49 protein-coding genes, 14 tRNA genes, 1 rRNA gene and 1 pseudogene (2 of these 65 cut by a window edge) are annotated in these 57671 nt (G+C 47.7%); 13 read left to right on the top strand and 52 right to left on the bottom strand.

Annotated features, from left to right (window positions below):
• Both VV089_RS22900 and VV089_RS22895 read left to right on the top strand, forming a co-directional pair.
• Positions 1–364, top strand: the end of a protein-coding gene (locus VV089_RS22900; protein WP_334337523.1) for a TIGR01212 family radical SAM protein. It extends 593 nt beyond the left edge of the window; only the last 364 of its 957 coding nucleotides appear in the window; its start codon lies beyond the left edge, outside the window; the stop codon is at positions 362–364.
• Positions 334–846 (top strand): DUF4364 family protein, encoded by a 513-nt coding sequence (locus tag VV089_RS22895; RefSeq protein ID WP_172541848.1) that lies wholly within the window; start codon positions 334–336, stop codon positions 844–846. Before VV089_RS22900 ends, VV089_RS22895 begins: the two co-directional genes overlap by 31 nt.
• A gap of 44 nt (positions 847–890) precedes the next feature.
• Here the strand turns inward: VV089_RS22895 and VV089_RS22890 are convergent, their stop codons facing one another.
• The 9 genes from VV089_RS22890 to VV089_RS22850 all read right to left on the bottom strand — a co-directional run bounded on the left by VV089_RS22890 (position 891) and on the right by VV089_RS22850 (position 11663).
• Positions 891–2255 (bottom strand): MATE family efflux transporter, encoded by a 1365-nt coding sequence (locus VV089_RS22890; protein ID WP_334337522.1) that lies wholly within the window; start codon positions 2253–2255, stop codon positions 891–893.
• Between the two features lie 128 nt (positions 2256–2383).
• Positions 2384–3502 (bottom strand): sporulation integral membrane protein YtvI, encoded by a 1119-nt coding sequence (gene ytvI / locus VV089_RS22885; RefSeq protein ID WP_334337521.1) that lies wholly within the window; start codon positions 3500–3502, stop codon positions 2384–2386.
• Positions 3503–4111 (bottom strand): ribosome biogenesis GTP-binding protein YihA/YsxC, encoded by a 609-nt coding sequence (yihA, locus tag VV089_RS22880; RefSeq protein WP_334337520.1) that lies wholly within the window; start codon positions 4109–4111, stop codon positions 3503–3505. It abuts the gene before it with no gap.
• Positions 4101–6419, bottom strand: coding sequence for an endopeptidase La (gene lon / locus VV089_RS22875; RefSeq protein ID WP_334337519.1), 2319 nt, complete (start codon positions 6417–6419; stop codon positions 4101–4103). The genes yihA and lon overlap by 11 nt, the downstream gene beginning before the upstream one ends.
• Before the next feature lie 469 nt (positions 6420–6888).
• Positions 6889–8148: an ATP-dependent Clp protease ATP-binding subunit ClpX gene (clpX, locus tag VV089_RS22870; protein WP_172542551.1), complete on the bottom strand. Its 1260-nt coding sequence runs from the start codon at positions 8146–8148 to the stop codon at positions 6889–6891.
• A 16-nt stretch (positions 8149–8164) separates the two neighbouring features.
• Positions 8165–8749: an ATP-dependent Clp endopeptidase proteolytic subunit ClpP gene (gene clpP, locus VV089_RS22865; RefSeq protein ID WP_172542552.1), complete on the bottom strand. Its 585-nt coding sequence runs from the start codon at positions 8747–8749 to the stop codon at positions 8165–8167.
• A gap of 107 nt (positions 8750–8856) precedes the next feature.
• Positions 8857–10143 carry a trigger factor gene (tig, locus tag VV089_RS22860; RefSeq protein WP_334337518.1) on the bottom strand — a complete coding sequence of 429 codons (1287 nt, stop codon included), beginning with the start codon at positions 10141–10143 and terminating at the stop codon, positions 8857–8859.
• Positions 10144–10628: 485 nt separating this feature from the next.
• Positions 10629–10838 (bottom strand): alpha/beta-type small acid-soluble spore protein, encoded by a 210-nt coding sequence (locus VV089_RS22855; RefSeq protein ID WP_334337517.1) that lies wholly within the window; start codon positions 10836–10838, stop codon positions 10629–10631.
• Between the two features lie 273 nt (positions 10839–11111).
• Positions 11112–11663 carry a DJ-1 family glyoxalase III gene (locus tag VV089_RS22850; protein ID WP_334337516.1) on the bottom strand — a complete coding sequence of 184 codons (552 nt, stop codon included), beginning with the start codon at positions 11661–11663 and terminating at the stop codon, positions 11112–11114.
• Positions 11664–11931: 268 nt separating this feature from the next.
• Here VV089_RS22850 and VV089_RS22845 point away from each other — a divergent pair, with 268 nt between their 5' ends.
• Together VV089_RS22845 and VV089_RS22840 are read left to right on the top strand one after the other, a co-directional pair.
• Positions 11932–12402, top strand: coding sequence for a CYTH domain-containing protein (locus tag VV089_RS22845; protein WP_334337515.1), 471 nt, complete (start codon positions 11932–11934; stop codon positions 12400–12402).
• A 155-nt stretch (positions 12403–12557) separates the two neighbouring features.
• Positions 12558–12971 carry a helix-turn-helix transcriptional regulator gene (locus VV089_RS22840; RefSeq protein ID WP_172541378.1) on the top strand — a complete coding sequence of 138 codons (414 nt, stop codon included), beginning with the start codon at positions 12558–12560 and terminating at the stop codon, positions 12969–12971.
• A 47-nt stretch (positions 12972–13018) separates the two neighbouring features.
• Here VV089_RS22840 and VV089_RS22835 read toward each other — a convergent pair whose 3' ends face one another.
• From VV089_RS22835 to VV089_RS22820, 4 genes are all read right to left on the bottom strand, one after another.
• Positions 13019–14284, bottom strand: coding sequence for a dihydroorotase (locus VV089_RS22835; RefSeq protein ID WP_334337514.1), 1266 nt, complete (start codon positions 14282–14284; stop codon positions 13019–13021).
• Position 14285: 1 nt separating this feature from the next.
• Positions 14286–15695, bottom strand: coding sequence for an ABC transporter substrate-binding protein (locus VV089_RS22830; RefSeq protein WP_172541380.1), 1410 nt, complete (start codon positions 15693–15695; stop codon positions 14286–14288).
• A gap of 217 nt (positions 15696–15912) precedes the next feature.
• Positions 15913–16848: a glycosyltransferase gene (locus VV089_RS22825; RefSeq protein WP_334337513.1), complete on the bottom strand. Its 936-nt coding sequence runs from the start codon at positions 16846–16848 to the stop codon at positions 15913–15915.
• The gene (locus tag VV089_RS22820) at positions 16835–17977 is read right to left on the bottom strand and encodes an FAD-dependent oxidoreductase (protein WP_334337512.1); all 1143 of its coding nucleotides are present in this window, start codon (positions 17975–17977) and stop codon (positions 16835–16837) included. Before VV089_RS22820 ends, VV089_RS22825 begins: the two co-directional genes overlap by 14 nt.
• A gap of 222 nt (positions 17978–18199) precedes the next feature.
• On the opposite strand from VV089_RS22820, the gene VV089_RS22815 reads away from it, so the two are divergent.
• Positions 18200–19033 (top strand): sugar phosphate isomerase/epimerase family protein, encoded by an 834-nt coding sequence (locus tag VV089_RS22815; protein WP_334337511.1) that lies wholly within the window; start codon positions 18200–18202, stop codon positions 19031–19033.
• Between the two features lies 1 nt (position 19034).
• Positions 19035–19826, top strand: a complete 792-nt coding sequence (locus tag VV089_RS22810; RefSeq protein ID WP_172542554.1) for a glycosyltransferase family 2 protein — start codon at positions 19035–19037, stop codon at positions 19824–19826.
• A gap of 43 nt (positions 19827–19869) precedes the next feature.
• Here the strand turns inward: VV089_RS22810 and VV089_RS22805 are convergent, their stop codons facing one another.
• From VV089_RS22805 to VV089_RS22680, 26 genes are all read right to left on the bottom strand, one after another.
• Complete coding sequence (locus VV089_RS22805) at positions 19870–20802, bottom strand: NAD(P)-dependent oxidoreductase (RefSeq protein ID WP_334337510.1); 933 nt, start codon at positions 20800–20802, stop codon at positions 19870–19872.
• A 199-nt stretch (positions 20803–21001) separates the two neighbouring features.
• Complete coding sequence (locus tag VV089_RS22800; RefSeq protein ID WP_172544139.1) at positions 21002–22963, bottom strand: DUF6311 domain-containing protein; 1962 nt, start codon at positions 22961–22963, stop codon at positions 21002–21004.
• Complete coding sequence (locus VV089_RS22795; protein WP_334337509.1) at positions 22944–24239, bottom strand: hypothetical protein; 1296 nt, start codon at positions 24237–24239, stop codon at positions 22944–22946. Before VV089_RS22795 ends, VV089_RS22800 begins: the two co-directional genes overlap by 20 nt.
• A 91-nt stretch (positions 24240–24330) precedes the next feature.
• Positions 24331–24410 (bottom strand) — tRNA-Leu (locus tag VV089_RS22790).
• A 57-nt stretch (positions 24411–24467) separates the two neighbouring features.
• A tRNA-Lys gene (locus VV089_RS22785) sits at positions 24468–24540 on the bottom strand.
• A 40-nt stretch (positions 24541–24580) separates the two neighbouring features.
• Positions 24581–24652, bottom strand: a tRNA-Gln gene (locus tag VV089_RS22780).
• A 16-nt stretch (positions 24653–24668) separates the two neighbouring features.
• Positions 24669–24742: transfer RNA gene (locus VV089_RS22775), tRNA-His, on the bottom strand.
• 22 nt (positions 24743–24764) lie between these two features.
• A tRNA-Arg gene (locus VV089_RS22770) sits at positions 24765–24838 on the bottom strand.
• 55 nt (positions 24839–24893) lie between these two features.
• Positions 24894–24964: transfer RNA gene (locus VV089_RS22765), tRNA-Gly, on the bottom strand.
• Positions 24965–24969: 5 nt separating this feature from the next.
• A tRNA-Pro gene (locus tag VV089_RS22760) sits at positions 24970–25044 on the bottom strand.
• Positions 25045–25113: 69 nt separating this feature from the next.
• Positions 25114–25599, bottom strand: coding sequence for a metallophosphoesterase family protein (locus VV089_RS22755; protein WP_172542090.1), 486 nt, complete (start codon positions 25597–25599; stop codon positions 25114–25116).
• Between the two features lie 16 nt (positions 25600–25615).
• Positions 25616–26218 carry an XTP/dITP diphosphatase gene (locus VV089_RS22750; protein ID WP_334337508.1) on the bottom strand — a complete coding sequence of 201 codons (603 nt, stop codon included), beginning with the start codon at positions 26216–26218 and terminating at the stop codon, positions 25616–25618.
• Positions 26219–26329: 111 nt separating this feature from the next.
• Complete coding sequence (locus VV089_RS22745; RefSeq protein ID WP_334337507.1) at positions 26330–27703, bottom strand: lectin like domain-containing protein; 1374 nt, start codon at positions 27701–27703, stop codon at positions 26330–26332.
• Positions 27700–28854: a THUMP domain-containing class I SAM-dependent RNA methyltransferase gene (locus VV089_RS22740; RefSeq protein ID WP_172542088.1), complete on the bottom strand. Its 1155-nt coding sequence runs from the start codon at positions 28852–28854 to the stop codon at positions 27700–27702. The genes VV089_RS22745 and VV089_RS22740 overlap by 4 nt, the downstream gene beginning before the upstream one ends.
• 375 nt (positions 28855–29229) lie before the next feature.
• A complete protein-coding gene (locus tag VV089_RS22735) occupies positions 29230–29550 on the bottom strand; it encodes a rhodanese-like domain-containing protein (RefSeq protein WP_172542087.1) in 321 nt (106 codons plus the stop codon).
• Between the two features lie 146 nt (positions 29551–29696).
• Complete coding sequence (locus VV089_RS22730) at positions 29697–29843, bottom strand: hypothetical protein (protein WP_172542086.1); 147 nt, start codon at positions 29841–29843, stop codon at positions 29697–29699.
• Between the two features lie 147 nt (positions 29844–29990).
• Positions 29991–30467 (bottom strand): DUF1700 domain-containing protein, encoded by a 477-nt coding sequence (locus VV089_RS22725; RefSeq protein ID WP_172542085.1) that lies wholly within the window; start codon positions 30465–30467, stop codon positions 29991–29993.
• Positions 30468–30599: 132 nt separating this feature from the next.
• Positions 30600–30673: transfer RNA gene (locus VV089_RS22720), tRNA-Arg, on the bottom strand.
• A gap of 182 nt (positions 30674–30855) precedes the next feature.
• Positions 30856–30941, bottom strand: a tRNA-Leu gene (locus VV089_RS22715).
• A gap of 23 nt (positions 30942–30964) precedes the next feature.
• Positions 30965–31037 (bottom strand) — tRNA-Val (locus tag VV089_RS22710).
• 27 nt (positions 31038–31064) lie between these two features.
• Positions 31065–31138, bottom strand: a tRNA-Asp gene (locus VV089_RS22705).
• Positions 31139–31210: 72 nt separating this feature from the next.
• Positions 31211–31284 (bottom strand) — tRNA-Ile (locus tag VV089_RS22700).
• 14 nt (positions 31285–31298) lie between these two features.
• Positions 31299–31370: transfer RNA gene (locus tag VV089_RS22695), tRNA-Glu, on the bottom strand.
• Positions 31371–31644: 274 nt separating this feature from the next.
• Positions 31645–31995: a PilZ domain-containing protein gene (locus tag VV089_RS22690; RefSeq protein WP_172542862.1), complete on the bottom strand. Its 351-nt coding sequence runs from the start codon at positions 31993–31995 to the stop codon at positions 31645–31647.
• A gap of 277 nt (positions 31996–32272) precedes the next feature.
• The gene (locus VV089_RS22685; RefSeq protein ID WP_334337506.1) at positions 32273–32494 is read right to left on the bottom strand and encodes a hypothetical protein; all 222 of its coding nucleotides are present in this window, start codon (positions 32492–32494) and stop codon (positions 32273–32275) included.
• A 1147-nt stretch (positions 32495–33641) separates the two neighbouring features.
• A complete protein-coding gene (locus VV089_RS22680) occupies positions 33642–36590 on the bottom strand; it encodes a hypothetical protein (RefSeq protein ID WP_334337505.1) in 2949 nt (982 codons plus the stop codon).
• A gap of 222 nt (positions 36591–36812) precedes the next feature.
• On the opposite strand from VV089_RS22680, the gene VV089_RS22675 reads away from it, so the two are divergent.
• Entirely contained in the window at positions 36813–37547 is a 735-nt protein-coding gene (locus VV089_RS22675) for a LytR/AlgR family response regulator transcription factor (protein WP_334337504.1), read from the top strand.
• Between the two features lie 161 nt (positions 37548–37708).
• Positions 37709–38872, top strand: a complete 1164-nt coding sequence (locus tag VV089_RS22670) for a sensor histidine kinase (protein WP_334337503.1) — start codon at positions 37709–37711, stop codon at positions 38870–38872.
• 891 nt (positions 38873–39763) lie between these two features.
• Here VV089_RS22670 and VV089_RS22665 read toward each other — a convergent pair.
• The 10 genes and pseudogenes from VV089_RS22665 to VV089_RS22620 all read right to left on the bottom strand — a co-directional run.
• Positions 39764–40444: pseudogene (locus tag VV089_RS22665) on the bottom strand (carboxymuconolactone decarboxylase family protein); the annotation flags it as partial.
• 115 nt (positions 40445–40559) lie between these two features.
• Positions 40560–41036: a flavodoxin gene (locus VV089_RS22660; protein ID WP_172542858.1), complete on the bottom strand. Its 477-nt coding sequence runs from the start codon at positions 41034–41036 to the stop codon at positions 40560–40562.
• Positions 41037–41156: 120 nt separating this feature from the next.
• Positions 41157–42026, bottom strand: a complete 870-nt coding sequence (locus VV089_RS22655; protein WP_334337502.1) for a LysR family transcriptional regulator — start codon at positions 42024–42026, stop codon at positions 41157–41159.
• A gap of 494 nt (positions 42027–42520) precedes the next feature.
• Entirely contained in the window at positions 42521–42877 is a 357-nt protein-coding gene (locus VV089_RS22650) for a hypothetical protein (RefSeq protein ID WP_334337501.1), read from the bottom strand.
• A 365-nt stretch (positions 42878–43242) separates the two neighbouring features.
• On the bottom strand, positions 43243–44277 hold the full coding sequence (locus VV089_RS22645; RefSeq protein ID WP_334337500.1) for a hypothetical protein: 1035 nt from the start codon (positions 44275–44277) through the stop codon (positions 43243–43245).
• On the bottom strand, positions 44277–45233 hold the full coding sequence (locus VV089_RS22640) for a DGQHR domain-containing protein (RefSeq protein ID WP_334337499.1): 957 nt from the start codon (positions 45231–45233) through the stop codon (positions 44277–44279). The genes VV089_RS22645 and VV089_RS22640 overlap by 1 nt, the downstream gene beginning before the upstream one ends.
• A gap of 430 nt (positions 45234–45663) precedes the next feature.
• Positions 45664–45867: a helix-turn-helix domain-containing protein gene (locus tag VV089_RS22635; RefSeq protein ID WP_172489831.1), complete on the bottom strand. Its 204-nt coding sequence runs from the start codon at positions 45865–45867 to the stop codon at positions 45664–45666.
• Positions 45857–46297, bottom strand: coding sequence for an RNA polymerase sigma factor (locus VV089_RS22630; protein ID WP_160237647.1), 441 nt, complete (start codon positions 46295–46297; stop codon positions 45857–45859). The genes VV089_RS22635 and VV089_RS22630 overlap by 11 nt, the downstream gene beginning before the upstream one ends.
• Positions 46298–46687: 390 nt before the next feature.
• Complete coding sequence (locus VV089_RS22625; RefSeq protein ID WP_334337498.1) at positions 46688–48022, bottom strand: MATE family efflux transporter; 1335 nt, start codon at positions 48020–48022, stop codon at positions 46688–46690.
• Positions 48015–48872 (bottom strand): GNAT family N-acetyltransferase, encoded by an 858-nt coding sequence (locus tag VV089_RS22620; protein WP_334337497.1) that lies wholly within the window; start codon positions 48870–48872, stop codon positions 48015–48017. The genes VV089_RS22625 and VV089_RS22620 overlap by 8 nt, the downstream gene beginning before the upstream one ends.
• A gap of 618 nt (positions 48873–49490) precedes the next feature.
• Between VV089_RS22620 and VV089_RS22615 the strand changes: the two genes are divergently transcribed.
• From VV089_RS22615 to VV089_RS22595, 5 genes are all read left to right on the top strand, one after another.
• Entirely contained in the window at positions 49491–50735 is a 1245-nt protein-coding gene (locus tag VV089_RS22615; protein ID WP_300918205.1) for a site-specific integrase, read from the top strand.
• Entirely contained in the window at positions 50732–51706 is a 975-nt protein-coding gene (locus VV089_RS22610) for a tyrosine-type recombinase/integrase (RefSeq protein ID WP_300918207.1), read from the top strand. The genes VV089_RS22615 and VV089_RS22610 overlap by 4 nt, the downstream gene beginning before the upstream one ends.
• The gene (locus VV089_RS22605; protein WP_300918210.1) at positions 51694–52737 is read left to right on the top strand and encodes a tyrosine-type recombinase/integrase; all 1044 of its coding nucleotides are present in this window, start codon (positions 51694–51696) and stop codon (positions 52735–52737) included. Before VV089_RS22610 ends, VV089_RS22605 begins: the two co-directional genes overlap by 13 nt.
• Before the next feature lie 202 nt (positions 52738–52939).
• Positions 52940–53140 carry a hypothetical protein gene (locus VV089_RS22600; protein ID WP_016224527.1) on the top strand — a complete coding sequence of 67 codons (201 nt, stop codon included), beginning with the start codon at positions 52940–52942 and terminating at the stop codon, positions 53138–53140.
• Positions 53141–53202: 62 nt separating this feature from the next.
• Positions 53203–54834, top strand: coding sequence for a recombinase family protein (locus VV089_RS22595; RefSeq protein WP_334337496.1), 1632 nt, complete (start codon positions 53203–53205; stop codon positions 54832–54834).
• A gap of 238 nt (positions 54835–55072) precedes the next feature.
• On the opposite strand, the gene VV089_RS22590 is transcribed toward VV089_RS22595, so the two are convergent.
• From VV089_RS22590 to VV089_RS22580, 3 genes are all read right to left on the bottom strand, one after another.
• Positions 55073–56764: an AIPR family protein gene (locus tag VV089_RS22590; RefSeq protein WP_334337495.1), complete on the bottom strand. Its 1692-nt coding sequence runs from the start codon at positions 56762–56764 to the stop codon at positions 55073–55075.
• A 451-nt stretch (positions 56765–57215) separates the two neighbouring features.
• Positions 57216–57287, bottom strand: a tRNA-Asn gene (locus VV089_RS22585).
• 121 nt (positions 57288–57408) lie between these two features.
• Positions 57409–57671 (bottom strand): 23S ribosomal RNA (locus tag VV089_RS22580) (it continues 2631 nt past the right edge of the window).

Here is a 57671-nt window from a genome sequence, read left to right as displayed (position 1 = left end):
TACCATCCGCTATCTCAACACCTTACCGGTAAATGGCATAAAACTCCAGCTCCTGCATATATTAAACCATACTGACTTGGCTGACTGCTACCGGCGGACAGGCTTCCACATCCTCACCTTAGAGGAATACACGGATCTTGTCATCTCCTGCCTGGAAGTCTGCCGCCCCGACCTCGTCATCCACCGCCTCACCGGCGACGGCCCCAAAGATCTTTTAATTGCTCCTGACTGGAGCACAAGGAAACGCCAGGTTCTGAACACCATTCACAAAGAGCTAAGCCGGCGGAACACCTGGCAGGGAAAATTCTGCCCCATTCAGAAAGGAGCTCAAACATGTCCGAAACCCAGACCCTGTACAAACTGATTATCCTCTACATCCTGAACCACGTAGCTTTCCCCTTAAGCAACGCCCAGCTCTCCGAATTTATCCTGGACAAGGAGTACACCGACTACTTTACCCTTCAGCAGTCCCTCTTTGAACTCACCGACTCTGCCCTCATTCACCCGGAGAAGCAGCATAACACCACCCTCTACCACATCACCGAGGAAGGCCGCACTACGCTCACCTATTTCGAAAAAAAAATATCCTCCGCCATACGGGAGGATATCGACACCTTTCTCTCAGAGCACAAATACCAGCTGCGCAACGAGCGCTCCACGCCTGCCCATTACTACCAGACATCCGCCGGAGAGTACGCAGCCCACTGCCGGGTACTGGAGAGGGATTCCACACTTGTGGATCTGACCCTCACCGTTCCCATGGAGGAGCAGGCCAAAGCCATCTGCGATCACTGGCGGGACAAGAGCAAAGAACTCTACGCTGCGCTGATACAGTCTCTTTTGTAATTGTATTTCTTTTATCTCATCTCATAAGCAATGCCAGCCACTGATTAGGAAACGGACAGTGGCTGTATTTTTTTGCAATAGATTCTGCGGAACAGCACCGTACTCATAATTACCGCCACAATCTCCGCAATGGGAAATGCCCACCAGACCGCAGCCAGTCCGCCGACCCTTGCAAGCACAAAGGCCACCGGAAGAATCACCAGAAGCTGACGGGCCACAGACACCATAAGGCTGTAAACGCCGTTTCCCAGGGCCTGGAACACCGAGCCCACCACAATCCCGTAGCCGGCAAAGGAAAAGCTTAAGGAAATAATCTTCAGGGCCGGAACCCCAATGGCAAGCATATCCAAAGACGCCTCAAAAATTCCCAGCAGCTCATCTGTAAAAATATGGAAAATAGCGAGTCCCGCAAGCATAATAGTCACCGCGGCCCCGATACTGAGCCAGGCTGTCTGCATAATCCGCTTTTTCTCCCGTGCCCCGTAATTGTAGGCAATAATCGGCACCATTCCATTGTTCAGCCCAAACACCGGCATAAAGATAAAGCTCTGAAGCTTAAAGTAAACGCCAAACACGGAAACCGCCGTGGAGGTGAACATCATCAGAATCTTATTTATGCCGAATACCATCACTGAGCCGATCGACTGCATAATAATAGAAGGAATCCCCACCTGATAAATCCGCCTGATGGTAGGCAGATGGGGACGGAAGCCCTTCATATTGATGTTAATCTCCTTATTCTTCTTCATATTAAAGAACACGCCCAGCAGCATTCCGCAGATCTGGCCCACAACCGTAGCTACCGCAGCCCCCAGAACCTCCAGCCGGGGAAAACCAAACAGGCCGAAGATCAGAATGGGATCCAGAATAATATTGATAATGGCCCCCAGCCCCTGAGTATACATATTGTAGATGGTCAGTCCCGTAGACTGCAGAAGCCGCTCGCTGAGCACCGCCAGAAACAATCCAAAGGAAAACACCGTCACAACAAACACGTACTGCGTTCCATAAAGCACCAGCTCCGGATCATCTGTCTGTGCCAGGTAAAACTGCCGCGATCCAATCAAGCCCAGAACCGCAAACACCAGATAGCTTGCAATCCCCAGAAACAACCCGTTCCGGGCCGCCAGATTGGCCTGTTCAAACTGCTTTTCCCCTAAGGATCTGGAAAGCAGCGCATTGATCCCCACACCTGTGCCCACGGACACGGCAATCATCAGATTCTGCACCGGGAAGGCCATGGACACGGCCGTCAGCGCATTTTCACTGAGCTTGGCAACAAAAGCGCTGTCCACCACATTGTACAGAGCCTGCACCAGCATGGAAATAATCATAGGGATCGACATGGTAAATAATAATTTAGGAATGGGCATATAGCCCATTTTGTTCTCGCTTTGTACTTCAGTCATTCATCTGTCCTCCATTTTAGTCCCGTAATACCCCTTTCAATACACCTCAATCTAAATCAATTTCCAGTCACTTAAAACCGTGCCTGTAAATCGATTTGTGTATTGCAAGGGGTATTACTGTTTTTATCCTAATTTCTTCTTCGAAACTCATTCAGTCCTTCGGCCAGCTCTTTCACATCCCGGATCACATCTGCAAAAGCTCCGGCCTGGTAGAGGCTCACCAGGATCATGCCGATAGGCACCGCGATGATCATTCCGAAAATGCTGCTGACCTTATAGCCGATAAACATAAAAAATAACGTCGACAAAGGATCCAGCCCGATGCTGTCTCCTACAATCTTCGGTTGTATCAATTGCCGCACCAGCTGGCTTACCAGATAAATAATAATCAGCCCCACGGCAAACTGGTAATCTCCGCTGAGAACCTTTAAAACAGCCCAGGGAATCAAAGCCGTCCCGGTTCCGAAAAAAGGCAGGAAATCAAGAAAAGCAATCAGCAGCGCCAGTAAAACCGCATAGTGAATCCCAAGAACAAGAAAGCCTGCCAGCAAAATCAGCGCCACCACACCCATAATCTTAAACTGGGCCTTGAAGTAACCCCCGATGGCTTTCTTAAATTTCTCCGCAATAAAATGCCATTTCACCCGGACCCACTGGGGAATATAAGCTTGAACCCCCTGGACTATCCGATCTCGCTCCGCAATAAAAAAATAAGCGGACAAAACAGCAAAAATCACATGAATCAGCGCATTGGGGATATTTTTAGCCACCGTGCCGGCAGCCTCAACCGTAGGCCTGCCCACAGCACCAATCAAATCCCCCAGAGAGCTGGTAAGGGAATCCGTAAGGCTTGCCGCTCCCTCACGAAGCTGGGGCGGAACCCCCCTGGAAAAGCCCTGGAGGTTCTCCCTTATCTCCTCCAGATCCTGGAGAAAGGAACCGTAAATATCGGGAAGTATGGCTGCAAACCCATAAAGCTCCCGTACAATGGCCGCCACCGCAAAATATACGCCTGCCACCACCAGGGCAATGGCTGTAATAATGATCAGCATGGAGCTGTGCCGGCGCACCATCCGAAGCCGCCGCTCCATAAAGCGCACCAGAGGATTGGCCAGAAGCGCAATGATCCACCCTACCACTAGAGGCATAAAAAACACCAGAAGCCTGGGTGTCAATACAAACAGCACCACTACCCCGGCTGCATATAACAGGATATTTACCAGGCAGCGCAGATAGTTTCCGGACATTTATTCCACCTCCGGTTCCTTGTCATCCTCTAAAATCGCATCCATCTGTTCCCAAATCTCCTCCCTCCCCTGCTTTGTGAGGGCAGAAAAAGGAAGCACCGCCGTCCCAGGCTTTACATTCAGCCCAGTGCGCACCATTTTCAAATGCTTCTGCACCTGGCTCCGGTTGATCTTGTCCAGCTTTGTAGCAATGATGATCGGATTGTACCCATTGTGCACGATCCACTCATACATGCGCTTGTCATTGGCCGAAGGCTCGTGGCGGATGTCAATAAGCAGGAAAACCGCCTTGAGCCTCTTAGAGCCGTGGAGATACCGCTCAACGAGCTTCCCCCACTGCTCCTTCACCTCCTGCGTCACCTTCGCATAGCCGTAGCCCGGCAGATCCACCAGGTACATGGCGTTGTTGATATTGTAAAAATTAATGGTCTGGGTCTTTCCCGGCTGGGCCGAAGTCCTGGCCAGGGATTTCCGGTTCATCAGCCCATTGATAAGGGAGGATTTCCCCACATTGGACTTCCCTGCAAAGGCTATCTCCGGAAGAGTATTCTCCGGAAGCTTGCTGGTAATGCCGCACACGGTTTCCAGACTTACGTTTTTAATGATCATGAAAGGCTGCCTCCAATACTTCTTTCATCTGCTCCACATAGAGAATCCGGATGCCCTTTCGGATCTCGGCGGAGATTTCCTCCACATCCCTTTTATTCTTAGCCGGCACCAGTACGGTCTTGATCCCGGCGCTCTTGGCTGCCAGAATCTTTTCCTTTAATCCACCGATGGGCAGTACCCTGCCCCGGAGGGTGATTTCCCCTGTCATAGCCACGCTGGCATACACGGGAATCTCCGTAATGGCCGAAAGCATGGCCGTAGCCATGGTAATTCCTGCGGAAGGGCCATCCTTGGGCACGGCTCCCTCTGGTATGTGGATATGTATATCGTGTTCCTGGAAAAACTCCTTGTCAATCCCATAGCTGCCGCTGACGGAGCGAATGTAGCTTAAGCCTGTCCGGGCCGACTCCTTCATCACGTCGCCCATCATTCCGGTGAGAGAAATCTCTCCCTTTCCAGGCATGATGTTTACTTCTATCTGGAGGGTATCGCCTCCCACGCTGGTCCAGGCAAGTCCCCGGACAATTCCGATCTCATCGGTCTCATTTGCCATATCAAATACATATTTCGGCTTTCCAAGATAACGGCCCAGGCCGCTTTCTGTTATACGGACAGACTTCTTATGCTGCTCCAGAATCTCCCGGGCCGCCTTCCGGCAGACCTCCCCGAGCTTCCGCTCCAGCTGACGGACACCGGCCTCCCTGGTGTAGCTGTGAATCAAGGTTTCCAGGGCGCCTGGGCTGATGGCCAGCTGGCCTTCCTTCAGGCCGTTCTTTTCCATCTGTTTTCCAATCAGATGTTCCCTGGCGATATGCATCTTCTCGTTTTCTGTGTAGCTGCTCACTTCGATGAGCTCCATCCGGTCCAGAAGGGGACGGGGAATGGATTGAGCATCATTCGCTGTGGCAATGAAAAGCACCTCGGACAAATCCATGGGAATCTCCACATAGTGATCCTGGAAGCGGCTGTTCTGCTCCGCATCCAGCACCTCCAGAAGAGCCGATGAGGTGTCTCCCTTGTAATCGCTGCTCACCTTGTCTATCTCATCCAGAAGCATCAGCGGATTCTTCACACCGGCCTGACGCATTCCGGAAGCAATCCGTCCCGGCATGGCTCCCACGTAAGTCCTCCGGTGTCCCCGGATCTCCGCCTCATCCCGGACGCCGCCCAGGCAGATGCGCACGTATTTCTTGTTCAGCGCCCGTGCAACCGACCGGGCAATGGAGGTCTTTCCCGTTCCCGGAGGGCCGGCCAGGCAGAGAATGGGGCTGCTGCCCTTCTTTGTCAATGTCCGGACTGCCAGGAATTCAAGGATGCGCTCCTTGACCTTTTCCAGGCCGTAATGATCTGCATTTAAGATCTCCTCGGCCCTCTTTAGATCTGTGCTGTCCCGGGAGGTCTTTTCCCAGGGCAGATCCAGCAGCGTCTCAATATATCCCCGGATCACGGCGCTTTCTGAGGAATTGCTTCCGATATTCTGAAAACGGTTAATCTCCTTGGTTATTTTTTCCTTAACCTCCTTGGAGGCCCGAAGCTTGTCAAGAGCTTCTTTAAAATGATCTGCGTCTGTCCCGGAGGTATCCTCCCCCAGCTCCTCACGAATCACCTTTAACTGCTCCCGAAGAAGGTAATCCCTCTGGTTCTTGTCCACCCGGGCCTTGATCTTCTCCTGAAGCTCCCTTTTAAAGCGCAAAATCCCGATCTCTTTGTTCATCAGAGTTCCCAGAAGCTCAAACTGCTCCGACAGGCTGCCTGCTTCCAGAAGCTTCTGCTTTTCTTCATAGTGAAGGGGAAGGTGAATCATCAGCTGCCTTGTCAGCCTGGAAAGCTCCTCCAGTTCTCCCATCTGACGCTCCAGCTCCTTACCCGACTTGCCGCTCTCCTGGCAGTAGGTACGGAAAGTCTCCTTTAAGCTTCGGAGCATGGCCTCCCGGATATCGGGGGCTATGTTTTCCGGCTCCTCCTCAAAGCGGATCACCTCCGCCTCCGGATAATCCCCCTCCAGATCGAGATGGGACAGCTCTCCCCTCTCCAGACCCTCCGCCAGCACACGCAGGATGTTATGGGGCAGCTTGATAACCTGCTTTACGGAAGCGATGGTTCCGATCCGGTACAGGTCTTCAAAGCCTGGATTTTCTGTCTGAGTATTCTTCTGAGTCACCAGAAATAAGCGCTGCTCACGGAGCATCGCCTGCTCAATGGCATGGACGGAGTTCTCGCGGCTCACGTCAAAGTGGATCACCATATCCGGAAGAACCGTCATTCCCCTAAGGGCCACCACCGGCAGCATCTGAATCAATTCACTCACTTTTCTGCTCTCCTCTTCTATTCCAGTTCCGTAATATCTCTTCCAGTACACAGGTATAAAATCAATTTCCAGTCACAAAACCATGTGCCTGTAAATTGATTTGTGCACTGTCAGAGATATTACTGTTCCAGTTCCGTAATATCTTTTCCAGTACACGGGTATAAAATCAATTTCCAGTCACAAAACCATGTGCCTGTAAATTGATTTGTGCACTGTCAAAGATATTACTGTTCCAGTTCCGTAATATCTCTTCCAGTACACGGGTATAAAATCAATTTCCAGTCACAAAACCATGTGCCTGTAAATTGATTTGTGCACTGTCAGAGATATTACTGTTCCAGTTCCGTAATATCTCTTCCAGTACACGGGTATAAAATCAATTTCCAGTCACAAAACCATGTGCCTGTAAATTGATTTGTGCATTGTCGGAGATATTACTGTTTTTATAATCTAAGAAAGAGATTCCAGGCTACGCCCGGAATCTCATCTCATTGCTTGTCGTTACAGGACTCCCTGTGCCTTCCACCACTTCCTTGGTAATCACGCAGCTCTTAATGCTCTCATCCGATGGAATCTCATACATGGTATCCATCATAATATGCTCCATGATTGCCCGAAGGCCTCTGGCTCCTGTCTTTCTCGTTACCGTCTGTGCGGCGATGGCCTCAATGGCCTCCCGATCAAAGGATAATTTCACTCCATCCAGCTCAAGCATCTTCTTATACTGCTTTACGATAGAATTCTTCGGCTCCACAAGAATGCGGACCATATCCTCCTTTGTCAAAGCATCCAGCGCCACGGTTACAGGCACGCGGCCCACGAACTCCGGTATCATACCGAACTTCACCAGATCTTCCGGCAGCACCTGCCGGAGCAGCTTGCCCACATTCTCTTCCATGCCCCGCTTAGTCACTTCTGCGTTGAAGCCGATAGACCGGCGGTCCATTCTCCGCTCAATCACCTTATCAAGACCCTCAAAGGCGCCGCCGCAGATAAAGAGAATATTGGTCGTGTCAATCTGAATCAACTCCTGGTGGGGATGCTTTCTTCCGCCCTGAGGCGGCACGGAAGCAATGGTTCCCTCCAGAATCTTAAGGAGCGCCTGCTGCACGCCCTCACCGGACACATCTCTGGTAATGGATGGATTCTCCGACTTTCTGGTAATCTTGTCAATTTCGTCAATGTAAATGATTCCGTGCTGTGCACGCTCTACGTCATAATCCGCCGCCTGGATGATCTTCAGCAGAATGTTCTCCACATCCTCGCCCACATAACCGGCCTCTGTAAGGGAAGTTGCATCCGCAATGGCAAAAGGCACATTCAAAAGCCTTGCCAGCGTCTGGGCTAAAAGGGTTTTACCGGAACCGGTAGGCCCAAGCATCAGAATATTGCTCTTCTGAAGCTCCACATCCAGATCCTTCTCTCTCCCCGCCAGAATTCTCTTATAGTGATTGTAAACTGCCACGGAGAGAACCTTCTTGGCCTCCTCCTGGCCGATGACATACTCATCCAGGAACTCTTTGATCTCCTTGGGCTTTAAGAGGTTAATCTCCTCATCCCCAGGCTCCTGCTCATCCAGTTCCAGCTCCTCCTCAATCAGCTCCGCACACAGTTCAATACACTCGTCGCAGATATAAGTTCCGCTGGGTCCGGAAATCATCTTACGCACCTGCTCCCCGGATTTACCGCAAAAGGAACATCTTACGTTGTTATCATTGTTTCTAGGCATAATTCTTCTCGTCCTTTTACTTACGATTTGCGATCACGCTGTCAATCAAGCCATATTTCATGGCCTCTTCGGCGCTCATATAATTATCGCGCTCTGTATCCACCTCGATCACTTCCACGGGCTGCCCTGTATTGGCCGCCAGAATCTCATTGAGCTTCTTTTTCGTGCGCAGAATGTGCTCAGCCACAATCTTGATCTCCGTAGCCTGGCCCCTGGCGCCGCCGGAGGGCTGGTGAATCATAATCTCCGCATTGGGAAGGGCCATACGCTTGCCCTTGGTTCCCCCTGCCAGAAGAAACGCCCCCATACTGGCCGCCATACCCATACAAATGGTAGATACATCACACTTGATGTACTGCATGGTATCATAGATGGCCATGCCTGCGGTTACGGAACCGCCCGGACTGTTGATATACAGATTGATATCCTTTCCCGGATCCTCGGACTCCAGGAACAGAAGCTGTGCCGTCACCAGGCTTGCAGTCACGTCATTGACTTCTTCTCCCAGAATAATGATCCGATCCTTTAAAAGTCTGGAGTAAATGTCATAGGAGCGCTCGCCCCTGCTGGTCTGCTCAACTACAACAGGTACTAAACTCATATCCATCATTGATTCTCATATCCTTTCTAAATAAATGCAGCGGTTCTTGCCAGAAGCTTCTCAAACGTTACGGTTCACTTCGTGAACGGTAACTCCTAAACAACAGCTTATTTCTCCACGGCTGCCTCTGTCACCAGCTCAATCGCCTTCTGGATAGACAGATCCTGTCTCATATTCTTCTTCTCTTCCTCACTGATCAGCTCTTTCAGCTTATCCAGCTCCATCTTGCAGCTCTCTGCCATACGGTTCATCTCGGCCTCGATGTCTTCCTCGCTGGCCTCAAGATTCTCCGCTGCCGCAACAGCCTCCAGAACAAGACGGCTCTCAATACGCTTCTTGGCCTGAGGCTTCATCTGATTTTTCATAGACTCCACGGTAGCTCCCGTGTACTGTGCATACTGCTCCAGGGACATTCCCTGCATCATCAGCCTCTGGGCAAAATCATCCACCAGGCTCTCTGCCTGTGTGTCAATCATTGCCTCCGGAATCTCCATCTGGGCGCCCTCAATGATCTTCTCAATCACAGCGTCCTCTTTCTTTGCCTTGGCATCCGCAGCCTTCCGATCCTCAATCTTCTTCTTCAGATCCGCCCGGTACTCCTCCATGGTGTCAAACTCAGATACATCCTTTACAAATTCATCATCTGCATCAGGAAGCTCCTTCACCTTAATCTCCTTTACGGTACACTTAAATACAGCCGGCTTTCCTGCCAGTTCCTTGGCATGATATTCCTCCGGGAAGGTCACATTTACATCCACTTCCTTGCCGATCTCAGCTCCCACCAGCTGCTCCTCAAAGCCGGGAATAAAAGCGCCGGAACCGATAGTCAGCGGATAATCTGTACCCTTTCCGCCCTCAAAAGCCGTCCCGTCCACAAAGCCCTCAAAGTCAATCACAGTCATATCGCCGTTCTCAACAGCTCTGTCCTCCACAGTGATGGTTCTGGAATTGTTGTCTCTCTCCTTGTCCACCTCTGCGGTAATCTCCTCCTCAGAAGCCGCAGTATCAATTTTCTCCACCTCAATGCCCTTATATGCACCCAGGGTTACTTCCGGCTTCACTGCAACCTCTGCCGTAAATACAAAAGGCTGTCCCTTCTCAATCTTCACGATATCAATGACCGGACGGGACACCAGTTCCAGCTCACACTCATCCATAGCCTTCGCATAAGCGTCCGGAATCAGCGCGTTAGCCGCATCCTCATAAAAAATCTCCGGCCCATACATCTTCTCAATCATCTGACGGGGCACCTTACCCTTACGGAAACCAGGAACATTGATCCTATTTTTATTCTTAAGGTATGCTTTCTGAAGCCCCTGCTCCAACTCCTCCGCAGACACCTCAATGGTAAGCTTAGCCATATTCTTTTCCAGTTTTTCTACCTGTAAACTCATTTTTTATCTCCTCCTTAAATTGTATCTTTACATAATATTCTACATTCTTTACACACTCGCAGTCATTGTAGTAGTATAACACAACTTTTCAGAGGAAATCAAGCCCTAAAGAGCCCTTATATAGGAAAAATAGCCCAAATAACCATATTCCCCTTAAACCGCCCAAACCAACCACAAAAAATCCCCCAAAACCAGTTCAGACGGTCTGCGGCGAAATCCGCTCCCGGGCATTTCCAATATCCAGTGTCCGGCTGTTCACGCACACTCTGTCTGATATGGACGGACATTGCCCAACCCCTGGCACATTAAAAAACAAAAAAGGCAATGTCCGTACAGAGCAGACAGAGTGTACGTGAACCGTCCGAACACAGGATATGGAAATACCCGGGAGCGGATTTCGCCGCAGACCGTCTGAACGCCCCCCTCACACAAAACAACCCCTCATACACCGTCACCGATATACAAGGGGCCATTCTCTTCTTTTTTTATTTACCGCTCATCTGCTGTTCCTGCTTCATGATCATCTTCTTAACCATTTCGCCTCCGATGGAACCTGCCTGAGCAGAAGTCAAGTCACCGTTGTAGCCTTCCTTTAAAGGCACGCCCAGCTCGCTGGCAACCTCCTCCTTGAAGCGGTTCATTGCTGCCTTCGCCTCCGGAACTGCCATCTGGTTTGTCTTAGACTGTTCTGTCATCTTCTTTCACCTCCTATTCCAGTTCCGTAATATCTGTTCCAGTACACCTGTATGAAATCAATTTTCAGTCACAAGTACATGTGCCTGGAAATTGATTTGTGCACTGTCAGAGATATTACTGTTCCAGTTCCGTAATACCTTCCATGATGGGAAATCACCATATCCGTTATTACTGTTAAGTATTGTGTACAGGCGCTTAAGATGACATACTGGAAATGAAAGGAAGTCCCGGTTCCGCATTATACAAACAACAGTGAATTCTGCAATATTGTATCAATGGCCGTAAATAATGCTCTTGCGGATCTCTTCCGATTTTTCTTTTCCAAACAATTGTTCAATCAGAGACAGTCCAAAAGGAATCGCCGTTCCCACGCCCCGGCTGGTTGTGATATTTCCGTCTGTCACCACCCGGTCTGTCAGGTATTCGGCTCCCGTAAGCCCGTCCTCGCAGCTTGGATAGCAGGTAGCCTTTCTTCCTTTTAAAAGCCCCATATCGCCAAATACCGTAGGGGCTGCGCAGATAGCCGCAAGCAGCTTTCCCTTCCCGCCAGCTTTTGCCAAAAGCTCTCTCAGCTTGCCGCAGGCCTTCAGATTGTTCGTCCCCGGCTGGCCGCCCGGTAAAATGAATAAATCCTGTTCGGAAAAATCCATCTCGTCAAAAACAGCATCTGCTGTAACGGGAATCTGATGAGAACCTGTAACGACCCGTTCCTCACCGATTGACACAACCGTTACCTCTGCTCCTGCCCTGCGCAGCAGATCCACAGGGGTCAGCGCTTCCACCTCTTCAAACCCAGGCGCCAAAAAAATACATACCTTTTTCAATTCTCTTCTCCTCCATTCCAGTCCCGTAATATTCCTCCCAGCACACTGATCTGAAATCAATTTCCAGCCACAAAAACATGTGTCTGTAAATCGATTTGTGCGCTGTGAGGAATATTACTGTTCTAGTTCCGTAATATTCCTTTTTTTCTTCTACCGCTCATTATAGCAGATTTTTTTTAAATTATCCACAAATTTACCGCCTTCTCTATAGCTGCCGATACCTATTCGATGTATAATGGACAAAAGAACATGGAAAGGACTCTCTACTATGGAAATCGAACGCAAATTTTTAATTCATACCCCTCCTGCAGATTTAGCCTCTTATCCCTCCCAGCTTCTGGAACAGGCCTATCTGTGCACAGAGCCGGTGGTGCGCATCCGGCGAAGCGATGATACCTATACCCTGACCTACAAATCCAAGGGACTTATGAGCCGGGAGGAATACAACCTGCCTCTGACGGCAGAAAGCTATGAGCATCTAAAAAAGAAAGCCGACGGCAATATTATCTGCAAAAAGCGCTTCCGGATTCCCCTTCCGGAAGGACTTACCATTGAACTGGATCTTTTTGACGCTCCCTTTGAAGGGCTTATGTTAGCCGAAGTGGAATTTACTTCCGAAGAACAGGCTCTGGCTTTCCTTCCCCCAAGCTGGTTCGGAGACGAGGTTACCTGGTCTACGGAATATCACAACAGCACCCTGAGCCAGCGGACGCCAAATGAATCTGCCGGTACAACGTGAGCCTCCCCCTATCCTTGTCGTCTTTTGTCGAATTTTGTTACATTTTGTCACTATTTAACGACATTTGCAATTTCATTGCTTCATTTTCTGCCATTTTGAACAAAACCAGAAAGAAGCTGATATAATAAGCCCATCATTTAAGGAGGGCTGATGGAATGCGCAAATTAAAAATAGCAGACAATATGCGTGAACTGCGCATTGCAAACGGATATTCCCAGAAATATATCAGCGATGTGATTCACATTGCCCGTCAGACCTATTCCTTATACGAAACGGAGAAACGCATCCCCGATTTGAAATCCGTCTGTGAGCTGGCTGAGTTATACAATGTGTCCGCAGACCTGCTTCTCTATGCAGATCTATCCGCAAAGCAGATTGCCGACTCACCCGTCAGCGAACATTTTGCCATAGCGCCGGAAACCAGCGCAATTCCCATAAACGGTACAGATGCGCGTATGCTGACCAATTACAAATCCCTTCCTCCGGAATTTCAGAAAGAGGTTCGGGAATTTGTCTTATTCAAGAAGAGGTTTCTTGAGACAGAGCAGACATTTGACGATGAAAAATAACTCCGCAGCCTCACGGCCCGGAGTTATTTTTATATCCTCATTGGCGCTTATCCTCTGTACACAATCTCTCCCTTGCAGATGGTATAACGAACCTTTCCCTGGAGGGTTCGTCCCCGGAAGGGGGAATTCACCGCCTTGGAAACAAAGGTATCAACCGTCCAGAGCTCATTTTCATCAAATATCACCAGATCCGCCGGCGCTCCCGGCACAATCCCCGGATAATCAAACCCATACAGCCTGGCCGGATTCCGGCTCATCTTCTCCATCAGTTCCATCAGCGTCAAATGCCCCGGCTTCACCAGCTCCGTAATCCCAAGAGCCAGCGCCGTCTCCAGGCCGATGATTCCGCTGGGCGCCTCCGTAAAAGGCCTTGCCTTCTCCTCCTGGCTGTGAGGGGCGTGATCCGTAGCAATGATATCAATGGTACCATCCTTCAGGCCCAGAATCACCGCCTGCCGGTCCTCCTCTGTGCGCAGGGGCGGATTCATCTTGGCACAAGTCCCCCAGGTCAGCACCGCCTCCTCTGTCAATGTAAAATGGTGAGGCGCCGCCTCCGCCGTCACGGCCGCCCCTCCTGCTTTGGCCTGCCGCACCGCATCCACGGAGCCCGCAGCGCTGATATGCTGGATGTTTACCCGGGCGCCTGTCTCCTCAGCCAGAAGGCAGTCCCTCTCTACAAGGCAAACCTCCGCCTGGGCCGAAGCGCCCCCGATTCCAAGCTTTTTTGCCGCTGCTCCCTGATTGATTCCGCTATTCTCAATAAAAGCCGGATCTTCTTCATGGAGGCTCACCGGAACATGAAGCTTCGCCGCCCTCTCCATCGCCTGCCGTAAAAGCTCCCCGTCCATAATGGGAATGCCGTCGTCCGTGAATCCGGCCGCTCCAAGGCTGCGAAGTTCCTCCATATCTGTCAGCTCTTTTCCCTGCATTCCCTTTGTGACACAGGCACAGGTCTTTACATGGATTCCGGTGCCTGCTCCTTTTTCCAGTACCTGGCGAAGCGTCTCTGGATTGTCAACCGGCGGTTTCGTATTCGCCATGCAGACCACAGTGGTGAATCCGCCCCTTGCTGCAGCCCTGGCGCCTGACTCGATATCCTCTTTATAAGTAAAGCCCGGATCCCGGAAATGCACATGAATATCCACCAGCCCCGGCGCAAGCACAAGGCCCGCCGCATCCAGAATCTCTATCCCGTCTCTCTCGTCCAATACGGTATCCACCGACACAATCTTCCCGTCTTCTATCAGCAGATTGAGCTCTTCATCCCTTCCGCTCACCGGATCAAGAACCCGTGCGCCCCGAATCCCCAGCATCCTACTCTCCCTCTTCTTCCTTTGGTTCCAATGTCTTATTGGCGTACTCCACAAAGCTCTCTGTAGAATCCTTCACACTGTACTCTCCGTTCAGAATCTCTGCCAGCATCTGATACCAGTACACACGCATTTCCTCAAAGCCCTCTGTGTGATTATAATAAGTTCCGCTGTAGGGCAGAAGCGCTTCATAAAGCAGCGCTTCCTCATTGCCCCCGTATACATCTCCCATAGATGTGCGCACGGGGAAACCGCCGCTTCTCACAATATTCTCCGCCGCTGTCACCTCATCATTGCAGAGAAAATCTACCAGATAACGGGAGGCCTCTTCCTGCTTCTCATCCTCCGTCTTAAAGATACAGAACCCCTTCAGCATATATTCAAGCTCAGGCTCTCCGTCTGCGGAAGGGTAAGGCATCACTACAACCTCCACACCGTTTTCCGCCAGCGCCTGGGCATTCGTCAGAGCCTGGGGCAGACTCCAGAGAAGGCAGAAGGAATTCTCCCCGTTTACAAAGGAAGTCACTGCATCTGCTCCCGTAGAGCCGGAGCCGTTTAAGATCCAGCCCTTATCCATCCACTCCTTTACCTTGGTCAGCGCCTGCTGGTTCGCCTCACTGTTCATCGTATAGGCAGAGCCGTCCTCGTTCATAAGGCTCCCGTCATAGAGATTCGTCAAAAAAGAACGCGTAGCATAATCTCCGGCAATACCGGAGCAGTAAAGAATTCCGCCGTTTAGCTGGGACTCGCCGAGCTTCTCTAAGACCTGCTCAAAGCTCTCCGTAGTCCAGGTGCAGGCTCCCTCCCGATTCATCAATTCCATGGCGCCGGAGTCCTCAAGCATGGTACGGTTAAATGCCATCACATAGTTGGACGCACTGAAGGGATACATCACATAGGCCCCCTCGCTCCGGCAGGCGCTTAAGATTCCCTCGCTTACCACATCGGAAACCATTTCCTCTGTAAACATAGACGACAGATCTGCAAGAACCCCGGCCTTTGCATAGCCGCCGATCCTTCCCGGCTCATCCAGCAGCACATTGGGCAGCTCAAGCCCTTCCCCATCAATCAGGCCCTGGACTTCGTCCGGCCCCTGGGTATAATCCAGCAGCCGCAGCTCTACCCGGATATTGGGATACTTTTTATTAAACTCCTGAATCAGCGTCTGCTCATAAGCTCCCTCCTCCTGTCCTTCATCCTGGACAAATACCGGATACGTCCACCAGGAAATGGATGCCTCCAGATCGGAAACCACCTGGGACTCCTCCTCTGGTTCTTCCGGAATCTCTTCCGGTTCCTCCACTGCCTCTATCTCTATCTCATCGCTCTTAGGCTCCTTGCCCTTACAAGCAGCCATTCCAAAAATAAGCGTCCCACACATGGTAAGCGCAAGCATCCTCTTCCAAACGGTCATTCCTAAGCCTCCTGCCTCTTTATCAACATTCACAGCCCTCCGCCGTGAACAGCATCTCATTCTATCCCTGTAAATAATAACGACTTTTATCACTATATCATAAACCAATATACCTTTTCAATACTGGCTTTCCAGTTGACAGGCATTTCCTGTACCTGTATCTCGCTTCTTAAGCGGCCAAAGGATGTCATCCACAGCCAGATTGGCCGCAGGCAGGCTACTTCAGCTTCTCCACTCCCTCAATTACATACTGCTGCTTGGTAAATACCAGCTCGATTAAGACCGACAGGTATTTGATGATGATGGCAAAAATGGCAAAGACGCCGAAAAAGGCCAGTGACAGAAAGAGCATGGTGGTTGTCCACCCCTCTACCGGCCTGGCTCCCACAAATATGGCCACCGTGTACACACCGATCAAAAGCGCCGCCAGCATCATAATCCCGGCCAGAAAGCTGGATACCTGATAGCCCAGATTCGTAAAGAGAATCAGGCTGTTAAAGGCCATATCCCGGCGCATTTCCTTCTCCTCCGGCCCTATGGCCCCTTTCCGCTCCCGGGGTTCGTAGACGAGCGTCTCTGTCTGCAGTCCGCAGTTTGCATAGACCGCCTTCCGGTAGGGAACAGACTGGCACATGGAATGAACCCGGTTCACAGCCCGTCTGGACAGAATCCGGAAGGTCTCCGTCCGAAGCATCGTCCTTTTTCCAGCCGCCTGGTTGTAAACCCGGTAAAAGAGCCTGGAGCTCCAGCGCTGCGCCCGTCTGGGCGCAGCGCTGACGATATCAAAGCCCTTCAGGGACGTCTCATAAACCTGCATCAGAAGCTCATCCGGGAAATCGCCGGATACCTTGTCAAACTCAAATACAAAATCTCCGATGGCCAGATCTATGCCCGCATTCATGGACAGCTCAATCCCCTGGTAGTAGCTCATATGAAGAATGCTCACGCTGGCGTCTTCCACGGTCTTGGCAAATTCCGAGATAACCTGGACACTCTCGTCTGTGCTTTGGTCATTTACGCAGATTATCTCATAATGCTCAAAGTTCTCCGTCAGAATCCCGTTTATTTTTTTCAGAAAATCTGCCAGCCGCTCTTTCTCATTGTGCACATAGAGCACGGCCGACACAAAATTCTTTTCTTTATTTTCCGTCATTGATCAGTACCTCATCCAGATCGTATACTGTATTGATTTTGCCCGAGAGGACGCTTACAAAGGCCGGCTTTTTCCATATCCGGCGCACCACCGTAGGTCTTGAGTCATCCAGCTCGGAATTTTTCAGAATCGGCTTCATGGAAAACAGGGAATGGGAGTAGGTAAAGCCATACTCCTCCCTCATATACTTTTCCGCCATGTGGGACATATAGGGCCATGCACTCTTCGGCCGGGCCGGGCAGTTATTGCAGTTCCCAAGCTGATCCGGGCTGCAGTACCCACCGCTTTTTTCCTGGCAGGGAAAATGAGGAAGGCTCTCATAGCTGGTCAGGTGGGGCGTAAAGGTTACGGAGGTCAAAGAATGGTATCCCGTCTTCCCAAAGGGCATAATCGAGAAGAACGGGCCGTCCATCACCGTAAGCCCCACAGGCCTTAGGGCCTCGCCCGGCTTGCACAGAATAATCTCACAAAGCTCGTATTTGATCTGAAAGGGCTCCTGATTCAGGCCTTCCGCCCTTTTCAGAACCTGGTTGGCGGATGCATAGGATGCGTTCAGAAGAAACTCTGCGGCAGCAGGCGGCCTGTCCTCCAGCTCAATCACAAAGGATGAGCCGTCCAGAACAATTCTCTGAATGCGCGCTTCATAGCAGATGGACACTCCGGAATACTTTCCCAGCTCCTCCAAAAAAAAGTTCTTCAAAATCTGGGCGTCATACGTATATTCCGTAGTCAGAAAAGCGCCGTCACACATCCCGGGCCGGAAATAGCGCTCCGGATTCACCTCATCGCACCGGATACGGGCCGCCTGGCAGAACTTTTGAAACTGCCTGGCATCCGTCCATGAAAACCGGGCAGAGGTGGCATACACCTGGGCGAATTCCTTTAAAATGCAAAATCCGTAATCCCGGTTGAAACGCTCAAAATACCCCGCCGACTTAAGTGCCGTGGACAAGGAGCGCGGATAATGATACCCCATATGGACACGGGCCTGGTTAATATACGTTGCCCGGCCAAAGGCCTGCTCGTCCCATTCCAGCACCAGCGCCCTCTCTCCCCGCTTTGCGCAGAAAAGGGCCGCATAAAGGCCGTAAAGCCCCGCCCCTATGATCACCTTATCGTATCTCTCCATATTTCCTTTGACTCCCTGTTCCATCCTGTTTTTGGTAATTTATTTTAGCATACCATTTGAATGTTGAATATTCAACGGAAAAATGATAGTATGTGTATAATTTTATACCCTGCGGGTACCCCATTAATACATGCCCCTTTGGGGCTGGCAGACTTCGTCCGTTAAGGTATATGTTAATTCAAAGAAACACCCTTCGGGCAGATCTGAGAAAGGAACCAATCCATGAACTTATCTATTTCTAATATTGCCTGGAAGCCGGAACAGGATGCGTCTGTTTACGCTGCCATGGAAAAAATGGGCTATACTGGTCTGGAAATTGCCCCCACGCGCATTTTCCCCGAATCGCCCTACACCCATCTTAAGGAAGCCCGGGCTTTCGCACGGCAGTTAAAGGAACATTACGGGCTTTCCGTCTGTTCCATGCAGTCCATCTGGTACGGACGCACAGAGTCTCTGTTCGGGAGCAGAGAAGAACGGGAAAAATTGCTGGACTACACCCGGCAGGCCATTGATTTTGCAGAGGCGCTCTCCTGCCCCAATCTGGTTTTCGGCTGTCCCCGGAACCGCCGGCGGCCTGAAGGCGCAGACCTTGGGCCTGTTCTGGAATTTTTCCAAAAGACAGCTGCTTATGCGGCGGAATGCCGCGCCACATTTTCCATAGAGCCAAATCCGCCTCTCTATTACACGAACTTTATCAACACCACGGAGGAAGCCTGTGCTCTGACAGAGAAGATACGCGCTTCCCTCTCCGCTCCGTCTGACCGGGAAGGCATCGCTGTCAATCTGGATCTGGGGACCATCCTGGAAAACAAGGAATCCCTAGAGATGCTTCCGGCGCAGCTTCCTCTGATTCGGCACATTCATATCAGCGAGCCCGGCCTTGTCTGTCTTACCGAAAGCCACAGGGACATTTACCGCAGTCTGACGGATCTCGTCCGCAAGGCCTGGAAGGAGCATACGTGGAAGGGCTTTCTATCTATTGAAATGGCCTGCCTGGATTCCAGGGAGCGGCTTTTTGAAGTGATGGGCTGGATCTGTGAAGGGAGGAATTCGTAATATGATTTATGAAAAGCAGAAGGGGGTTCCCCGTTTCCGGGCAGAAGAATTCGCCCCCAGAAAGTCGGATTACTGTGTCTGTATCCCGGTTATCAATGAGGACGGACGCATTCAGAAAGAGCTTAAAAGAGCGAAGAGACACGGTATCCCTGAGCTTGTAGATATCATTCTCTGTGACGGCGGCTCCACAGACGGCTCCACGGAAGAGGGCCTCCTCTGCTCCCTCGGCGTCAATACGCTTCTGGTGAAGGAGGATACCGGAAAACAGGGAGCGCAGCTCCGTATGGGACTGTGGTGGGCCCTTAAGAGAGGCTACAAGGGAATTCTCACGGTGGACGGCAACAATAAGGACAGTATCGAGGATATTCCCCGGTTTATTGAAAAACTGGAACAGGGCTATGACTTTATCCAGGGCTCCCGGTTTATCAAGGGCGGACATGCCGTGCGCACTCCTTTTGTCCGGCATGTCTCTGTTGTGCTGCTTCACGCTCCCATTATTTCTCTGACGGCACGGAAGCGTTTTACCGATACGACCAACGCCTTCCGGGCTTACTCCCGGGCCTACCTCTCTCATCCGCAGGTGCAGCCGTTCCGGGATGTTTTTATGGGCTATGAGCTGTTGGCCTACCTTTCCGTGCGTGCCTCCCAGCTTGGGCTGCGTACTTGCGAGGTGCCTGTGACCAGGGCTTATCCCAAAGGACAGAAGACGCCTACGAAAATCAGTTTTTTTAAAGGGAATGCTGATTTATTGAAAATCTTATTCAAAAATTTGGCCGGAGGGTATCATCCGTAAGATTTTTGTTATAGGACCCCTCCTTATTTCCCTCTGCCCCTATTTACCGAATGCCGCACTGCCCTTGCACAAATTTTTTGATATCTTCCATCACAAATTCTTTTTTCAGAAGATATCCCTCTGCCCCGCCCATTTCCCTGGCATACAGGCTCCGGTAGTCGTAAGCCGCGGGCCTGGATGCCAGCTCGTTTACAAAGGGCTCCCCGGTCAGATGGAAGTAAAGCTCACCCGTCTCTATAGGCTCTGTTGCAAGGTTTACCAGGGGCAGATGAAGCTCCAGGGCTTTTTTTAGATGCCCCCACAGCATGGACAGGGGATAAAACTGGAAGACGCTGCGGCTGTCTGTAAAGTTCAAAGCCGAAAATCCCGCCTTTCGGAACCAGTCCTTCAAAAGCTGCTCTTCCTCCGCCGCCAGGGGACGGCATTTATAAAAGCCGTTGTCCTGCTTTTTATAATAGTCGTCCAGAAAAGCGCCGCCTGCCGTAAGCTCCTGGTATTTTTCCTCCTTCAGCATGGAGGGAATCACATGGATAAAATCATAAATAAAGTTTTTCTTAATATTTTTCCCATAGAGGCCGGGAAGCCTTAAGATCAGCGCATCCGGATACGCCTTCCTCACCTGCTGCTCCAGCAGATACCGGTTCCTGCCGTAAGGCTCCAGCCCCTCTGTCTCAATCTCCGTTTTTTCGTCTGTCAGAACCGGCGTCTTATACACGTCAATGGTGGAGATCAGCACCAGCTTCCCCGGACGTATCCGCTGTATATTGGAAAATGCCTCCTTTATGGTCTTAAGATCCCGTTCCGGCTCCCGGTTTGCCAGAAACTTCTCTGCCCGGACTCCGGCATAAACCAGAAGATCCGGCTCCGTTCCATAGGCCTGCTCAATATTTTTCGAATGATAAAGATGTGTAAATTCATAGGCCGAAGCCAGATTCGATCCTACAAAGCCTGTATATCCTACCAGGGCTGTTCTCATAGTCTTCTCTCCTATTCTAAGTCGCTGCGCGACAGCTCTAAAGGGTAAAGCTGCTTCGACACACCGGTAATGAGAGAAACTTTTATTCGAAAAAGCACTCATAAAAGTTCCTCTCGTGCGCCTTTGCAGCTTTACCGTCCAGCAAAAATTTTTCTAATAAATACTTGACATTTCTTAGCTGGACTTTTCCAAAGTATCCCTAAGGGCAGATAAGCTCTATATCCGCCGCATGCTCCCATTTTTCCATGTCTTCTATGCCTTCGCACTGTACATAAAAATAATTCCGGATATTTTCATTGGAGTAAAGCTCTGTTCCTGCAATCTCCGCCCGTTCTCCCCCAAGGCTCAGGGCCTCTGCCCGGGACAGCTCCCATTCCAGTACCGTAGTGGCCGGAAGCAGGATTTCATTCTCCTTTGCCCCTCTTAGGTACATCCAGTCCGGGCTTCCTTCCTCAATAGCGGAAAAATGTCCCGGTTTCTGGGAGAAATGGGCTTCTTCTGCTGTCACAGCTTCCTTCCGCCGGCCAAAGGCTGTATATCCTCCCAGCTTATAGGCCGCCAGATCCTCGTGAAGGTTCCAGGAAAGCTGCTCTGCCAGAATGGGATCCTTGGCCAGGTACAGTACGCCTTCCTCCATTCTCTGCCCTTCATAAAGGGCAAGGGTCATTTCCCGGCACCGTTCCTTGGCCCTGTCAAAATCTCCCCGGTTGGCCGGAAGAATATTGGACTTCACGCCGTGCTTCATAAGGAGGGCAGCCAAACTATAATCATGGTGATAATTCAGCAGCTCTACCCGGTCATATGCTTCCAGAAGCTGGCTCCAGTCCTCAGACAGGAAAAAGTCCGCCCGGTAGCTGCCCGGTTCTATATGGGCTGCATCTATGGAGCCGTGTTTTTCTATCAGGGCCGGCGACAGATCGTATAGCTGAAGCGTCAAAAGAACTGCCATGGCCCCTATTCCAATCCTTTTTGGAAGCCGGATCGCCGTCAAGCAGGCCAGAAGAAACAAAAGCTCATAAACCGGCCAGAACATCCGTCCGCTGGCCCGGAAAACGGAACAGAGCTCCTGTACTTTTTCCGGAAGCGGAATGGTAAAAAGCGTCGTCCCGTTCAGCGTAATCACATTGCTCCACGCAAAAAGCACACAAAAACCCAGGAAGAGAAGCAGCCCCCTATACTGTCCTAAGAATTCTCTCAGCCGCTTCTCTCTCACCAGGCCTACCGCCAGCCTGCCAAGCCCAAAAGCTCCAAACAGCAGTACGCCCATACCCAGATAATTAAAGCCGTCGTAGTTGCCTGCCGTCTGGGAAAGTCCCGGCAGAAGGGCCGACCAGCTTTCTACCCCGATGCTCACAGGATTCCAGAGGGCATTGAGATTCATGGAATAGTATCCGAAGCCGCCCGCCGTGCCCGACACTCCGCTGCCAAACACGCCGATTCCATAGCCGGCGAGCAGGACTACAGCCAGATTTCCCATGAAAAATGCCGCTGTCCTTTTCCATTCCCCCTCTTTTCCCTTGCACAGGCGCTCCAGCGTCCAGGCCGCCAGTATTCCGCATACCATAGGAACAAAGTAGGGATGCAGCCCCACGCACAAGACCTGAAGGGCCAGAAAGCCCCAGGGCAGTTTTCCGCTTTTCTTTGACTGAAAATACAGGTACAGAGCCGCCAGTATCAGCCACTGGGAAGCCAGCGCCGTGTGACGGAAGGCTCGTTCCACCAGTATGGGTGAACATACAAACAAGACAACCGCTCCATAAATGCCCCACTTCTTTTTGGTAAAGCTTTCCATAAGCAGCCCGGCAAAAAGGCCCTGCATCATAAAGCAGAACAGCACATACAGCCCGAAAAACTGAAAGGTCTGCGGAAGGATTCCGGACAGGCATTTAAAAAAGATTGACACCAGAGGAAGCGAGTCTGTAAAGGTAATCGCAATCCCCTCCGGATAGCCCAGATTCCCGGCCAGGCCAAGGGGAAAGCTCCAGTCCGAGGCCCGAAAAGCCATCCACCCTGCATAGTGCTGAATAATATCATCCTCAATATAACCATTTAAAATCCACCAGTCAAAGGTCACATGAAGGGCATCCGTCCCGTAAATCAGAAGGAAAGCCGCCGCGCCTATCACTGCATAAACAACATACTTACTTCTTTTTCTCAGCATATCTGTCCCTCACCTGCATTGCCTGGTATTTCACAATCTGCGCCAAAGCTGCAAACCCCATCATGGTAAAGGGAAGGCAGAAAATGATATAATCAATATGGGGATGATGAACGGCATGTCCCTTTGCCAGCACCAGCCAGGAGGCCGGCCCCAGAAAGGATACCATCATCACCAAAATCATCCCAAGGGTTTTGCGCTCCTCCGTCTCCATCTGGAACCGAAGCCCTGTAACGCTTCTGCGCTTTTTCTCCTTGACCAGCAATGCAGTCAGCATAAGAAGGGCCGGAATGAAAAAGAGCGGTATCAAAAGACTCAGATGATAGCTGCTGCCAAAAAGAGGCACATCCCCGTCCCCTCCCCAGTACAGCTTAAACACATCAAAAAGGGGCATATCAAAGGCTTCTATCACATCCGGATCAAAGCTGTCCAAAGTCACGTATCCCGTGCGCCTGGCGCTGATAAAAATCATATACTCCACGGCTTCCTTCCAGCCTCTAAGCCCGGCCATCAGAGCCAGATTCACAAACAGCGCTCCCAAAAAACCCGTAATTGCTCCAATCCCAGCGATAAGGGCCCGTTTCAGATACAGGCGAAGCTCCCAGGCTTCCTTCACCGCATAGTAGATAAGCGGCAGCTCCAGCGCCACCATAACACAGCTGATAAACTCATAGCCGCAGGCGCTTCGAAGAAAGATCGTCCCAAAAGACAGGGCAAACAGCCATACATCTTTTTGCTTTCCATACCTCTGCTCCCACATCATCAGCGCCAGCAGCGCAATCATAGGCAGCAGCATCGTCCAGGTAACCCAGTAAATATTCCGCACGCTATAGGCCGTCCAGTTGGTAAAAAGCAGCGTCACATACACAACCCCGGCCGTCCACAGCCCCGATTCCCGGTACAGCCAGTACAAAAGGACAAAAAACAATGCCGAAAATATCAGCACATTAAGGCCGGCCATCACGTCCTTCGGAATGGGATCCGTAAACTCCGCATTGTGATCCACCAGCTTATCCACCACCGAAAACAGCATGCCTGCAAAGCCGATCTGCTGCTGATACTCCACCATCATGCCATTGTAATTCCCGATCCCGTTGATCCTGGCGTCAATGACCTTCTCTACGACCCACTCCTCGGAATCCAGCTGCCACTTCGTCCACATGGAATCATACTGCTGCAGTCCCCAGCGGTCGCAGAAAAAATGCTCCGCAAGAAACAAAAACGCAGCACAGGCCAGAACAGCCAGCAGCACACACTTTACTCTTTTTTCTATCCTCATACGCTTATCCCCGCTCTATCCTTACATTCCCAATCTGCCAAGAGGGTTTGCTGCAAAATAAGACAGCAAACCCTCCCTGGTTTCTCCATAATGCGGATAACAGGACTCGAACCTGCACGGTCTCCCACTGGAACCTAAATCCAGCGCGTCTGCCAATTCCGCCATATCCGCTTACTGTATAGAAAAATAAGGCCGTAAGCCAACCTATCGTTGCTTACGGCCTGTCCATGAAGCATCGGGGATTCGAACCCCGGACAACTTGATTAAAAGTCAAGTGCTCTACCGACTGAGCTAATGCTCCATATTGAGCGTAACACAGAAGCTCTCCTGTATCGCCCTGACTGGGCTAGCTGGATTTGAACCAGCGAATGCAGGAGTCAAAGTCCTGTGCCTTACCGCTTGGCGATAGCCCAAAATTGCTTTCGCAAGGGTGGATAAAGGGATTCGAACCCTTGGCCTCCAGAGCCACAATCTGGCGCGCTAACCAACTGCGCTATACCCACCATAGTGCCAAGTAATGGCAAATGTGCTCGAAGGGATTCGAACCCCCGACCCACGGCTTAGAAGGCCGTTGCTCTATCCAGCTGAGCTACGAACACAGACGGCAATACCAGTTCTGCCGCATACCAAGCGCCTCGCCAAGTGCAAAGCGTAAGCGGGTGATGGGAATCGAACCCACGTGTCCAGCTTGGAAGGCTGGTGTTCTACCATTGAACTACACCCGCATCAATCGGGGTGACAGGATTCGAACCTGCGACCTCCTGGTCCCAAACCAGGCGCTCTAGCCAAGCTGAGCCACACCCCGAAGCTGTTCACCACTACAATCTTTTCGTGACGCATGTTATATTTTACTATACCATTTTTTAAATGTCAATCATTTTTTTAAATAATTGATCGTAAAATGTGCCTGCCCTTCCCGATCCAGTTCCATTATCATATAACTGGGCTTTCTGCCCTCCTGACGGGGATAGGAAAGGCTTCCGGGATTCAGAACCACAATCCCCTTATCCTGCTCCAGGTAAGGCCGGTGGGTGTGGCCGAACATCACAATGTCAAAGCCCCGGGCCGCTGCATCCTCCTTAATCATCTGTGCGCCCATGGTAATATAATAATAGTGTCCATGGGTCAGCAGTACCCGGTACTTACCGATAAGAAACTCCTCTTCTTTGGGCAGATCACAGAAAAAATCATTATTTCCGGCTACCATATGAACCGGGCACTGGGCCAGGGAACGGATATAATCCTCGCTGCCCTCCACATCGCCGCAGTGAACGAGCATATCAATGGGCTTTACCTGCTCCAGCAGATGTTTTAATGCAGTATCCCGTCCGTGGGTATCGCTGACAATCAATATCTTCATCCTGTTTTTCCTCTCTTCAGGCTTCCAAAACCTTTTTTAATTCATTCTTCATCTCACGCAGCGCCTTTCCCCTGTGGCTCAGCTCATTCTTTTTCTCCATCGTCAGCTCCGCCGTAGAGCAGCCGTATTCCGGCAGCCAGAAGATGGGGTCGTAGCCAAAACCGCCTTCTCCCCGCTCCTCATAGCCGATGATACCCTCAATGGCGCCACGGGCAGTTATGATCCTTCCGTCCGGAAACGCCGCCGCTATGACGCAGACAAAACGGGCCGTGCGCTGCTCATCCGGCACGCCCTCCAGCCGGTCTATCAGATTCTGATTTTTTATCCGGTAAGAGGTATCCTCTCCCAGATACCGGGCGGAATATACCCCCGGTTCTCCGTTCAGATAATCAATCTCCAGCCCCGAATCATCCGCCAGCACAAGCGCGCCTGTGGCACGCATAACCTCCCTGGCTTTGATCACTGCGTTTTCTTCAAAGGTCTTTCCGTCCTCCTGAATCTCTATGTCAATGCCGGCATCCTTAAGAGAAAGAATCTCTGCTCCCAGATCCTCCAGAATCAGCCGGATCTCCTTCATCTTTCCCTCATTTCCCGTAGCAAAAATAATCTGATTTATCATCACTTATCTCCATTCCAGTTCCGTAGTGTTGCTTGCAATACACTGGTATAAAATCGATTTACAGCCACAGACTTCTGTGTCTGTAAATCGATTTGTGCATTGCAAACAACACTACTGTTCCTGTTCTATAGTATCCGCATAAACCTTCAGGCAGAGATTGCTGTCCTGTTCCTCTTCCACCCGGGCCCAGTGCTGATTGTCCGGGCTGATATAGCCTTCTCCGTCGCTTAGGTCTACGGCTTCTCCCAGCTCCTCTGAAGCATATTCCACTGCAACAGGGTACATGGCGTCCGGAGTCATAATCTCCACCACCGCAGCAAATTTTTCTCCGGCCTTCACGGTTACAGGCGTTTCCAGCCGAACGGTGTAGAAGCCAGGATACTGGAGGTAGCCTGCCTGTACATACTCCACTTCCGCAAGCTCTTCCTCCCGGCTGTAACCTGTCTTTACTGCCAGACGGTATTCCGTATCGTTTCCTGTGGCATAAAACCCAAGAGCCTCCACAGTCTGGTCTCCGGAAGCCGTGTACACATTGGCAAAGCTGGCCGTATCTGTGTTGTAGCCCACCTGGCCGCACCAGCCGCAGAGATCCGACTGATACAAAACCTCATAATTATCCTCGTACTCTACCTTAGTGAACGCAGCGTTATATTTCCCGATGTTGGAGTCATAATAGGACACGTAGAAAATGCCCCCGTCCCCAAAGTCAGCCCCCCAGCTGTTCTGACAGATAAACGCACCGTCTCCGGGAGCCTGCACAATAAAATTTTCCGCCTGGTACTCATCGTCCCAGCCGATAATGACAACATCGTGATTGGGAATCTCCGTCCCTTCATAATAATAACTGTAATTGTCCCGGTTGAAATAGTCGGAGGGTTCCCTGGGATCGGAAAAATCCACATAGAGAGAGCTCTCCACGCCTCCATGAAGGTATACGGTCTGCTTCACGGCCTCATAATCCTTTTCCGCCGGCATCCGCACCTCCTGTACATGGCGCACCGCCGAAAGGCCTATAGGAGAAATACCGTCCCCATAGGGATCGTCCTCCTCATATACAGGCCCCTGCCAGGCAGCCAGATAAGCCACCGACATAATATAAGATCCGCCGTCATTCTGCCCCATGCCAAAGCTGTTGTGAAAGCACAAATGATCTCTCGAAAAATCCGCCTCATCCTCCGGGAGCAGCGTACTCTCAAGGGCAGTCAGCGAGGCAAAGGCCCAGCAGGTCTCCAGCTGTTCCTGGTTCCTCACCTTCGGCGCGCGCCCCTCCTGCCGGTAGTCATAGGATACCGGAAGCTTTGCCGTCTCTTTCGTCCGGTCAATGAGCAGAGGCTTTGACTCTTCCTCAATCTGTTCCGGCAGACTGATTTTAACCACTGCCCGGACAGACTTGTCTTCCTCACGGGGCATCACTTTATCAATCCCGACAGCGCAGATGGCCGTAAGAACCAGAATCAGAAGACCGCTTCCAATTAATTTCTTCATAAGCTCTGCCGTCTTCCCGGGGGCTTCGGCCCCAGATACTGATAAAAATACGTCTTTAACATTCCGTTATAGATCTTCCGGTTCTTATCCGCCTTTTTTCCGATATAACGTTCCGCTTCCTCATAGCCCGTAATCAGATAAACAGACCAGCTGTCCAGCCGCGCCATAGCCTCCCCAATCTCCCGGTACAGCTCTGGCAGCGCCGATTTTTCCTCCAGTCTCTCCCCATAGGGCGGATTTGTAATGACAAAGCCGTATTTTTTCGGATGCCTCAGCCCGCTCACCGGCCTGGCCTGAAAATGAATCAAGTGATCCACGCCCGCATCCCTCGCATTCTCTCTGGCCGCCTTTACCATAGCCGGATCAATATCATAGCCCTGTATATCCGTAGCAGCCGTATCATCCAGCAGATCATTCGCCTCCGTAACCGCCTCATACCAGTTCTTCTTCGGAACCAGATTAGCCCAGGCCTCCGCCGTAAAGCTCCGGTTCATACCAGGCGCCATATGAGCCGCCATCATAGCCGCCTCGATCGGAAAAGTCCCACAGCCGCAGAAGGGATCCACCAGAATCCGATCCCCCTTCCAGGGCGTCAGCATCAGCAGCGCCGCCGCCAGAGTCTCTGTAATCGGCGCCTTGCTGGATCGTATACGGTATCCCCGTTTATGTAAGGAAAGGCCCGAGGTATCAATCCCCACCACTGCCTCATCCTTTAAAAAAGTAATGCGCAGGGGATATTCCGCCCCGTCCTCCGGAAACCAGCTTACACGGTACTGGGTCTTCAAACGCTCCACCACCGCCTTCTTCACAATCGACTGGATATCAGAAGGACTAAACAGCCGGCTCTTCACCGAAGTCGCCTTCGCCACCCAGAACCTCCCATCCGCCGGAAGATACCGCTCCCAGGGAAGAGCCTTAATCTGTTCAAACAGCTCATCAAAGGTAACCGCCTTAAACCTTCCCACCTGCAGAAGCACCCTCTCCGCCGTGCGCAGAAACACATTCGCCTGACAGATCCCTTCCGCATCTCCAAGAAACGTAACCCTGCCGTCCTCCACCAGACTAACCTCATACCCCAGATCCTGTATCTCCCTTTTCAACACCGCCTCCAGCCCAAAATGGCAGGGAGCAATCAGCTCAAATACTTCCATTCCATCTCCAATCCAAAAAATCATACCTTAACGGACGAAGTCCGTCCGCCAGCCTTCACCCAATCCCCCCACACCCTTATAATTTATAATAATATGCCCCTCCCCCCCTGTCAATCTTTATCTCATGGAAATCCCCCTCCATCACCATCCGCCAGCAACAGCCAGGCAGCTGCAGAACCGCCCCTCCGCTGTTTCCAATATCCAGTGTCCGGCTGTTCGCGTACAGACTGTCTGATATGGACGGACATTACCCAAAACCAATACGGCTTCAAGCATAAAAAAGCAATGTCCGTACAGAGCAGACAGACTGTACGCAAACCGTCCGAACACAGGATATGGAAACAGCAGAGGGGCGGTTCTGCAGCTGCCTGGCTGTTACGTCCCTCCCCCAATATAACTCTCACTATTCCTCCCCTGATAAGCCTGTATCCCGCCAATCATCGTCTTCACCCGGTATCCCTTCTCACTCAGTTCCCTGGCCGCCATCAGACTGGTCCCTCCTCTTTCACAGTAAAGTATCAGTATCTGATTCCGCAAAAAACGGACTCCCTCTTCCAGCTGTTCATAGGGAATGCAGACTGCTCCTTTCAGATGAAGCTTTCTGAATTCCCTGGGCTCTCTCAGATCAATCACCACATAGCCTTCCCGGAACAGATAGGCATCGATTTCCCGTGGGGAAATGGTTTCAAACTCCATACCTTCACCTTTTATTCTATTGTAATATAAAATATCTTATGCGTCTTTTCCGTAAAAGTTCCTCACAGTCTTTTGTCCCGAAGCTTTTTTGCATACCGGCAAAAAAAGCGGACGCCGTAGGCATCCGCTTCCTTTTTTACCGCTGCTTAGTAGTTGCAGTCCTGTGCATTGCTTGCATTCTTGCCGGAATTCTTAGAGCTTGCATTCTTGGAGCTGTTGGAAGAATTCTTGCTGGAATTGTTTGCATTGCTGCTGTTGTTTGCATTATTGCTGTTGTTTGCATTGTTAGCCATAATCGTTTCCTCCTGATATTTTTATAGGCTTTACATTCTTATTATGGCAAAAATGCAGCGAAATATTTTTCCAGTTTCTTCCATCTCAACTGCGCACCGACCAGCTCCGCACACCGGAATCCGAAAAAAATTCCTGTCGCAGAAATTCTATCTGTCACCGAAGAAAAACCGAATAATCCATACAATCAAAAGAACCGGAAGCAGCACGGGAAGAACCCACGACAGGATTCCGCCCACAATCGTAAAGACAACCGTCAGAATCAGAATCACCAGGATCAGAAGCAAAAGCCGCCCGTACCAAGTATTCAGATTGAACTGCCGGTACTTCAGATCCACGCCGCCGTCCTCGTTAAACTCCGCATGAAAGCCCTTCTCCGGCTCGCTCTGGGTATAGGAGCCTCCATAGGTCTCCCGTCCCTGCGAAGAGCCGTTGGTGTCAATAATGGTTTTGGCAATCAGCCGGGGCTCCCCAAGGGATTCCATAACCTCCCGCTCACTCTTCCCCCCTGCGATCTCCTGGGAAATATAAGAATCATAGTAACGTACATTATCTTCTACCACCGAGGCCGGCACTTCTCCGGTCAGCACTGCCCGTAATGTACTTACAAATTCATTTCTGTCCATGTCATCTCCTCTGTACTCTTCACTTGCTACCTTACTGTTTTTATTGATTTTACGCTGTTTCAATTCTTCTGTCAATGGTTAACAAAAAAGCAGGAGCCCTCTCTCTAAGGCTTCCTGCTCTTTTGAAATCAACGTGGGCGAGAGGATTCGAACCCCCGACCTTTTGGTCCGTAGCCAAACGCTCTATCCAGCTGAGCTACGCCCACATACCTATAAATACCGCAGCTTGTACTTCCCTGTTCTTTGGCTGCTTGATTATCATAGCACAAAGTTTAGGAGAAATCAACCTTTTTTTCTAAATTTTTTCTACGGGTTCTATAGCGGTTTTTTCTGCTGCTCCATATAAAAAAGCAGTTCCCCTTCCTGGAAAAACTGCTTTTCTTCTGACTGCCGGCAACCGGAATCGAACCGGTACGGGAGATTAGTCCCGCAGGATTTTAAGTCCTGTGCGTCTGCCAGTTCCGCCATGCCGGCATTCTACAGATTGCTCTGTAAAATGGGACCTATAGGGCTCGAACCTATGACCCTCTGCTTGTAAGGCAGATGCTCTCCCAGCTGAGCTAAGATCCCACATATAAAAGCCTTATCCGGCTTAAACGACCCGAATGGGACTCGAACCCACGACCTCCGCCGTGACAGGGCGGCGCTCTAACCAACTGAGCCATCGGGCCAGATTCATCTGTACTGTATCCCTCTATACAAGGAATCTGGTAAAACTCTTATGCACTGATTCGCTTAAAAAATGGACCCACGGGGACTCGAACCCAGGACCGACCGGTTATGAGCCGGTTGCTCTAACCAACTGAGCTATGGGTCCAAGTAAATGTCAAATGACTCCTACGGGAATCGAACCCGTGTTACCGCCGTGAAAGGGCGATGTCTTAACCGCTTGACCAAGGAGCCTTGTTCTTTTTGCCCCTTTGGGCATGCCGCTTACACCTTACCAGCTTAGCGACATCTTAGATGTTACCACAGATTGTCCGTTTTGGCAAGTATTTTTTTAGAGTATTTATCGAGTTTTCGGACTGTTCCGTTTCCGGGCTGTCATATCCTGCGCAGCCGTTTGAATGGCAGGAAAACAAACATAAAAAGATGCGCCAAGCCTTCCTGTAAGCATCTCTCTATATTTGTCTTCCCGTCAGAGAGACATGGGGTGCGTCCGCGCCTTCCATGGCTCCTATTCTTCTCCCTGTATCCGCGTCATAAGCTCATATACTTCTATCCGCGCTGCATTCATCTCCGGCAGCCCGATGAAAATTGTTCCGCACATATACTTTTCATCCTTGGTCTGCTCAATCCGGACAACCTTCAAAAATGCATGGATCTCGTCGTCATTCCAAATCTTCAAAAGTGTCTCGTATACTGCGCCGATGGTTAAGGGTGCGCTGCAGATAAACCCTACGCCTGTCTTCGACACATCCAGCACATCAATCTCGATCTCTTCCGGCTTATCGGAAGTATCATGCATATTTTTAATCAATAATTTAGCTGTCAAGCTCATACGCCTGCTGTTTCTTTTCTCCTGCATCCTCCGTTTCTCCTTTCACGGCAGCTTTTTCTTTATTTTAGCGCATTTATCTCCTTTTGTAAAGCTTCCCGTGGAATGCCGTTTGCCATTTTTTACTGCCGCAATAATTAAGCCAGGACATGTATACCTGTAATACAGGTAAAATAAGAGCCAGTACACCGCCGCCCATATCCGAGGACTCTGCAGCCTCCTGTCACATGGCAATATCCCGGAGGTTTCTTTGATTAGAACCTCCGGGATACATCATATGGCTTTTGTTGATTTATATCTTGAACTATCAGGTGTAAACCAGGCTTGCCTTTGCATATCCCAAGATTGCGTCAACCGGATCCGATCCGCTTGACGTTGCAGAAAATACCAGCATCAGCTTTGTGTTCTTCTCTACCAGTCTGTTCGTCGTAACCTCGCCTCTCAGCTCAGCCCAGGAAGGCGTTGCTTCCGTAACGGAGGGCGTCAGGGTAACCAGCGTTTCTTCAATAGCTGAAAATATATTGCTCATCTCCTTGGCCTCGTAAAGTTGTGCTCTTATTGTGATAGCAGAGGTAGTCTGAAGGGACAAGGGATAGGTGTGGAAAAAAGCCATCAAGCTATGGATCTCAATTGTGAAAGGAACCGTAAAGTAAAACCTAATAAAATATTCGGTTAGATTTTCCATATTTATCGTAGAGGTTAACGGCGAGGGCCCCTGTCCGCTAGCGATAAAACCAACCAAAGCCGGTATGCCTGAGAGACCGCCCTGAATCGTTGACATCGTAGCAAGACCCTCTGAAGCAAAAAAGAGCATCTTTTCTCCTGCTCCTATACCTGCTGGTCCTGTAGCTCCGGTAGGTCCGGTGGCTCCGGTTGGACCAGTGGCTCCGGTCGCTCCGGCTGCTCCGGCTGGACCAGTGGCTCCGGTCGCTCCTGTAGCACCGATTGGGCCTTCATCTCCCTGACACCCTTTCGGTCCGGTCGCTCCAATCGGGCCGATTTCACCCTGGATGCCCTGTGGACCGGTTACGCCCTGCGGGCCCATGTCTCCTATTGGACCGGTGGGCCCTGTGGGACCGGGAATGCCTCTAGGGCCCTGGGGTCCGGCATCTCCCTGAGGTCCAGCTGGTCCGGCCGGCCCCTGAGGTCCGGCCGGGCCCGCGGGACCTATATCCCCTTTAGGTCCTTCACAGCCGGGATCACCTTTCGGCCCCATCTCTCCACGAACCCCCTGAATTCCCTGAATACCTTGAGGGCCAGCGTAGCCTCTCGGTCCGTCGCAGCCTCTCGGTCCTGTATTTCCGGTAGGTCCTACCGGCCCTGTATTTCCTCTGGGCCCCCTTGCACCGGGAACGCCCGGAATACCCTGTGGGCCAATCGGACCCGGTTCCCCTCTGTCCCCCTTAGGCCCGGGACAACCAATATCCCCTTTGATCCCCTGAGGGCCTGCCGGTCCCTGGTCGCCTTTGGGTCCCATAGGACCGCGGAGGCTGCACGAGGTTTGGTCTTGATTCTGATTGCAATCGCATGAATTATTTTGATTCATAAAAACACTTCCTTTTTGGAAAATATACTGAAAAATAACTTTTTCAGTATATTTTATGCATCGCCCGGAAATTTGTAACATTTTGTCAAACTATGGAAAAACTACAGCGTATTGAGCAAAAACTTGAGATTTATTTCTTTTTGTAAAGCATGCCGTGGAACACCATCCCATTTTTATATGCAAATACCGCCGTCAAAACAAAGGAGAGAATCAAAGCCGATGCCCAAAAACCGACAGGCGCCCCATCCCCTGTCTGGGCACTTTTTTGCATCAGAAGCTGCGAGGACTCCCCGCCGTTTTCCGGCCCCGGCCTCTCTGCAGTGCCTGGGGAATTCCCTGAGCCTGCATCATTTTCCCCGGGCCCGCTGGGAAGCAGGTAGCTTCTGACTGCCGTTCCGGTATAATTCCCCATCAGCGTAATGGTCACCGTGACAATATTTCCATTCCGGATATCAGACACCTGGTAGTCGGTTCCTTCCTGCAGAATTACTTCCCCATCCTTAATCACAAGTTCTTTCACATCCTCCGGACTGCCCACTCTGGAAATCGTAATGGTGCCGCCCTCCTCATAAGCCTTGGGCTCAATCCGGAACATCAAAGCCTCTGCGGTAAGCCCTGTATAGTCCTCTGTCTCCTCCACCTCTGCCCTTACATACCAAGTCCCTGCTTTTATGGGAACCTTCTCCGTGAAGCCTCCGTCCGGCCTGCTGCTGTAGGTGTACTTTACTTCTCCGAATTTCGGAACCGCACTGGCCCCACTGGCTGCGGATCCATAGATCCAGTTTGTCACCACCAGCGGCTCTGTCCATTGGTTGATTCCCGTCCACCTGGCTGCAAGCTCCATGGAACCCTTTACCGGCTTCTGAAGGTCATACGGCTCCAGGACACCGTCCCCTGCCCTGCGCACATACCAGCCTCGGAAGAGACAGCCGTCCCGGACAGGATCCACCGGAAGGATTACATAGCCGTCTTCTTCTATCAGCTGTGTTTCCGTCTTTTCTCCCAGATCAACCCTTACAATATACCTCTCGCTGTTTCCCAGCTGTACCTTGCCCTTTCCGCTGATTTTTTCCAGAAGCTCTGCCTGATCTTTTTCCGGAAGCTTCTCCGGGAGCAGAAGAAGGCCGTCTACTACCAGGGAATCCTTCAAATCCAGGTAATCCCTCAGCGTATCCGTTGTTACATGGGTTCGGGCATCCACCACAGCCCCGGTTTCTATGTAAAGCTCCGCCCCTTCCGATACCCGCAGTGTCCGGCTCCTTGGGCCGCTGGCAGCCCCGGCTCCCAGTGTCAGAGTCTGGCCGGACTTTAGGACGGTACGTCCATTTGCCTCATTGACATAGGAGGTATCATGCATCTCTATCACAAAGCCGTTGATGGTTCCGGTGTTGATTATGACAGCATCATAATTGCTGAGCAGTATGGTGGAAAAATCGCCCTCCGTGTTGATGGTTCCGCTGTTCTCCAGCCGGCTCTGATTCTGCAGCACGGCGCCGTCAGATATGTTGAGTTCGCCGTAATTCTGTATCAGACCGCTGATTTTGTTTTTGGTGTCGTAATAATTATATAACTTCCCTCCTTTCTGGAGCTCAACCGTTCCATGGTTTTCAAAAACGGAGCCGAAATAATTCTCCAATTCCCCTCCCTGCTGAATCTGCAGGGTCCCCTGATTATACAATACAGCGCCAGTATTGCTTCTCAGCCCTCCTTTATCCGCAACAGTTATAATTCCCTGGTTAAGCAGCGAACCTTTTGTCTGGTAATCATCGCTGTACCGGACATTCAGCTTACTTCCAGCAGGTATCTCCACCGTAACTCCTGCCGGAATGGTAAGCGTCGTGTCCTTTGTGCTGTAGTTTCCGATAAAAATCGATTTTCCAGGAACGAAACGCATGTTATCATTCCAGGTTACATTTCCAAAGACATAGCCGCTTCCAACGGTAATCTCACTGGAAGCCTCCTCATAACTGCATCCTGCATACCAGACACAGTCCCCCTGGAAGGGGAGCCGTAAATCTGCACTGACTCCATATATCACAGCGTTATTCACCGCTTTTATACGATCTTCACTGACAGGAAAAAGCGGAATTTCATGATCTGTGCCCTGGTTTTCTGCATAGAGCGTTCCCCCATCCATCTGGAAATATTGAAGATTCAAGGTGCCTGATGCATTATCTGTATTTGTATTTCCAACTGCCCTTACATCACTGGATATGAGTTCAATTGTCTGATAGGTATGGATAGCCGCCCCCGCCTCATTAACGGCAGTCACCTGGCTGTTCTCAATCCGTACTTTTCCGCCTCCGGACTGAGAGGCGAAGATGGCTCCGCTGCTGTTTCCAATCCCCGTATTGCTTTTAATGCTTACACGGCTGTCCCGAATCACCACATCGCCCTGAAGCGTATAGATTCCGTTTCCTGACATGCCCCCTGAACCATAATCCACCAAAAGCGTTGTTTCCTCCACAGTAAGGCTTCCGCTTAGCTGAATTCCGGTTCTGGCGTTCACTTCCAGGGAGCCGGAACCGGTAATGGCCAGATTGCAGGAAGCCCCATCGGGTGATACAAGATAAATTCCTGCCCCTCCTGTGGATGCAGTCGTAATCCGGCTGCTGCCCTCCAATTCCATTCTGACAGGTACCGGCATCTTGATGCTTCCCTCAATAACAGCATCCTTCAAAATCAGCGTTCCGCTGACTGCCTGGCCTCCCTCCACCACAGGTTTCCAGACAATCTCACCTCCTCCGGCCGTATAGGCTGTCTCTACAAGAGGCAGCTGGCTGCCGTAATAAAATTCCAATCCGTTTGATTTATCCGAAACTGCTGCCTGTGCAGCAGGCATGTTCCCCTGGACTATCCGCTTTTCCTCCGGCTTCTGCTCTACATTCGATGGGGTTGCCGCAGTCTGCTCCAGATTGGAAGGAGTTGCGGTATTCTGTTCCAGATTGGAAGGCATCACTGTATTTTGTTCCAGGCCGGAAGGTACTGCTGCCGCAAAAACCGGCAGCGGTCCCTGCAGAAGCAGCATTCCTGCAATCCACAATAATATTTTTCTCTGTAACTGTTTCTTTCTTTTCATTTCTGCCTCCTAATACTTGTCATGTCTTGTCTCAGATATCTCAGATGTTCTGCCTTATTTTTTTCGGTATTATATGATATTTTTTTGTGCTGTGGGCATTTTTGGTGTGAATCACGGATTTTTGTCGTGAATTTCCATCAATTATCATAGATCTTATATTTTAATTGCGCTAAAATAAAAACAGAAGTAAGACAGACGAATTCGGGAGAAACGGAAAGCAGAATGAATATTGCGATTGTTGAAGACAACAGACAGGATGCAAGGCTTCTGGCCTCATTTCTAAAAAACTACCAGCAGAAGCATACGGCAGAGCTTCATATTACCTGGTATTCCTCCGGCGAAGCATTCCTGGCCGCAGGCTCCCTCGAGAGCTTTCATCTGGTATTTATGGATATTTATATGGATCAGATAGACGGGATTGAGACAGCCAGAAGCCTCATCCGGCAGAACATGGATGCTCTGGTTGTATTCCTCACTACCAGCAGTGAAGACATCTGGCGTGCCGTTAAGGTACACGGCTGCTTTGATTATGTAGAAAAAAACGCCCTGGACAATGGGCGAATGACAGAAATCCTGGATGATGCCTGGAAAAAACTGCGTCTGCAGGCAAAGCTGCTGGAATTCTACAGCGGAAAGCAGAAGATCCGCCTGCCTCTCTCCAAGATCCTATACCTGACTGCCCGGGATAAATATACCTCAATCGCCCTGGCCCAGGGGGAAGAACTCTGTTACCGTACGACCTTTTCCTCCCTCTGCTCCATGCTGAAAAACGAAGCCCACTTTCTGCTCTGTAACCGGGGCGTCCTGGTAAATATGGACTTTATCATACAGACAGATCGGGAAATCTTTGTAATGGAAAACGGGCAGCGCTTTCCCATCCGCAAAAGCGACCGGCTGGAAATTATCCAGACCTTTCATGATTACCAGTTTGAAAAACTGAATAAACAGGAGACATAATGATAGAAGCCGTAAGAAATGCTGCTCTGCTGACCAGAAACACACTATCGATCACGCCTTTGATTGCCTTTTGCTTCATCCCCGTATATCAGGATAGAAAAAGTTCCCTCCCAAAGCTGCTGGGTAAGGTCTTGGCCGCTTTTTTCGCTGTGGAGGCAGCTATGTTTCTTGTCTTCCTTTTCTTCCCCTCCCAGTCTGGAACATTTCTCAATATGCTGCTTTGTATCGTTATATTCTTTTATCTATACCAGAAGGAAGTGGATTTAGAGCCTTCTCATCTATGGTTTGTTTTTATGACGGCTTGTCTCATCGGCAGCTTCACTTATCTCTGTTACCATATTGCCCATATCTTTCTGTACCCCGATGCCATGTATGATGAGCCGCATCTGGATACTCTTCTGATTCAGATTGCCTGCGGATGGTTCTTGGTACTTCTCTTGTTCTATCCGGCAAAAAAACACCTTGGCTGGCTGGTACATCATTTTCATGAGGAGCAGGTGTGGCGGCTTGTCTGGATACTCCCTGCGAGCTTTACGCTCTTTGCTCTCGTCTTTGTTCCCTATGACAACAGCCTTATGTATCTAGGACGCCTTCTGGAGATGTATGTGATTACGGTTCCCATGCTCTTCGTTATGATATTTCTGATCTATACCATGTTCTATCTGGCTGCCCATGCCCTGGTAGAACAGCAGAACATGCTCCAAAAAAATGCTTATCTGGAAATACAGGCACAGCAATATCATAAGCTGCAGGCGCATGTACAGGAAACCAGCCGCCTGCGTCATGACTTCCGCCACCAGCTTACAGTCCTGGCAGAAATGCTGAAAACCCAGAGCTATCCGGAGATGGAACAATATCTCAAGCAATATATCTCCAGTGTCTCTGGTACGCCCCTTCTTTACTGCAGTTCTTCTGCGGTCAACGCCATATTGAACCATTATACCGCCATCTGCCAGGCTTCCGGCATCTCCATCCAATTGAGCATCCGGCTTAAGGAGCGCTGTTCCATTGAGGATATTGACTTCTGTGTGCTTCTGGGCAATCTTCTGGAAAATGCCATTGACGGCTGCAGACATCTCCAGGAAGAACAGCGGCACATTACCTTAACTGTCCTCCAGTCTGCAGAACATATCCTTGTCCTGCAAATCCGCAATCCTTACGAAGGCACACTTCTCATACAAAAAGGGAAGCTGCTTTCCTCAAAGCACGAAGGGGAAGGACAGGGACTCAAATCTGTGCAGATGATTGCAGAAAAATACAATGGGGTTCTAAGGCTTCAGCATGAGAAGCAGATGTTTAATGTTAAAGTGCTGCTGAATCTGTAAGGTTTTCCGGCCCTCTCTTTCCACCTTTCAGTCTATAACTAAGTTCTCCATTGATTTTTGACCTGTCACTTGTTCGCCCAAAAAATTCGCCCATTTTTCTGTAAAAAAAGAAAAATAGGATATACTCTTTGACCTTCGTTTTATATTGAAACAAGGCAGAAACCCCCACAATGTTGATGGTATTCCTATTATGATTTTTCTGCGAATGCTTTAGGCCAAAAAGAGATTCATTTTTTCCATAAAATAGGACGCTTTCTATTTCTAAAAAATGCCCCCTTGATTAACAGCCGCATGCTCTGCCATTGATACGGTTACATACCGTAAAATCTCTTTGATAGTGATTTTCGCTGTTTTGTTCTGTTATACCGGACGCTTCTGTTTTTCCCGTACTGCAAGCAGTCATTCCAAACAACAAACAGAAAGACAAAAGCATTGTAATCCATTTTATTGTCTGCAATTTAGCTTTCAAAGCACCACCCGCTTCCTTCATTTCAAGGCAGCATAGGCAGCTTTGTCCACCGGCTCCAACCACTCGCTGCCTGTATTTTCTCCAGGAACCTCCACGGCAAGATGTGTAAACCAGCTATCCTTTGCTGCGCCATGCCAATGCTTGATACCGGCGGGGATCGTCACGACATCTCCGGGGAATAGTTCCCTCGCCTCCCTGCCCCATTCCTGATACCAACCCCGTCCATTCGTACAGAGCAGAATCTGCCCGCCGCCTTTATCTGCCTTATGGATATGCCAATTATTGCGGCATCCAGGTTCAAAAGTGACATTGCCAATCGGCACGCCTTCCGTAGTAAGCATATTCAGAAAACTCTGTCCCACGAAATATGACGCAAAGGCGTTGTTGGGGCCGCCCATAGGAAAAAGTGTTTTCTTTCCGGGGTCAGCTGCTTTGTTAATACAGTTAATCGCATTCAAACTTCTCGGATAACCAATATAAGGCAAGCACTGGGAAACCACCCGGATCAAAAACTCCTTATCGTTTCCTAAATTCATGTTGCCCGCTGCATGAGCGGTAAGCTGCGGTTCGCACCCTCCCTGAGCAGCTAAAAAGCAGAATGTAATCATTTCCCTTTGCGCCAGATCAAGTCCTGTCCGGGTATAGTAATCCCCAAAACAATTTGCTGCCAGCCAGCGGTTGATATGTCCGGCCTTCCATGCTTCTTTCATGTGTTCTCCAAAAATATCTGCCTGTGCCTGTATCCCTTTTTCAAGACGGTTTTCCGTCGTTGTCGTGCATTGCCCCTCTAAAGGTAATTTTATACCACGGCTTTCCAAAATAGAATTTGACGCCTCCAAGTATGGGAGAACACGTCCGATTCCAAGATAATCTACCGCCTGATACACAATCTCTTTTACTGCAATCGGCGCGAAGCCGCCATCCAGCGCCCTGGACAATACAAGGCGGTATTCTTCCATTCCCTGGCAGCCAATCAGAGTTGCCAGAATCACCATATACCGTGTCTCGTCATCAAGCTGCTGTCCTTCCTCATTGGGAACTTCATCAAAAGCAAAATGTTCAAAACGCTCCATAAATTCCGGATCTGTTACATGCAAATTCATTTTGATTCCTCCATTCAGATTTTCTGGTTTCCGGCAGACCATACATGACTCTCTTTCGCAGAAGCCTGCGTATTCTGTGCCATAACGCCCGCCAAATTATGCAGAACATAAGGCATTAAATCAGTTTGTTTTTTTGAATCCATCCGAAAATTTCCTTTTCAGCAGTGCGCCCTCCGCCCTCATAAGCAGTATACATTTCCATGAGCTGTGCGCCGTGACATAGTTTCGCAATGTCATGGCCGCTATGGCCTTTACCGCCTCCGCCATGCGTTGAGAAAGGCATTATTATTTTACTGCCAAAATCATGTTCCTCCAAAAATGCCGCCAGCGGCGGAGCCATTGTTCCCCACCAGATTGGTGTGCCAATGTAAATTACATGATACAGTTCAAGTTCTGCATGAACCGGGGCGATAATGGGACGATATCCCTCACGAATCTCTTTCTTGGCCTGTTCAACCACTTTGTTATAATCCGTCGCATATGGTGTTTCCGGTTTAATTTCCAACAGATCAGCTCCTGTCAGACGTGCAATAATCTCCGCCATTCCTTTGGTCTTTCCCGACCATGTGTAATACACAATCAAACTTTTCATAGTTCATTTGTGTACTCCTTTCCACAGAAAATAAAAAATGCAGGTATTCTTCCTGAACACCTACATTATAGCTAACTGCACAAAAAATGTATAATACCCATTTTATATGATAAGAAATGCCTAAATAGCATTTTTTATTGTTTGTATGAAATGTGCGGAAATCTTACTCATTGCCTGATTTTTTTTCCAGACAAGAACGGAACCCGTTTCCATCACAGGCATAAGCGGTACAAAACATAAATCGTCATGGTACTTGATACCGAGATCAAAGCATAAAGCTGTTCCAACTCCACCCCTAACCATTGCCGCCGCATTGATAATAAGATTATATGTTGCGGAAATATGGAGCCGATCATAGTATTCTCCAAACCAACTGGACAGTTCATTTTTCACCAGCTCGCGCTTCACCATCAATAAGGGAACATCTGCCAGATCTTCCGGGCGAATATACTTTTTCAATGCTAATTCCGAATCCCTGCGTGTAAGGATTCCCCACTGTTCTTTATGCGGCATACGTGCAAATTCATATTTACTAATATCAACAGGCTCTACCAGAAGCCCCATATCCAATATACCCTTTTCTATGTGTTCTTTAATATCATCTGCAATCGCACTGTGAATACTGAATTGCACGAGAGGATATTTCTGCTGAAAATGCCTAATCTGTTCTGAAAGAAAGATCATACTTTTGGTTTCTCCGCACCCAATAGCAACCTCGCCTAACAGCATATCATCTTTGTGTGAAAGTTCCTGCACAGTCTTATCTGACAGAGAAACCATTTCCTGCGCCCGGCGCTTTAACAGCATGCCATCCTCGGTCAGAATAATACTGTGTTTGCTTCTATGAAATAATTTAACTCCTAATTCTTCTTCCAACTGCATAAGCTGCCGGGACAGTGTGGGCTGTGTAATATGTAAAAGAGCCGCTGCTTTTGTAATGTTTTCCTCCCTGGCGACCATCAGAAAATACTTCAAAACTCGAAATTCCATAGGGTACCGCCTCCTCTGCTTTCAGTCAATTATAGCAGATTGTCTGTGCTGCAACAACATAATAAGAAGTAAGAAATGCCCTCCCGTCATACACGGCAATCACCCACCCAGAGCGTTCCCTACAGATACAGGCAAATCCCCTGGCCGTATAATTCCAGTCCTCCGGCAGGGACAGTCGGAATACGAAATGCAGCGCGATCAAACACTACCATTAACTGTTTTTCCTTTTGCTTTTTCAAGTATCGCTTCTAATTCACTTATTTGTTCATCTGCCAAGTCAAGGATTAAGAAAGCCGGTCAATTTTCGTTTGTTGTTCTAAATATTATCATAAGTCTCCATTGTAAAATCATCTGCAGGTAAATTATCTTGACTTGGTTGAGCATTCCTTATAAATGCAGACTACTACTTTATGATTCTTTCTTGACAAATGAATTTCTTCTCTCTTCGCAAATCTATCACACTCTTTTGCAATGATATTTATTTCCGTAATTTATTATGGCCATAGAGAATTCTGAAACTCCAATTTAAGTTTTTCTAATTCTTTTATCCTTTCAGCAATCATACTCAAATAAGATTCTTCCGTATACCCCTTACGCAATTCCTCATCTGTACATCCTTTAAAATTGGATAATATATTGATAATGGACGGTATGTTTAAGACAAAATAATTTATGAATATTTTGGGATAGCAATCTTCATTCTCATAATCTTTTATTACTTCTCGAACCAACTCTTTCATTTTAACAAATGATTCTTCATTCCATTCTCCTGCATTTGTACGAATATACATAAATAATTCTTCATCTGACGCACTATATTTACAGAAATTCTTTAAGCTTTCTTTTACCATATATTTCACACTCCCTGTCATTTATCAATCGATACTATCGGCACAATCGCACACCGAACATTAAAACTAATACTATCGTTCCATCTCATATTTGCTTACTTATTTAAATATTCGTTTTATAGAATAATCCAAGATACGTTCCTTCCTTGCCATCAACATTGTTTTATAAAACTCTTTTTACATCATATTCGATGCCTCTTCTGAGGCTGATTTTTCAAACAAAAAACCCATAAACACTGATGTTTACGGTGATAAGGAAGTATAGGAACTTACTTATCATTAACGCTGACAAACAGTATTTGCTAACAAAGGCAAGACTATGAATCAAAAATAGTCTTGCCTTTGCGTAATCTCAAAAAATACAATTATGAGAATAAGAAAAAATACTTAAAAAATTCTTCATCCAAAAAAGACTTTGATGTTGGACTACGTTTTTTCAAATCATCTAATATATCGTAATTTAAGGCATTTACTAATTGGCATGAGATAATAAATTTCATCAACACATCATCATATTTCAAATTAAGATTTTCATTAAGAAAATTATTAAAACATAATTTTTGAGAATCTACTACCTTTTCATAACTATCAGAAAGGTCTTTATACGGAAACCAACTACCCAACCCATGACTATAATTAACCGTATTTCTAATACTGGATAACCAGTTTGCATCTCCATGCAAATTTAAAATTGCCTTTAATTGTTCAATGCGTTCTTGTGCATCCAAAGCGTCATTATGTGGAATTTTTCCAAAAAAACTTAAAGGAAATTCTTCATTTGGATTTTTTAAACGAACACAATCATTTCCATATGTATTTGTTTCTATATACTCTCCAGTTAATATGTTTAAAAATTCTATAAATCTTTTCCACAACCCTTTATGGCTATCATCATAACGGGAGATTTTATAAAAAACAATCTTATTATTTCTATTATCAAACTTTATGCAATATATGCCTTTTGTGATTTTATTTGACAAAGTAATACCAACAGCATTAGCTCGTTTATTAAATTCTGATATAATCGTACTATCTAATTGCACAAGACCAAATCCTAGTATTTTCAATATGCTATGAGCCGAATAAAAAGCTGAATAATAATACTGCACGATATTCCATGCCGTAAATTTTCGATTAACACTAGATTCTTTGACATTTGCTATTGATTCCAAAAAGGCACATGATAATCTGCTAATGTCATTTGCTAAAGCTGCTAATGGCTCTTTTAAATCGTAAAAACATATATCCACATGATTTTCATCAGAATTAGTAACAATATAATTATTACTTTTTATCAACCACGTTCTCATACCATATATGCTCATTTTACTTATAGTATTAAGGCTTGGTATATACAAATGACGTGTGCAATCTGAAAAACTTATTTTCTTTTTTTCCATTATAGAGTAAATCCTTTATTCATACATTCAGAAAAATGATTTACGACAGCTTTTGTTGACGTTAGCTTTTGTACTTTATTTGCGGAAACCTTTGAAAAAAGAGGTTCTAAAATAACATCAAAATTCTCAATGGAATAATCTCCATTGGCAATTTGAGCAATTTGAGGGAAAAACTGTACTACACTTTTAAAAATAGTGGGTTTTACAATAGAATCTATACCCTTTTTTTCAAATCCACGTTTGATTACTTTGAAATAATTATTTAAATATTCATAAACTTCTTCTGAATCTTTATTACCGAATATTCCAAAAATAAGCTTTATCGCACCATTAAAAGTAACCCTAGAAATCTTTCCCTTTATGCGTACCGATTGCGACATTAGACCAACTAACGCACTATCTGGACGTTCACTAAAGAGGTCAAAGATTTCTCTACAAAAAGATTCAATTTCATTATCATATTCAGCAAGTGATTTTATGTCTAGTAAAAGTTCCGTTGGTACGGGTCTTTGCTTTGTGTTAATATCAATAAATAAGCGTGTTTCTTCCTTTCTGCTTAACCCATTATAAATAATTACCGGAACACGTACAGATGTTTTGGCCAAAGAAAATCCATATACTCTATGCTGACCATCTAAAATTAAAAATGCCTTTTTAATTTTATTAAATTCAAGAGTTTTATTTTTACTTATATATGATAATTCTGCTTCCGGCTGTGCTGACAAGACTATTGCTGTTGGTATTGAACCATCTTCATTATCTAAATAATTAGCTATCTCTTTAGCACGTTCTTCATCTAAGGTTCTTTGAAATCCTTCAACAGGATCGTCATCCCTTGCAGATACAAAACAAGTTTCTGCTAATATTTCACTTGGCATAGTTAATGAATAAAACTTCAATTTCCCCTGTGTAATAAGATTACAACTATAACTTTCCTTTTCCATATTCTGTTTCATTATGCAATCCTCCAATTAATTTTGTAGGGTATTATATAAAATCCAACTATTCTACGGTTTTTGGGTACTATTTTGTATATTAAGCATCTATTTTTACGTTCCTTTGCACCTTTATCTATATTTATACCACATTTTGACCTAATTAACAATTATCCGAATGAAAACATTTTGAAAAGTTGTTACGCAATAGAATGCCATTTTTGAGAGCAGACATATAAAACCCTAGCCCACATCATTTCAATGCTCACAAAGCCGCATAAATCAAAGACAAAATAACTCCTACTGCGTAACAATCCCCATAATAAATTGAGGGCGAAAGCAGTTTACTGATTTCGTCCTCTTGACTACCCACAAGCAAAAGCGGGAAAAGCTGTCAAGGGCGCGTAGCGCGAAGTTTACCCTTGACAGCTTTTCCCGTCTTTGCTACTCCTTATCGGTCGAAGCGGAATTTCAATATGGCTTCAACCAGTTTAGCCTTTAGCCTGTCCTGTGTATCGTCATTGATATGCCCCTTATACATAGACAGATATTTGATGTGTGCGGTGTAATACCGCAATACTGCGTCTACCGCTTCCGGCTCTCCGGCAACAGCTTTTTGAATTACCTCAAAAGGTATCAGCTTTTTATTCCTCATGTTTCAATCTCTCCCATTCTTTCCGTAACTGTTTCAGTGCAACATTTCTCCTGCGGTTTATCGTACTCCTGCAACGTCCGTACAGTCTGCCGATTGCTTCATCACGATAGCCAACGAAGTAATAAAGCAACAGAACTTCCCGTCTTAATTCCGGTAATCTTGATAATGCTGTTGCTAACCGTTCATCATCAACAATAACTTCCTTTCCCAACACAAGAAATACAGTCGGCTTGTCCTGCTTTTCAAAATAACTGTCCATAGCAGACGGTTCAAAATATCGTTCTGACATCAGATAGTCGAGAGATATTTCCCGTTCTTCTTTCCGCTTCAAATCCCGCCATGCGTTCATGGCTTCATGGCGCAGGACAATCTTACAGAACGCATGAAACGCATATTCGATATGCTCCATGAACTGTTCAGAATATCTCATTTTCTCTCACCCCCTTTCTTCCCAGTAGGGGGCTATTACAACAAAAACCCATACAGCAGAAAGCGCATGAGTTTTTGAGTAATGCGAGTTATTAAGACATACTAAATGATATGTGTGTTCATACTCATAGGCAGGAAATCCCGTTCCACAAGACAGGATTTTTTTGATAATTCACCACAGCCAAAACTACCCATGAAATAAAAAACAGACATAGCAGTACCTCACAATACCGCCATATCTATGAAAACTTTCCTGCCACATAAGAACGGCGGCTTTGATTGTTATTTCAAAACCGCCGTTCAGCCGCTCATATTCTGTTTTGGCGCATGATGATTTTGCCGCCACACAACGGTTTTTTTATTAACCGCCGGACGGCATGAACATCTTCTTTTATGCGTAATGATACTTCTCTCTGTTCTGATGAAGAAAAACCAATGCTACAACCATAGTGATTAGCTCTGCTATCGGTACTGCAAGCCATACCCCTGTTACGCCCAAAATATTTGGCAATGTAAGCAACAGCACTGTAATCAGTCCGAAAGTCCGCAGGAACGACAAAATTGCTGACAGCTTCCCGTTTGATAATGCTGTAAATGTGGCAGAAGTAAAAATATTCAGCCCGCAAAACAGAAAGCTAAAGGGAAAAATCAAAAATCCGTTTCGTGCAATTTCGTAAACAGGCGTTCCCTTTTCTGCAAAAATACCAACCAATGGCGAACCAAAAATATAAGCTACTGCAAAAACAGTGAGCGAAACAAAGACAATGAACCGCATACAAATAGAAAATACATTCTTTAGCTGTTTGACCTCCTGCTTCCCATAGTTATAGCTGATAACAGGGGCTACGCCCATAGAAAAACCTATGTAAAGGGCACTCAATAAAAATTGTGTATAGATAATGATTGTGATTGCCGCAACCCCGTTTTCTCCAAGCAGTTTCATCATAATGCGGTTAAAAAGGAATGTTGTAACCGCTGTTGCCGCCTGACTTACCATTTCCGAAAAACCATTGGAACAGCTTTCAGCCAATACGGAAAAATCTATGACTGGCTTCCTAAAATGCAGACTGCCTCTCTTTGCGGAAAAGAACCATAATCCAATCACCGCCGGTATCATATAGCCAATGCCCGTACCAAATGCCGCCCCCTTAATGCCCATGTGAAACGGCACCATAAAAAGATAGTCCAGGAAAATATTTACGATTCCTGCGCTCACGCCAAGCACCATACCCATTCCGGGGCGTCCCGCCGTTACAATCAGATTTTGAAAAAGCACTTGCAGGATACTTGCGGGCGTGAATAACAGCAGGATAAAAAGGTATTCTTTACAGTATGGAAATAGAATACTGTTCGCTCCAAGCCCCCAGACAATCCTGTCAATAAAAACCGTCCCCAAGACTGCAATCAATACACCAAGCAAGATGCCTGCTGAGATAATCAGCGTAAAATCCTGTGCCGCCCTACTTTGTTCTCCTGCTCCCATTTTGCGTGCTACTATCGCGCTTCCTCCTGTTGCAAGCATAGTTCCAAGACCGACAATCAGATTGATAACAGGGCAGACAATATTCAATGCCGAAAGTGCATTTGTATCTACAAATCGTGCTACAAAAATTGTGTCAACGACTGTATACAGCCCCATGAATATCATCATCAAAATTGTCGGAAATGAAAATTTCAGCAACGACTTTAGTGTAAAGTTCTGTGATAATGGATTTAGGTCACTCATTGTCCTCGCCCTCCGATTTTTCTCTGTGAAGTATAAACCGCTGTGTCGGATAGCCAAACTCAATTAACAATTCCGCTTCGGCAAAGCCAAGGCTTCCCCATATCTCCCGATAGCCTGTGTCTGCCTTGTCACCCTCCCGAAAAGTCGTCACACTAATTTGTGCGGAACGTGCAAGTTCATACAATGCTTTTTCACAAAATGCTTTCGCTATCCCTCTTTTCCGATATTGTGGGTGTACCCCAAAGAAATCAATGCTCCCCGTCACCTCGTTAAATGCCATAATCCCGATTGCCGTATCAGCGTCTTTCAAAATCAATGCCCGCTTATTTTTGATATACTCCTGTAACTGTGCAAGGTATTGTTTTTCGTCCAAGTGCGGGAAACCGTCAATGACAAGGTGAACCAGTTCTATCCATTTGGGTATATCTTCCTGTGTTGCAAAGACGATTTTATCCTGCCATTCTTTTTCCTCTAAATTTGTAGGGTTTTCATTCAAGACATATCTTAGCTGCAATGGATAAAATTCCTCTTCCTCCCTGTACCTGTTAGGGGATTTTTTATACATGGCTTTGAAAATATCCGTAAAGGACTGCTGGCTCTCATATCCGGCAGAAAGCGCAATTTCAAGGATTGGTCTGTCGGAAAGTACAAGCAGTTTTGCGGCTTCGGTCAACTGGCGGCGTTGTACATAATCATGGATTGTCAACCCTACCGTACCTGTGAACATTCGGTGCAGATGATACTTTGAATAATGTACAGCCCCCGCAACTGTTTCCAAGTCCAGTTTTTCGTGCAGGTGTCTTTCGATATAGTCGATTGCCGCCATTACATTTTTGATATTCCCCGGCATTGCAGCATCCTCCTTTCTTTCTGCATTATAGCAGGATATTTCATTCCGCTTTTCATATATCTTGCGGTTTTAAGGACAAGTATTTACCAGTATACAACAGACCACTCTGATAGGAAAGATTTTTAACAATTTTTTTGGAAACATTGGCATTTCTTAAACTTCCCCGTATTAAGAAGCAAGGAAAACTTTTTGAAAAATTTCTCTTAAATATTCGTCAAAAACGCCCTGTGCGGTGTTGTGGGTAGTGAGAGGATTTTCAAGAGGGTTTGGGAAACTTCCCAATAAGCAAAATCTGTCCGGCAAGTCATAGCGCGGACGGGCAGATTTACGGAAAAGGGTACCCTTTTCCTATGCTTGCTCCGATTGTCAATAATTCTTGATAAAAACAGTTATCACGACTTTTTGATTATCCCGACCATTTCCGGAAAAGCGGATAACTACAGGCTTTTGCTCAAAAAAGGTCGGGATAACTTTTTCAAAAAAGGCAGATATCTGATTGCCCGGATACAGTTGCCTTGACGCAAAAAGTCGGGATAACTTTTTTCAGCAACTGGTTTTCTCCGAATAAATATTTAGCAGGAGATTCTTCCTGACTTTTTATTTAAGGAGATGTTGCATATGACAAAGCAACCATTATCTGTAACTGAAATGTTCTCCAGCATCATGGAGCTGCTGGAACAGGCGGGCTATGCAAAGCACACCCTATGGGGAAATATGTACGGCTCTATCAGGAGTGTTGTCAGTTTCTACCACGAAAAAGGGATCTGCAATTATGATCCGGCTGTCACGCATGAATTCATCCAGACCGTCGAGCAGCGCTATCGGGAGGGAGAAATCTGCCGGGAATACTACAATGCCCAAAAGCGTGCTGCCAGAAAATTTGAAATGTTCCACTCAACAGGGACTCTCACATGGGAGTGTACAAAAAGGACATCCAAGTACCAGCTCAACGGGGAGTACAGCCGCCTGCTGAATGCATTCCTTTCATCAAGGGATTTCCACGAAAATACCAAATGGGATTTTGCCTGGGCAGTGCGGCGTTATCTTTCATTTTTTCAGGAAAAAGGGATTCCTTCACTGGACAGGGCTTCCATAAACGATTCACGGGAGTTTGTCATCAACGCCGCCACATTCATGGCGGCGGGCAGCCTGCATAACCTTCTGTGTTATGTGCGCCAATTCCATATATTTTTAAAAGACTCCGGTGAGAAAGCTCCTGACTGCATATCCCTGTTTTCATACCATGTGCCACGTAAGATGCCGGTGAGGGGCTATGTATCTGATGAAGAACTTACCGCCATCATAGGGCAGGTAGATACATCCACATCCATGGGAAAGCGTGATAAGGGGATCATAATGCTTGGGGCTACCACCGGGCTGCGAGCGGTGGATATCGCCAGGCTGAAACTGACAGATATCGACTGGCCCAGAGGAGAAATCCATGTGTCACAGAGCAAGACCGGGGGCATGCTCTACCTTCCCCTCCTGCCGGAAGCCGGGGAAAGCATAAAGGACTATATCCTGAATGGACGCCCTGAATCTGATGCGCCTGAAATCTTCCTGCGTGAGAAAGCCCCGTTTGTTTCCATGGCGAGCGGCGTAGGCATAGGATACATGTTTGACTGCTACTGTAAAAAAGCGGGGATTGACCGGAAGCCTTTTGATGGGAAAGGGTTCCATGGGCTGCGCCGCCGTCTGGCAAGAAATATGCTGGTTTCCGGCACGCCCGTCACCACCATTGCGCAGGTGCTCGGGCACCAGAACCTTGACACTGCCAAACAATACCTGTCGCTGGACAGCCAAAACCTGAAGGCATGTGCGCTGGATTTTTCCTGTGTTCCGCTGGAAAGGAGGTTCCCATGAGCAGATGTTTAAAAAGCGGGCTTGCCCCCGCAATCAGGTCAATGATCGATTACAAAGTATCCCTGGGCTATGAGGAATCCACTTACCTGCCCAGGAGCCGCAGCCTGGACAGGTACTGCATGGAACATTTCCCGGATGAAACGTCCCTTACGCGGGAGGTCGTAACCGGATGGCTGGAACGGCATCCGGGGGAATCCATCGGCTATTTCCATTCCCGTGCCGGTTATGCAAGAGGACTTGGGAAGTATCTCGCTTCCATGGGAATCCCCTCCTTCATACTGCCGGAAAAGTTCACATCAGGGCGCAGCTGCTTCCTGCCATATATTTTTACTGACAGCGAACTGAAAGAGCTTTTCCATGTGATAGACGCACAGGGCAGCAGAGAAAACTCCCTGCAGCCGTTCCTTCTCTCCACCGTATTCCGGCTGATCTATACCTGCGGCCTGCGCCCGAATGAGGGACGGATGCTGAAAAGAGAGTCCGTCAACCTTAAGACCGGGGAAATCCTTATCACGGAAACAAAAGGCCATAAGGAGCGGATTGTTGTCATGTCCAATGACATGACCGGACTGGCGGCATCCTATGCCCGGCTGCGTGATGCGGCTTACCCTGACAGCCCGTATTTCTTCCCTGACCGGAACGGGAACCCTTATTCATCCCCGTGGATGCAAAATAAATTTAAAGCATTTTTTGCTGCCGCAAATCCCGGTGTCGATCCGGACATGCTCCCGCCAGTCAGGATATATGACCTTCGCCACCGCTTTGCCTCCGCAGCACTGAGCCGCTGGCTTGACAGCGGGGAAAACCTTTTTAACAGGCTGCCCTACCTGCGGGCATACATGGGGCATAAAGAATTGTCCGCAACCGTGTACTATATCCATCTCCTCCCGGAAAACCTCGTAAAATCAGCTGGTATAGACTGGGATTCCTTAAGGCGGATGATACCGGAGGTGGAACTATGGGACGAATAAAAGATGAAGCATTTTTCCAGATGGTGCATGACTACCTGAAAATCTATCTCCCCAGCCAGATGTGCGCCAGCAGCAACACGGTCAGGGCATACCGCATAGCGCTTGACCAGCTCATCGGGTATGCGGCTTCAGCCAACGGTATTTCCATTAACGAAGTAACCTTTAACCTTCTGGACAGCGGCACGGTCAGCGGTTATCTTGACTGGCTTGTTGCCGAGAAGGGGTGCTCCGCATCTACCAGGAACCACCGTTTTGCCTGCATCCGTTCTTTTTTCCGATACGCAGCGGCAACCAATCCGGAGAACATCATCCTGCAGGCAGGACTTGATAAGATACCAAGGCAGAAACAGGAAAAATTTTCGGGCGTGGATTACATGAGCGAAGCCGCAGTAAAAACCCTGCTGGAACAGCCTGACACAAGAACACGCCGTGGGATAAGGGATCAGTTTTTTATGATCCTTATGTACGACAGCGCCGCACGCATACAGGAGATGCTGGATCTGCGGGTCTGTGACATACGTCTTGGAAACACGCCCACGGCAATCCTGAAAGGAAAAGGCTCAAAAATACGCAGCGTGCCTCTGATGCCGGAAACAATAAATCATTTCCAGAATTATATGAAGCTGTTCCATCCAAACGGGCATATGCATTCACAGCAGCCGCTTTTTTATGTGGAACAATGCGGCGCAAAGCATCCCATGTCAGATGACAATGTCAGGAAATTTCTCCGGCGTTATGGAACATCAGCAAGGGAAAACTGTCCTGAAGTTCCGGAAAATGTGCATCCGCATCTCTGGAGACACAGTCGGGCAATGCACCTTTACCAGCATGGCATGGCACTTTCGCTGATATCCCAGTGGCTTGGGCATTCCAATCTCGAAACCACTCTGGTCTACGCTTATGCGGATACCGAGCAGAAACGGAGGGCGATCGAAAAATCCATGGGGCGTGATGTGATCGCCGGGGTTAACCTGCCAAAGTACAGCGTCAGTGACGAGGAAGTTTTAAAAAAGCTGTATGGACTGAAATAGCGTCCATAATTATCCCGACTTTTTGCGTCAAGGCATCTGTATCCGGGCAATCAGATATCTGCCTTTTTTGAAAAAGTTATCCCGACCTTTTTTGAGCAAAAGCCTGTAGTTATCCGCTTTTCCGGAAATGGTCGGGATAATCAAAAAGTCGTGATAACTCCGAAACTTATCATTTAGCAAATACGGAAAGGAAGGGAAAAGAATGGATTGGGAACTGGAAATCAAGGACAGCGGCTATCTGCCGGAAAAAGGGAAGCCGACAGAGGAAACCGTCTGCTACAAAATCGGCGGCACATACTATGAAGTGTCTACCTCCTGCGGCGGCTCGGAACGGCTCCGCGACAAGATGATACGGCTCATAAAATCGGAAACCGTCAAACCGCCCAATGACAAACAGGGATAAATGCGCTATAATGAATTTAGCACTACTGTTTGTCGGGCGTTCATTACAGGAGGAATGAACATATGACAGCAAATACATATAAGCCCGGACAGATAACAGCATTATACGCCCGTCTTTCGCAGGAAGATACGTTAGAGGGTGACAGCAACAGCATTGTGAACCAGAAAGCAGTCCTCTCCAAATATGCGGCGGACAACGGCTTTTCCAATCCCGTTTTCTTCATTGACGACGGTGTATCGGGTGTGACGTTCGATAGACCAAATTTTAACCGCATGATTGCAGAGATTGAAGCCGGAAACGTGGCAACGGTCATTGTCAAGGATATGTCAAGGTTGGGGCGCGATTATCTGAAAGTCGGCTACTATACGGAAATCTTTTTCGTAGAGCGCGACGTTAGATATATCGCAATCAATGACGGTGTAGACAGCGCAAAGGGGGATAACGATTTTACCCCGTTCCGCAACCTGTTTAATGATTTTTACGCCAAAGATACAAGTAAAAAAGTACGGGCAATCAAACGGGCGCAAGGACAGGCGGGGGAACATCTGACAAAGCCGCCTTACGGCTACATGGTAAGCCCTGCGGACAAAAAGCTATGGATTGTGGACGAGGAAGCCGCCGCTGTGGTGAAACGCATTTTTGATTTATGTATCGGTGGGAAAGGTCCTATGCAGATAGCAAAAATCCTCAAGGAAGATAAAGTACCGACTGCCAAAGCCTACTATGCCGAGAAAAAGGGGAAAGCACTTCCCGAAAATCCGTACAACTGGAAAGACAGCACGATTGTCGGCATTTTGGAACGTATGGACTATTGCGGACATACCGTAAATTTCAAAAGCTATTCCAAATCCCACAAATTAAAGAAGCGGATTCCAACCACAAAAGAACAGCAGGCAATTTTCTATAATACCCATGAAGCGATTGTAGAGGACGCTGTTTTTGAACGGATACAGGAACTAAGAGCGAACAAACGCCGCCCCACAAAAGGGGACAGACAGGGATTGTTTTCCGGCTTGGTATATTGTGCGGACTGTGGGAGTAAGCTACATTTCGCTACTTGTAAAAGTTTTAACGGTTCACAAGACCATTACCGCTGTGCAAAGTACAAGAGCAATACGGGAAGCTGTACGGCTCACTTTATCCGCGAGGAAGTGTTGAAGCAAATCGTATGGAGCAGGATATTTGACGTGACCGCTCTTTTCTTTGATGACATCATGGCTTTCCATGAAATGATGTATCAGCAACGCTCCGCTGAAACAGAAAAGGAAATGAAGCGCAGAAAACGGGAAGTCGGACAGGCAAAAAAACGGATTGTAGAACTTGACCGTATCTTCAAGCGGATTTATGAGGACGATATAAGCGGCGCAATCAGCCACAATAGGTTTTTGAAGCTGTCCGCAGAGTATGAAGCGGAACAGCGGGAACTGGAAGAAAAGGTCAAGGCAGACCAGCAGGAAGTCGATACCTACGAACAGAACAAGAGCGATTTTGACAGCTTCGCCGCGATTATCCGCAAGTATGTGGGGATAAAGGAACTCACCCCCACAATCGTAAATGAATTTATCAAGAAAATCATAGTCCATGCGCCGGAAAAGGTGAACGGGAAACGGGTACAGAAAGTAGATATTGTATTCAACTTTGTAGGTGAACTCAATTTTCTTTCTGTCACGCAACCGAAACGGCAAGGCGCATAAAGAATATGCGCTCGTTGAGCGCAAGAAAAGACGGTACAGCCCTTGTAATCGGGGCTATACCGCCTAATCAAAATTACTTCCTTGTCACCGCAAACCTTGATGTTTACGGGCTTTTCCAAACTCCCCGAGTTGGGCTCGAACCAACAACCCCACGGTTAACAGCCGCGTGCTCTACCATTGATACGGTTACATACCGTAAAATCTCTTTGGCAACTAACTATAAACAAAATTGGATTTCTCATTCCATATTTGCTTTCCACCATATTTCGTTTTTTAGATAACGTTCTATGATATCAAATCGTCTAAATGCTGCCGCCATCGTTCGTCCATCTATCTCCGACAGATTTTCATTGTTAAAGTAGTCTTTTAGGATATCCACCATTGCCTGTTCTGCCCTACTGTACATCAATTCCTTGTTTTGATCAAAATAATTCTTTATTTCATAAAAATTAATATGGGTGATTTTTTGTAATGTAATACCCGACCCTTTTAAAATTTGCTTACCTATCATATATGCCATAAAATATTGACTATACAATCGATGCTCCTTAATTCCGTCCAGTTCGCTCTCTTTCTTTCTATTGTTATCACAATAACGAAATATAAGTACCGCAATCACCATCTGAGCAGCATTCAAGTTATCAAAAATCAATGAGTAGTATTTATCAAAAAATTCATTACGTCTATATTTTGCCAAATGCGGACATTCCCGCCATACCGCGAAAACAGCCTCAGCCGCGACTGTCGATGGTATAACATTTATATTTAAGGTATTATCCCTCTTTCGTTTATAGACATATCCCAAATCATGTGCGCCGATTTCCAAAATCCGTTGACATTTATCATTTGATTTTAAATCTCTAAAGTCCACCGGATTCTGGCTATTTGTCGCATAAATAATATCCTGAATGATACCCGGATTTTCAGTGTCTTCAACTTCATAAAGACGTACTAACAAATATGTCTGTGAAAAATCCAGATTGGGATTTTCTTTTACAGTCTGATGTATCGTTTTACATGTTTGTCCACCGTTAATGATTTGTAAGTCATCCGTTTTAACCATCCAGTTCTGTTCCTGCAACGCATTAAAACTAAACTTTTTACAAATCATTGTTGCTCCGTTATTGAAAAAGAAAAAATTCTGACGTTTATCTGTATCCAATAGAGTTTCTGTGATTCCATCATTAACTACATTTTTTCCTAAATAGCGACGGATATTTTTTTCCAACAGACTATCCCCAAATTCTTCCATCAATTTGTATACTTCCATTACAGAAACACGTCCAAGGAGCACTCTTTTATAATTAAAATTTTCCTGAATAGCCTTTCCACTCAAAGAGATTTGTGTATTAATTACTTGTTCCCTATTAATATACCGGATAATATCAATATGGGAAAAATGCTCAAATCGAACTTGACACTGACCTGCAAAAGCATTATTAATATGGTTCTGACCTTCTTGATTCCAGACCAGTCCATTATTAAGCATCACAAATGTCACATATGGAATTGCACCATCTAATATAAAAGAGCGAATCTCTTCTACTTTTTTTCTACTCTGTACATTTAATTCAATATGCGTAGAAGGATCAAACACACATTTTATGGTATTCACAGCTTTTTCAACTGCATTAGCCGGAAAATTACTGTCTTTATCCAGTTTTCTCGAATACTTTGATTGGAATAATACTACATTTAATTGTGAATCCTGTGCCTCCACAATATATGCTGCGTCAAATCCCCCATCGTTTCCCCCATCAGTCAAATACTGTACTGCCTCCGTCAAATCAATGTCTAAATATGCAGCAACTCCTAACACCAAAAATGCTTTAGAACGATTTCTCTCATTATCGTTAGCAGTAAAAATTTCCTGATTATCCTCCAATATCTTATTTATTCTTTGATCAATGATTTGTTTTGCTATATCCATAATACACACCTACCTTTAAGATTCATTACATGATCAATCATTTAATTATATAATACACCTTGCTGATATATTTTTAGGCAAAATACTAACTCTCACTTATTAAAGTATAACATATAACCCAAAATCCGTAAATCAATTTCCCTTAGGCTTTCAAATTGACTTACAATTCCCTTTCATCAGACACAAATCATTGTCAGACAGTTACATCAGGAATAGGAATTGCAACGCGCTCCCGTTTCATTTATCAGTTACTATCAATTATTTAAAATACAAAATAAGTCTGCCAATTTTTATTTCCGGCATCATCCAGCACTAAGACTGGTATGTAATCACTACGGTTGCGTTAACCTTTTCCGTATATTTCGTGCCCGTTTTTTCAGAAGAGAAATGAAATACGTAAAAACCTGTAAACATCACGTCTACAGGTCTTGTATCAAGTTATTCACTTTAGCTCCCCGAGTTGGGCTCGAACCAACAACCCCGCGGTTAACAGCCGCGTGCTCTACCATTGAGCTATCGAGGATTACTTCTTCTTTTTCTCTTCAGATATATTCTATGCTTTCCTTCGCTTTCATATACCTTCAAAACTATATACTGATTTATCTCACATCTTGGTTTTCTTTGTTCTTCCTTTCCTATGACGCTCTGGTCAAGCCCTCGACCGATTAGTAGCAGTCAGCTCCATGCATTGCTGCACTTCCACCTCTGCCCTATCTACCTTATCGTCTTTAAGGGGTCTTACTGCTTTCGCATGGGATATCTCATCTTGAGGGGGGCTTCACGCTTAGATGCCTTCAGCGTTTATCCCGTCCCGGCTTGGCTACTCTGCCATGGCCTTGGTAAGCCAGCAGATGCACCAGCGGCCGGTCCATCCCGGTCCTCTCGTACTAAGGACAGCTCCTCTCAA

Source organism: Candidatus Merdisoma sp. JLR.KK011 (assembly GCF_036941125.1).
Classification (GTDB): Bacteria; Bacillota; Clostridia; order Lachnospirales; family Lachnospiraceae; genus Laedolimicola.
Note: the sequence above shows the minus strand (reverse complement) of the source record. Positions and strands in the feature narration are given on the sequence as shown.

Coding starts and splice junctions, on each gene's coding strand:
- VV089_RS22895 (WP_172541848.1), top strand. CDS start 334: ATGTCCGAAACCCAGACCCTGTACAAACTGATTATCCTCTACATCCTG.
- VV089_RS22890 (WP_334337522.1), bottom strand. CDS start 2,255: ATGACTGAAGTACAAAGCGAGAACAAAATGGGCTATATGCCCATTCCT.
- ytvI (WP_334337521.1), bottom strand. CDS start 3,502: ATGTCCGGAAACTATCTGCGCTGCCTGGTAAATATCCTGTTATATGCA.
- yihA (WP_334337520.1), bottom strand. CDS start 4,111: ATGATCATTAAAAACGTAAGTCTGGAAACCGTGTGCGGCATTACCAGC.
- clpX (WP_172542551.1), bottom strand. CDS start 8,148: ATGCCTAGAAACAATGATAACAACGTAAGATGTTCCTTTTGCGGTAAA.
- clpP (WP_172542552.1), bottom strand. CDS start 8,749: ATGAGTTTAGTACCTGTTGTAGTTGAGCAGACCAGCAGGGGCGAGCGC.
- tig (WP_334337518.1), bottom strand. CDS start 10,143: ATGAGTTTACAGGTAGAAAAACTGGAAAAGAATATGGCTAAGCTTACC.
- VV089_RS22855 (WP_334337517.1), bottom strand. CDS start 10,838: ATGACAGAACAGTCTAAGACAAACCAGATGGCAGTTCCGGAGGCGAAG.
- VV089_RS22845 (WP_334337515.1), top strand. CDS start 11,932: ATGGAAATCGAACGCAAATTTTTAATTCATACCCCTCCTGCAGATTTA.
- VV089_RS22840 (WP_172541378.1), top strand. CDS start 12,558: ATGCGCAAATTAAAAATAGCAGACAATATGCGTGAACTGCGCATTGCA.
- VV089_RS22835 (WP_334337514.1), bottom strand. CDS start 14,284: ATGCTGGGGATTCGGGGCGCACGGGTTCTTGATCCGGTGAGCGGAAGG.
- VV089_RS22830 (WP_172541380.1), bottom strand. CDS start 15,695: ATGACCGTTTGGAAGAGGATGCTTGCGCTTACCATGTGTGGGACGCTT.
- VV089_RS22825 (WP_334337513.1), bottom strand. CDS start 16,848: ATGACGGAAAATAAAGAAAAGAATTTTGTGTCGGCCGTGCTCTATGTG.
- VV089_RS22820 (WP_334337512.1), bottom strand. CDS start 17,977: ATGGAGAGATACGATAAGGTGATCATAGGGGCGGGGCTTTACGGCCTT.
- VV089_RS22815 (WP_334337511.1), top strand. CDS start 18,200: ATGAACTTATCTATTTCTAATATTGCCTGGAAGCCGGAACAGGATGCG.
- VV089_RS22810 (WP_172542554.1), top strand. CDS start 19,035: ATGATTTATGAAAAGCAGAAGGGGGTTCCCCGTTTCCGGGCAGAAGAA.
- VV089_RS22805 (WP_334337510.1), bottom strand. CDS start 20,802: ATGAGAACAGCCCTGGTAGGATATACAGGCTTTGTAGGATCGAATCTG.
- VV089_RS22800 (WP_172544139.1), bottom strand. CDS start 22,963: ATGCTGAGAAAAAGAAGTAAGTATGTTGTTTATGCAGTGATAGGCGCG.
- VV089_RS22795 (WP_334337509.1), bottom strand. CDS start 24,239: ATGAGGATAGAAAAAAGAGTAAAGTGTGTGCTGCTGGCTGTTCTGGCC.
- VV089_RS22755 (WP_172542090.1), bottom strand. CDS start 25,599: ATGAAGATATTGATTGTCAGCGATACCCACGGACGGGATACTGCATTA.
- VV089_RS22750 (WP_334337508.1), bottom strand. CDS start 26,218: ATGATAAATCAGATTATTTTTGCTACGGGAAATGAGGGAAAGATGAAG.
- VV089_RS22745 (WP_334337507.1), bottom strand. CDS start 27,703: ATGAAGAAATTAATTGGAAGCGGTCTTCTGATTCTGGTTCTTACGGCC.
- VV089_RS22740 (WP_172542088.1), bottom strand. CDS start 28,854: ATGGAAGTATTTGAGCTGATTGCTCCCTGCCATTTTGGGCTGGAGGCG.
- VV089_RS22735 (WP_172542087.1), bottom strand. CDS start 29,550: ATGGAGTTTGAAACCATTTCCCCACGGGAAATCGATGCCTATCTGTTC.
- VV089_RS22730 (WP_172542086.1), bottom strand. CDS start 29,843: ATGGCTAACAATGCAAACAACAGCAATAATGCAAACAACAGCAGCAAT.
- VV089_RS22725 (WP_172542085.1), bottom strand. CDS start 30,467: ATGGACAGAAATGAATTTGTAAGTACATTACGGGCAGTGCTGACCGGA.
- VV089_RS22690 (WP_172542862.1), bottom strand. CDS start 31,995: ATGCAGGAGAAAAGAAACAGCAGGCGTATGAGCTTGACAGCTAAATTA.
- VV089_RS22685 (WP_334337506.1), bottom strand. CDS start 32,494: ATGAGCAATATATTTTCAGCTATTGAAGAAACGCTGGTTACCCTGACG.
- VV089_RS22680 (WP_334337505.1), bottom strand. CDS start 36,590: ATGAAAAGAAAGAAACAGTTACAGAGAAAAATATTATTGTGGATTGCA.
- VV089_RS22675 (WP_334337504.1), top strand. CDS start 36,813: ATGAATATTGCGATTGTTGAAGACAACAGACAGGATGCAAGGCTTCTG.
- VV089_RS22670 (WP_334337503.1), top strand. CDS start 37,709: ATGTTTCTTGTCTTCCTTTTCTTCCCCTCCCAGTCTGGAACATTTCTC.
- VV089_RS22660 (WP_172542858.1), bottom strand. CDS start 41,036: ATGAAAAGTTTGATTGTGTATTACACATGGTCGGGAAAGACCAAAGGA.
- VV089_RS22655 (WP_334337502.1), bottom strand. CDS start 42,026: ATGGAATTTCGAGTTTTGAAGTATTTTCTGATGGTCGCCAGGGAGGAA.
- VV089_RS22650 (WP_334337501.1), bottom strand. CDS start 42,877: ATGGTAAAAGAAAGCTTAAAGAATTTCTGTAAATATAGTGCGTCAGAT.
- VV089_RS22645 (WP_334337500.1), bottom strand. CDS start 44,277: ATGGAAAAAAAGAAAATAAGTTTTTCAGATTGCACACGTCATTTGTAT.
- VV089_RS22640 (WP_334337499.1), bottom strand. CDS start 45,233: ATGAAACAGAATATGGAAAAGGAAAGTTATAGTTGTAATCTTATTACA.
- VV089_RS22635 (WP_172489831.1), bottom strand. CDS start 45,867: ATGAGGAATAAAAAGCTGATACCTTTTGAGGTAATTCAAAAAGCTGTT.
- VV089_RS22630 (WP_160237647.1), bottom strand. CDS start 46,297: ATGAGATATTCTGAACAGTTCATGGAGCATATCGAATATGCGTTTCAT.
- VV089_RS22625 (WP_334337498.1), bottom strand. CDS start 48,022: ATGAGTGACCTAAATCCATTATCACAGAACTTTACACTAAAGTCGTTG.
- VV089_RS22620 (WP_334337497.1), bottom strand. CDS start 48,872: ATGCCGGGGAATATCAAAAATGTAATGGCGGCAATCGACTATATCGAA.
- VV089_RS22615 (WP_300918205.1), top strand. CDS start 49,491: ATGACAAAGCAACCATTATCTGTAACTGAAATGTTCTCCAGCATCATG.
- VV089_RS22610 (WP_300918207.1), top strand. CDS start 50,732: ATGAGCAGATGTTTAAAAAGCGGGCTTGCCCCCGCAATCAGGTCAATG.
- VV089_RS22605 (WP_300918210.1), top strand. CDS start 51,694: ATGGGACGAATAAAAGATGAAGCATTTTTCCAGATGGTGCATGACTAC.
- VV089_RS22600 (WP_016224527.1), top strand. CDS start 52,940: ATGGATTGGGAACTGGAAATCAAGGACAGCGGCTATCTGCCGGAAAAA.
- VV089_RS22595 (WP_334337496.1), top strand. CDS start 53,203: ATGACAGCAAATACATATAAGCCCGGACAGATAACAGCATTATACGCC.
- VV089_RS22590 (WP_334337495.1), bottom strand. CDS start 56,764: ATGGATATAGCAAAACAAATCATTGATCAAAGAATAAATAAGATATTG.